Annotated in this window: 41 protein-coding genes, 1 pseudogene and 1 riboswitch (1 of these 43 running past the window's edge); of the genes and pseudogenes, 20 read left to right on the top strand and 22 right to left on the bottom strand. The window is 71.0% G+C overall.

The features are described 5' to 3' along the window. Nucleotides 1-1,153, top strand: partial view of a lipopolysaccharide biosynthesis protein RfbH gene (gene rfbH / locus A6A25_RS19790; RefSeq protein WP_073892145.1) — the 3' portion only. It extends 146 nt beyond the left edge of the window; 1,153 of the gene's 1,299 nt are visible here — the last part of the coding sequence; its start codon lies off the left edge, out of view; it ends in the stop codon at nucleotides 1,151-1,153. 62 nt (nucleotides 1,154-1,215) lie between these two features. On the opposite strand, the gene A6A25_RS19785 is transcribed toward rfbH, so the two are convergent. From A6A25_RS19785 to A6A25_RS46845, 4 genes and pseudogenes are all read right to left on the bottom strand, one after another. Beyond that, entirely contained in the window at nucleotides 1,216-2,004 is a 789-nt protein-coding gene (locus A6A25_RS19785; RefSeq protein ID WP_073892181.1) for an AfsR/SARP family transcriptional regulator, read from the bottom strand. Nucleotides 2,005-2,715: 711 nt separating this feature from the next. After that, nucleotides 2,716-4,260 (bottom strand): alpha/beta hydrolase, encoded by a 1,545-nt coding sequence (locus tag A6A25_RS19780; RefSeq protein ID WP_241828802.1) that lies wholly within the window; start codon nucleotides 4,258-4,260, stop codon nucleotides 2,716-2,718. A gap of 251 nt (nucleotides 4,261-4,511) precedes the next feature. Beyond that, nucleotides 4,512-4,769, bottom strand: coding sequence for a hypothetical protein (locus A6A25_RS19775; protein WP_073892142.1), 258 nt, complete (start codon nucleotides 4,767-4,769; stop codon nucleotides 4,512-4,514). Between the two features lie 181 nt (nucleotides 4,770-4,950). Beyond that, nucleotides 4,951-5,040: pseudogene (locus A6A25_RS46845) on the bottom strand (RNA polymerase subunit sigma-70); the annotation flags it as partial. Nucleotides 5,041-5,661: 621 nt separating this feature from the next. Here A6A25_RS46845 and A6A25_RS19765 point away from each other — a divergent pair. From A6A25_RS19765 to fxsT, 3 genes are all read left to right on the top strand, one after another. Next, nucleotides 5,662-7,599 (top strand): MDR family MFS transporter, encoded by a 1,938-nt coding sequence (locus A6A25_RS19765; RefSeq protein WP_083668483.1) that lies wholly within the window; start codon nucleotides 5,662-5,664, stop codon nucleotides 7,597-7,599. A 113-nt stretch (nucleotides 7,600-7,712) separates the two neighbouring features. Further along, nucleotides 7,713-9,221 carry a VMAP-C domain-containing protein gene (locus A6A25_RS43145; RefSeq protein WP_143193276.1) on the top strand — a complete coding sequence of 503 codons (1,509 nt, stop codon included), beginning with the start codon at nucleotides 7,713-7,715 and terminating at the stop codon, nucleotides 9,219-9,221. A 290-nt stretch (nucleotides 9,222-9,511) separates the two neighbouring features. Further along, nucleotides 9,512-13,390 carry an FxSxx-COOH system tetratricopeptide repeat protein gene (fxsT, locus tag A6A25_RS19755; RefSeq protein WP_143193275.1) on the top strand — a complete coding sequence of 1,293 codons (3,879 nt, stop codon included), beginning with the start codon at nucleotides 9,512-9,514 and terminating at the stop codon, nucleotides 13,388-13,390. Here fxsT and A6A25_RS19750 read toward each other — a convergent pair. The 3 genes from A6A25_RS19750 to A6A25_RS19745 all read right to left on the bottom strand — a co-directional run bounded on the left by A6A25_RS19750 (nucleotide 13,387) and on the right by A6A25_RS19745 (nucleotide 16,447). Beyond that, nucleotides 13,387-15,156 carry an HEXXH motif domain-containing protein gene (locus tag A6A25_RS19750; RefSeq protein WP_158073764.1) on the bottom strand — a complete coding sequence of 590 codons (1,770 nt, stop codon included), beginning with the start codon at nucleotides 15,154-15,156 and terminating at the stop codon, nucleotides 13,387-13,389. The genes fxsT and A6A25_RS19750 overlap by 4 nt on opposite strands. A gap of 96 nt (nucleotides 15,157-15,252) precedes the next feature. Further along, on the bottom strand, nucleotides 15,253-15,417 hold the full coding sequence (locus A6A25_RS44115) for a hypothetical protein (protein ID WP_158073763.1): 165 nt from the start codon (nucleotides 15,415-15,417) through the stop codon (nucleotides 15,253-15,255). Between the two features lie 142 nt (nucleotides 15,418-15,559). Next, nucleotides 15,560-16,447: an effector-associated domain 2-containing protein gene (locus tag A6A25_RS19745; protein WP_073892136.1), complete on the bottom strand. Its 888-nt coding sequence runs from the start codon at nucleotides 16,445-16,447 to the stop codon at nucleotides 15,560-15,562. Nucleotides 16,448-16,560: 113 nt separating this feature from the next. Between A6A25_RS19745 and A6A25_RS19740 the strand changes: the two genes are divergently transcribed. Further along, nucleotides 16,561-17,826 carry a hemolysin family protein gene (locus A6A25_RS19740; RefSeq protein ID WP_073892134.1) on the top strand — a complete coding sequence of 422 codons (1,266 nt, stop codon included), beginning with the start codon at nucleotides 16,561-16,563 and terminating at the stop codon, nucleotides 17,824-17,826. Here the strand turns inward: A6A25_RS19740 and A6A25_RS19735 are convergent, their stop codons facing one another. Beyond that, on the bottom strand, nucleotides 17,827-20,115 hold the full coding sequence (locus tag A6A25_RS19735) for a tetratricopeptide repeat protein (RefSeq protein WP_083668474.1): 2,289 nt from the start codon (nucleotides 20,113-20,115) through the stop codon (nucleotides 17,827-17,829). A 78-nt stretch (nucleotides 20,116-20,193) separates the two neighbouring features. Continuing rightward, a complete protein-coding gene (locus A6A25_RS19730; protein WP_073892132.1) occupies nucleotides 20,194-21,609 on the bottom strand; it encodes an aminopeptidase P family protein in 1,416 nt (471 codons plus the stop codon). A gap of 216 nt (nucleotides 21,610-21,825) precedes the next feature. Here A6A25_RS19730 and A6A25_RS19725 point away from each other — a divergent pair, with 216 nt between their 5' ends. Next, the gene (locus tag A6A25_RS19725; protein WP_073892131.1) at nucleotides 21,826-24,333 is read left to right on the top strand and encodes a hypothetical protein; all 2,508 of its coding nucleotides are present in this window, start codon (nucleotides 21,826-21,828) and stop codon (nucleotides 24,331-24,333) included. On the opposite strand, the gene A6A25_RS19720 is transcribed toward A6A25_RS19725, so the two are convergent. Beyond that, entirely contained in the window at nucleotides 24,330-25,112 is a 783-nt protein-coding gene (locus A6A25_RS19720; RefSeq protein WP_143193273.1) for an SDR family NAD(P)-dependent oxidoreductase, read from the bottom strand. The two genes, A6A25_RS19725 and A6A25_RS19720, sit on opposite strands and share 4 nt — an antisense overlap. A 127-nt stretch (nucleotides 25,113-25,239) precedes the next feature. Between A6A25_RS19720 and A6A25_RS19715 the strand changes: the two genes are divergently transcribed. Then, on the top strand, nucleotides 25,240-25,812 hold the full coding sequence (locus tag A6A25_RS19715; protein ID WP_143193272.1) for a TetR/AcrR family transcriptional regulator: 573 nt from the start codon (nucleotides 25,240-25,242) through the stop codon (nucleotides 25,810-25,812). On the opposite strand, the gene sigJ is transcribed toward A6A25_RS19715, so the two are convergent. Next, on the bottom strand, nucleotides 25,796-26,635 hold the full coding sequence (gene sigJ, locus A6A25_RS19710) for an RNA polymerase sigma factor SigJ (RefSeq protein WP_198932778.1): 840 nt from the start codon (nucleotides 26,633-26,635) through the stop codon (nucleotides 25,796-25,798). The genes A6A25_RS19715 and sigJ overlap by 17 nt on opposite strands. A gap of 136 nt (nucleotides 26,636-26,771) precedes the next feature. Here sigJ and A6A25_RS19705 point away from each other — a divergent pair, with 136 nt between their 5' ends. From A6A25_RS19705 to A6A25_RS19695, 3 genes are all read left to right on the top strand, one after another. Continuing rightward, a complete protein-coding gene (locus A6A25_RS19705) occupies nucleotides 26,772-27,881 on the top strand; it encodes an amidohydrolase family protein (RefSeq protein WP_073892124.1) in 1,110 nt (369 codons plus the stop codon). 256 nt (nucleotides 27,882-28,137) lie between these two features. Then, nucleotides 28,138-28,524 carry a hypothetical protein gene (locus A6A25_RS19700; protein ID WP_073892122.1) on the top strand — a complete coding sequence of 129 codons (387 nt, stop codon included), beginning with the start codon at nucleotides 28,138-28,140 and terminating at the stop codon, nucleotides 28,522-28,524. Further along, nucleotides 28,517-28,984: a hypothetical protein gene (locus tag A6A25_RS19695; RefSeq protein WP_073892121.1), complete on the top strand. Its 468-nt coding sequence runs from the start codon at nucleotides 28,517-28,519 to the stop codon at nucleotides 28,982-28,984. Before A6A25_RS19700 ends, A6A25_RS19695 begins: the two co-directional genes overlap by 8 nt. On the opposite strand, the gene A6A25_RS19690 is transcribed toward A6A25_RS19695, so the two are convergent. Beyond that, nucleotides 28,951-32,523 carry a DUF4082 domain-containing protein gene (locus tag A6A25_RS19690; RefSeq protein WP_073892119.1) on the bottom strand — a complete coding sequence of 1,191 codons (3,573 nt, stop codon included), beginning with the start codon at nucleotides 32,521-32,523 and terminating at the stop codon, nucleotides 28,951-28,953. The genes A6A25_RS19695 and A6A25_RS19690 overlap by 34 nt on opposite strands. A 344-nt stretch (nucleotides 32,524-32,867) precedes the next feature. Between A6A25_RS19690 and A6A25_RS19685 the strand changes: the two genes are divergently transcribed. Both A6A25_RS19685 and A6A25_RS44110 read left to right on the top strand, forming a co-directional pair. Then, nucleotides 32,868-35,960 carry an efflux RND transporter permease subunit gene (locus A6A25_RS19685; RefSeq protein ID WP_073892178.1) on the top strand — a complete coding sequence of 1,031 codons (3,093 nt, stop codon included), beginning with the start codon at nucleotides 32,868-32,870 and terminating at the stop codon, nucleotides 35,958-35,960. A gap of 101 nt (nucleotides 35,961-36,061) precedes the next feature. Continuing rightward, nucleotides 36,062-36,691 carry a hypothetical protein gene (locus A6A25_RS44110; RefSeq protein ID WP_158073762.1) on the top strand — a complete coding sequence of 210 codons (630 nt, stop codon included), beginning with the start codon at nucleotides 36,062-36,064 and terminating at the stop codon, nucleotides 36,689-36,691. A gap of 123 nt (nucleotides 36,692-36,814) precedes the next feature. Here A6A25_RS44110 and A6A25_RS19675 read toward each other — a convergent pair whose 3' ends face one another. Both A6A25_RS19675 and A6A25_RS19670 read right to left on the bottom strand, forming a co-directional pair. Next, a complete protein-coding gene (locus A6A25_RS19675) occupies nucleotides 36,815-37,012 on the bottom strand; it encodes a DUF397 domain-containing protein (protein WP_073892116.1) in 198 nt (65 codons plus the stop codon). Further along, a complete protein-coding gene (locus tag A6A25_RS19670) occupies nucleotides 37,009-37,893 on the bottom strand; it encodes a helix-turn-helix domain-containing protein (RefSeq protein WP_073892114.1) in 885 nt (294 codons plus the stop codon). The genes A6A25_RS19675 and A6A25_RS19670 overlap by 4 nt, the downstream gene beginning before the upstream one ends. 467 nt (nucleotides 37,894-38,360) lie before the next feature. Between A6A25_RS19670 and A6A25_RS19665 the strand changes: the two genes are divergently transcribed. Continuing rightward, nucleotides 38,361-38,588: a hypothetical protein gene (locus A6A25_RS19665; RefSeq protein WP_073892113.1), complete on the top strand. Its 228-nt coding sequence runs from the start codon at nucleotides 38,361-38,363 to the stop codon at nucleotides 38,586-38,588. Nucleotides 38,589-38,779: 191 nt separating this feature from the next. Here A6A25_RS19665 and A6A25_RS19660 read toward each other — a convergent pair whose 3' ends face one another. Then, a complete protein-coding gene (locus A6A25_RS19660; RefSeq protein ID WP_073892111.1) occupies nucleotides 38,780-39,370 on the bottom strand; it encodes a TetR/AcrR family transcriptional regulator in 591 nt (196 codons plus the stop codon). Nucleotides 39,371-39,470: 100 nt separating this feature from the next. Between A6A25_RS19660 and A6A25_RS19655 the strand changes: the two genes are divergently transcribed. Continuing rightward, nucleotides 39,471-40,499, top strand: a complete 1,029-nt coding sequence (locus A6A25_RS19655) for an aldo/keto reductase (RefSeq protein WP_073892109.1) — start codon at nucleotides 39,471-39,473, stop codon at nucleotides 40,497-40,499. A gap of 87 nt (nucleotides 40,500-40,586) precedes the next feature. Here the strand turns inward: A6A25_RS19655 and A6A25_RS19650 are convergent, their stop codons facing one another. Further along, the gene (locus A6A25_RS19650; RefSeq protein WP_143193271.1) at nucleotides 40,587-42,242 is read right to left on the bottom strand and encodes an ABC transporter substrate-binding protein; all 1,656 of its coding nucleotides are present in this window, start codon (nucleotides 42,240-42,242) and stop codon (nucleotides 40,587-40,589) included. Nucleotides 42,243-42,606: 364 nt separating this feature from the next. Here A6A25_RS19650 and A6A25_RS43135 point away from each other — a divergent pair, with 364 nt between their 5' ends. After that, nucleotides 42,607-43,092 (top strand): hypothetical protein, encoded by a 486-nt coding sequence (locus tag A6A25_RS43135; protein WP_143193270.1) that lies wholly within the window; start codon nucleotides 42,607-42,609, stop codon nucleotides 43,090-43,092. A gap of 351 nt (nucleotides 43,093-43,443) precedes the next feature. Here the strand turns inward: A6A25_RS43135 and metH are convergent, their stop codons facing one another. The 4 genes from metH to A6A25_RS19625 all read right to left on the bottom strand — a co-directional run bounded on the left by metH (nucleotide 43,444) and on the right by A6A25_RS19625 (nucleotide 49,969). Next, nucleotides 43,444-47,031, bottom strand: a complete 3,588-nt coding sequence (gene metH / locus A6A25_RS19640) for a methionine synthase (RefSeq protein WP_073892105.1) — start codon at nucleotides 47,029-47,031, stop codon at nucleotides 43,444-43,446. A gap of 11 nt (nucleotides 47,032-47,042) precedes the next feature. Then, nucleotides 47,043-47,123, bottom strand: a riboswitch (S-adenosyl-L-homocysteine riboswitch). Between the two features lie 61 nt (nucleotides 47,124-47,184). Continuing rightward, complete coding sequence (locus A6A25_RS19635) at nucleotides 47,185-47,847, bottom strand: LutC/YkgG family protein (protein WP_073892103.1); 663 nt, start codon at nucleotides 47,845-47,847, stop codon at nucleotides 47,185-47,187. Continuing rightward, on the bottom strand, nucleotides 47,844-49,244 hold the full coding sequence (locus A6A25_RS19630) for a LutB/LldF family L-lactate oxidation iron-sulfur protein (protein WP_073892102.1): 1,401 nt from the start codon (nucleotides 49,242-49,244) through the stop codon (nucleotides 47,844-47,846). The genes A6A25_RS19635 and A6A25_RS19630 overlap by 4 nt, the downstream gene beginning before the upstream one ends. Next, complete coding sequence (locus A6A25_RS19625) at nucleotides 49,241-49,969, bottom strand: (Fe-S)-binding protein (protein WP_073892100.1); 729 nt, start codon at nucleotides 49,967-49,969, stop codon at nucleotides 49,241-49,243. The genes A6A25_RS19630 and A6A25_RS19625 overlap by 4 nt, the downstream gene beginning before the upstream one ends. Nucleotides 49,970-50,037: 68 nt before the next feature. Between A6A25_RS19625 and A6A25_RS19620 the strand changes: the two genes are divergently transcribed. From A6A25_RS19620 to A6A25_RS19610, 3 genes are all read left to right on the top strand, one after another. Then, the gene (locus tag A6A25_RS19620) at nucleotides 50,038-50,730 is read left to right on the top strand and encodes a FadR/GntR family transcriptional regulator (RefSeq protein ID WP_143193269.1); all 693 of its coding nucleotides are present in this window, start codon (nucleotides 50,038-50,040) and stop codon (nucleotides 50,728-50,730) included. 153 nt (nucleotides 50,731-50,883) lie between these two features. Continuing rightward, entirely contained in the window at nucleotides 50,884-52,695 is a 1,812-nt protein-coding gene (locus A6A25_RS19615; RefSeq protein WP_073892097.1) for an AAA family ATPase, read from the top strand. A gap of 11 nt (nucleotides 52,696-52,706) precedes the next feature. Continuing rightward, nucleotides 52,707-53,093, top strand: coding sequence for a hypothetical protein (locus A6A25_RS19610; protein WP_073892096.1), 387 nt, complete (start codon nucleotides 52,707-52,709; stop codon nucleotides 53,091-53,093). A gap of 27 nt (nucleotides 53,094-53,120) precedes the next feature. On the opposite strand, the gene A6A25_RS19605 is transcribed toward A6A25_RS19610, so the two are convergent. Continuing rightward, nucleotides 53,121-54,521 carry a rhamnulokinase gene (locus tag A6A25_RS19605; protein WP_198932777.1) on the bottom strand — a complete coding sequence of 467 codons (1,401 nt, stop codon included), beginning with the start codon at nucleotides 54,519-54,521 and terminating at the stop codon, nucleotides 53,121-53,123. Nucleotides 54,522-54,651: 130 nt separating this feature from the next. On the opposite strand from A6A25_RS19605, the gene A6A25_RS19600 reads away from it, so the two are divergent. Together A6A25_RS19600 and A6A25_RS19595 are read left to right on the top strand one after the other, a co-directional pair. Then, complete coding sequence (locus tag A6A25_RS19600; RefSeq protein ID WP_241828801.1) at nucleotides 54,652-55,338, top strand: class I SAM-dependent methyltransferase; 687 nt, start codon at nucleotides 54,652-54,654, stop codon at nucleotides 55,336-55,338. Between the two features lie 55 nt (nucleotides 55,339-55,393). After that, the gene (locus A6A25_RS19595; RefSeq protein ID WP_073892093.1) at nucleotides 55,394-56,248 is read left to right on the top strand and encodes a transglutaminase-like domain-containing protein; all 855 of its coding nucleotides are present in this window, start codon (nucleotides 55,394-55,396) and stop codon (nucleotides 56,246-56,248) included. On the opposite strand, the gene A6A25_RS19590 is transcribed toward A6A25_RS19595, so the two are convergent. Next, nucleotides 56,218-57,084, bottom strand: a complete 867-nt coding sequence (locus A6A25_RS19590; RefSeq protein ID WP_073892091.1) for an SDR family NAD(P)-dependent oxidoreductase — start codon at nucleotides 57,082-57,084, stop codon at nucleotides 56,218-56,220. The two genes, A6A25_RS19595 and A6A25_RS19590, sit on opposite strands and share 31 nt — an antisense overlap. Nucleotides 57,085-57,671 lie beyond the last annotated feature (587 nt).

Genomic DNA, 57,671 nt, shown 5'->3' with positions numbered 1-57,671 from the left:
TCTGGACCTGCGCATCGCCGCCGGTTGGCACGCCCGGCAGTTCGAGCGCCGGTTCGCGCAACTGTTCAAGCTGCGCAAGGCGCACCTCACCAATTCCGGGTCGTCCGCGAACCTGCTCGCACTCAGCGCGCTGACCTCCCCGCAGCTGAAAGAGCGCCGCCTGCGGCCCGGCGACGAGGTCGTCACCGTGGCGGCCGGGTTCCCGACCACCGTCAATCCCATCGTCACCAACGGCATGGTCCCCGTGTTCGTCGACATCGAACTGGGCACCTACAACACGACCCCCGAACGAGTCGAGGAGGCGATCGGGCCGCGGACCCGGGCGATCATGATGGCGCACTCGCTCGGCAACCCCTTCGACGCCGCGGAGATCGCCCGGATCGCGCGTGAACGGGGGTTGTTCCTGGTCGAGGACAACTGCGACGCCGTCGGCTCGACCTACCGCGGACAGCTCACCGGCACCTTCGGCGACCTGTCCACCACCAGCTTCTACCCGGCACACCACATCACCATGGGTGAAGGCGGCTGCGTGGTCACCGACGACCTGGCACTGGCCAGGATCGTCGAGTCCATGCGCGACTGGGGGCGCGACTGCTGGTGCGAGCCGGGCGAGGACAACAAGTGCCTCAAGCGGTTCGACCACCAGATGGGCAGCCTGCCGCACGGCTACGACCACAAGTACATCTTTTCCCACGTCGGGTACAACCTGAAGGCGACCGACCTCCAGGCCGCGCTGGGGCTCACCCAGTTGGCGCAGTTGCCCGAATTCGGCGCCATCCGGCGACGCAACTGGGCGAGGCTGCGCGAGGCGCTCGACGAACTCCCCGGCCTGCGGCTGCCCGAGGCGACGCCGGGCAGTGATCCCAGTTGGTTCGGGTTTGTGATCACCGTGGAACCGGACGCGGGGTACACCCGCAAGGCGCTGGTCGAATTCCTGGAGGGACGACGGATCAGCACCCGGCGCTTCTTCGGCGGCAACCTCACCCGGCATCCCGCCTACGCGGACGTCGACTACCGGATCAGTGGCTCACTGGACAACAGCGACGTCGTCACCGAGCACACCTTCTGGGTGGGCGTGTACCCGAGCCTCACCACCGAGATGATCGACTACATCGCCGAGACGATCACCGAATTCGTGTGGAAGAACCGCTGAGGTACAACACGAGGGCACCGGGCTGGGGATCGGCGTCGATCCCCAGCCCGGTGCCGGCCGGGTCAGCGGAGCAGTTGCTGATGGGCCTGTTGGGTCTCGGGTGCCGGATCAATACCCAGTTCGGCCGCCAGGGTGCCCCGGAGGATCTGGTACACCTGCAACGCGTCGCCACGTCTGCCGCTGCGGTCCAGCGCCACCATCAGCATTCGGTGAAGCCATTCATCGGACGGGTAGAGGGTGGTGAGCGAGCGCAGCTCCGGAATGAGCTCACGGTGCAGGTCGAGTTCGAGTTCGGCCTCGATCGCGGATTGGAGCGTGTTGCGGCGTTCTTCTTCCAGTTTCACCACGTGAGCTGAAAGATGAGGCCCGAGTTTGACGTTGAGCAGCGGGTGCTCGATCCATAACGACAGTGCGGCCCGCAAGCTTTGTGACGCTGCGGTGAACCTTCCCCGGGCCAGGTGCTCGCGTCCCTCCTGGCGCAGGTTCCAGAAATCCTGCAGGTCCAGCTGACCGGGCTCCACCCGGAGCAGGTAGCCGGGGGATTGGGTGACCAGCATGGCCGAGCTCTCGGCCACCAGGTTCTCCCGCTCGATGAGCTTGCGCAGCTGGCAGATGTACGTGTGGATCGTGGTCACCGCACTTCGCGGACCGTGTTCGCCCCACAGTTCCTTGATCAAGGACCTCGTCGGCACGACCCGGTTGGCGCGCACGAGCAGTAGTGCGAGGACCTGGAGGACCTTGGGTGTCCTCGGCGCACAATCGCGGAATCCGTTGATTACCTGTAATGAACCCAATGTCTGGAACCTGATGTTGCCTGTACTGCCTCTCTCGCTTGTGGCGGGTAGCTCCATCGCGTGCGACACAAATCCTCCCCAGAGATGTGTGTGCGTGCATGACTTTGCGGCGGCGACTCGTGCCTACCGCTCATCCACGACATTCGAGCGCCACGTGCACGTGAATGGTCAATCTGTCGCCAATAATGAACGTTAGCATGAGTGAACTGTCCGCCACAACATCGATCGCGCCATGCCGACAGACGTGCTACCACTTCCCGGTGTCGAATCCGATCACTATGTTGACGTACCACGCAAATCCGGGCATGAGGAAGCAGGCTGATTCGACGGCAAGGCACGCCGAATCAGTCGATACCTGCCAGGACGGCACAGTGCGCAGTGCCCCGGACCGCTCGGGTGATCACTCTCGCCCGACACCGCGGGCTGACAAGATGAAATTCCCCACCAGCAAGCATGAACATCCCCCAGGACGTCGAGTCGCAGGCCGCATCGACGATGCAGTGGCGTCGTGCCATTGAATCGGAAAATCGGCAACAGAGACACATCCGACCGGGTGAAACCCGGACAACAAGTCGCCATGACCGAGAGTATTGTCGCAGGCCGCATCAAACATGAGGCGGCAACGGAGATCAAGTCACGCTCAACGGGCCGCTCAGGTGTACGCGTTGCGCGACCAGTGCCGCCATCCTGACCCGCGGTGACGTCGTCGGATGGTCGCGTTGGGCACAGTCGGACCTCGTCCACCCACTCCGTAGCCGGGTGTCCTGATCACCGCGGGGTGACGTCGGTGCAGTCGACCGCCTCGTCCGGCAGTCGGCCGGTGGTCAGGAACGTCACCGTCGCCTCGTCCACGCATGGGGAGCCCTGGCCGTAGACGTAGTGCCCGCCGTTGTCCGCGCCGACGAAAGCCGCTCGCTCGCCGAGGACCTCGTACAGCCCGAGGCCGTCCTCCCACGGTGTGGCGTTGTCCCTGCGGTTTTGCAGGATCAGGGTGTTGCGCGGTCCGTCGTCGGTGACGCGAACGGGCTCTTCGACCGGCTTCGGCCAGAACGCGCACGCCCAGATGTTGGCGGGCATCCCGGCGGTGAGCGGCCAGGACGCGCGGTCCTCGGCGGTGCGGCGGGCGTACCCGTCGACGTCATCGGGCCACTGCGCGTCACCGCAGGTCAGTGCCAGGAACATGGTGGCCTGGTTGTCGGCAGGCACACCCGGGGTCGGCGGCGGTGCGGTGAACACCTGCCGCAGCACCTGGCCGTCCGCCTCGGTGAGCACGCCGTCGGCCAGCCCCACGGCGGCCTTCCAGAACCGCGCGAGCACCGGCAGGGTTTCGTTGTCCAACAGGAGGCTGTAGGTGACGGTGCGCAGCATCGAACCCGTCAGGGCCAGTGGGGTGCCGGGGACGGGCGTGGGGGTGCGGTCGAGGCGGTCGGCGAGTGCGAGGTACTTCCGGGTCACCTCGTCGACGGTGTCGCCCAGTCCGAGCGTGGCGTGCTGCGCCGCGGCGACCCTTGCCGCGTCCGGGAAGCGTTCCGACATGGCCTTGCCCCAGTTGTCCGTCGCGTCGGCCCAGACCTTCCGGGGGTCGACGTTGCCCTCGAGGACCACCCGGTCGGCGCGCTCGGGGAACAGTGACTCGTAGACCGCGCCGAGGTACGTGCCGTAGGACTGGCCCCAGTAGGAGATCTTCTCCTCACCGAGCGCCGTGCGGATGCGGTCCATGTCGCGGGCGGTGTTGGCGGTCGTGAAGTACCGGAGCTTCTCGCCGGCGTTCGTCGCGCACCGTTCGGCGTCGGTGCGGGCGTGGTCGACGTTCGCGGTGATCGAGCCGTCCGCGGCCGGGTACGGGAAGAGGCCGGCGAGAGACGGGTCGTCGAGGCCGCAGCTCTGCGGGGTGCTGTGCCCGACCCCACGCGGGTCGAAGCCGATCAGGTCGTAGGCCGTCAACACAGACGGCGGCAGGGTCGGAGCCACGACACCCGGTGTGTCCAGGCCGGGCAACGCCGGTCCGCCGGGGTTCAGCAGCAGGACGCCGCGGCGGTCGCCGGGCTTCGCCGCCGGCAGCTTCGAGACGGCCACCTCGATCTTCTCGCCACCGGGGTTGCGGTGGTCGAGCGGAACCTCGACCGTTGCGCAGGTGAGCCGGGGGTCGCGACCGGCGCCCTCGGCCGACGCCGGGCAGGCGCCCCAGGCGATGGGCGACGTGGCGGGCGCCTCGGTGACGACCGGTGCCGCGTCCTCACTCGTCGCGTCCTCTTCCGAGGCGGCGGTACAGGCCGCCACCGAGGCGACGGCGAGCGCCACCGCGATCACCACCCCGGTGAAGTTCCGGGGGATACCGGCTCCCGCTGACCGTTGCATTGTCTTCAACGCCCTTGCCCTCCAGTTCTCGGCGCGCCGCGACGCGCTGGCACCGTCGCGAGCGAACCTATGGAGAACCTCGACGCTGCGAATCCCCTCGGTGTGGACACTTCTCTGTAGTCCTCACGGGGGACAGGACGGCCCGCGGCCGACTGGCCGTCACCTGATGCGTGGTCACGGCGACGGCGTCTCGAGCGGTACGGAGCTCAGGCGCTCGGCGTCGTCAGGCGGCGTGGCCGCACCGAGGTCAGGGCCTCGATCCCGAACACCAGGGCGGGCAACACGAAGGAGACACCGGGTCCGAGGCCGAGCACCAGTCCCCAGGCTGCCATCGCCAGTTCCACGACCGTCGTGACGAACGCGACGGCGCGGCCGGTGAGGTCCGAGACCGCGACCGCCGCCGCGGCGACCAGCGGCACCCCGAGCAGGTACGCCGTGGCGCTCCCGCTGTCGGCAGCCAACACCGGCCCGGGGCCTGCCGCGGTGTGCCCAGACGGCGGCCGGCAGCGCGTCGTCCTCGGGGCCGGCCGCGGGTGGCGCGGCGGGCTCGGGCGGCAGCGCCCCGGCCGGCTCCTCACGCCGGGCCTGGCGTGCTTCGAGCATGTTCAGGCAGACCCTGGCGACGACCGTGGTCAGCCACCCGTCCGGGTTCTCCACCTGGTCGGTGTCGGCGCGGCTGACCCGCAACCAAGCCTCCTGCACCGCGTCCTCGGCGTCGCCGGCGGAGCGGAGCATCCGGTAGGCCAGCGCGCGCAGCCGGTCCTGGTGCTCGGCGAACCGCTCGCTCAGCCAGTCCTGTTCGACCATCTGTCACATTCCTCCGGCCGGGCCTGTCATCCGGGTTGACCGGCGACGCCAAGTGGCCCACGCCCCTACCGCGCGGCCTCCCGACAGCGCCCGGCCATGCCGCACCGTGCCTGCTCGCCCGGCCGCGTCGTGCTGCCCGGTTGCGCGGTGTCCGCTCGGTCCCGCCGCGTCGGCCCGGTTACACCACCCCGCCCGCCGGCACCACCCGCCCGCCAACACCACCCGCCCGCCCGGCCACGCCTCGCCGTCCGGGTTCCCGCTGTGCGGCCTGCCCGGTGCGCCTGGCCGCCGGATCCCGCCCGGCCGCTGGATCACCCGCCTGGCCGCCCGATCACACTCAGCCCGCCCGACCCCCGAACGCCCGCCGGATCACGCTCGGCCACCCGACCAAGCCCGGACTCGTGGGCGCGTGGTCGTGCCGGAGTGCGGGTCACCCGGCCGTGGGTGTGGGCGGGCGAGGTGGGGGTGCCGGTTTTATCGTCGGGTTAGGAGGTCCACGTGGTCGAACAGGTCGGACGCGGGGCACAGCGGGCCGTCGTCTCGGTGATCATGCTCGGGATGCTGCTCGCCGCCCTCGACCAGACGATCGTGGCGACCGCCCTCCCGACCATCGTCAGCGACCTCGGCGGCGGCGGGCACCTGTCCTGGGTGGTGACCTCCTACCTGCTCGCCGAGACGATCATGACCGCGCTGATCGGCAAGTTCGGCGACCTGTTCGGCCGCAAGCGGGCGTTCCTGAGCAGCGTCGCCCTGTTCCTGGTCGGCTCGTTCCTGTGCGGCTGGGCCGACTCGATGACGTGGCTCATCCTGGCCCGCGCGGTGCAGGGACTCGGCGCCGGCGGCCTGATGGTGACCTCCGCCGCCGTCATCGCCGACGTCGTGCCGCTGTCCGAACGCGGCAAGTACCAGGGGTTCATCGGCGCGGTGTTCGGCGTGGCCACGGTGGTCGGGCCGCTGCTCGGCGGCCTGTTCGTGGACCACTTGAGCTGGCGCTGGGCGTTCTACGTGAACCTGCCGCTGGGCGTGGTCGTGCTGGCCGTCGGCGCGTTCGCGCTCCCCGGCGTGCGCGGTGCGGGCCGGCCGAAGATCGACTACCTGGGCATCCTGCTCATCGGCCTGGCCGCGACCGGCCTCACGCTCGTCACCAGCTGGGGTGGTGTCGAGTACCCGTGGGCGTCGCCGACGATCATCTGGATGGCGATCGGCTCGGTCGTCACGCTCGCCCTGTTCGTGTTCGTCGAGACCCGGGCCGCGGAGCCGATGCTGCCCATGCGGCTGTTCCGCGGCCGCGTGTTCACCGTCTGCACGGTGCTGAGCTTCGTGGTCGGGTTCGCCATGCTCGGCGGCGTCACGTTCCTGCCGACCTACCTGCAGTACGTGCACGGCGCGTCGGCCACCCAGTCGGGCCTGGAGATGCTGCCGCTGGTCGTCGGCCTGCTCATCGCCTCGATCACGACCGGCAACGTGATCAGCAAGACCGGCCGCTACCGCGTGTTCCCGCTCGTCGGCAGCCTGCTCATGGTCGCCGGGCTGCTCCTGCTGTCGCGGTTGGAGCCCGAGACCTCGTTCTGGCAGGCATCGACGTACATGCTCGTGCTCGGCCTGGGCGTCGGCATGTGCATGCCGGTGGCGATGGTGGTCGTGCAGAGCACCAGCAGCTACGAGGACCTCGGCGTCGCCACCTCCGGCGTGAGCTTCCTGCGCACGCTGGGCAGCTCGTTCGGGGTCGCGGTCTTCGGCACCGTCTACGCGAGCAACCTGCCGGGCAACCTGGCCGCCGCGATCCCACCGGGCGTCGACCCCGCCGCCGCGGCGAACGTGCAGGCCCTGCACGCCCTCCCGGACCAGCTCAAGGCCCCGATCATCGCCGCCTACGCCGACACCCTGCACACCGTGTTCCTGGCCGCCGCCCCCGTCGCCGCGGTCGCGTTCCTGGTCGCCCTGTTCCTGAAGGAAGTCCCCCTGCGCGACACCGCCCGCGCCGCCGCCACCGAGGTGGGCGACAACTTCGCCGCGCCGCAGACGTCCGACTCCGAGCAGGAGTTGGAGAAGCTGGTCGCCCTGATCGTCAACCGCGAACGTCGCGACCCCACACCGGACGTCCTGCGCGAGTCGAACGTCCCGCTCACCCACGCCCAAGCGTGGCTGGTGGTCAAGGTGTTCCGCCAAAGCCTCGACCACGGCCACGCCACCCTCGAACGCCTGGCCGACGCCACCCACGTCCCGCCGGGCATCTTCGAACCGGTGGCACGCCAACTCCAGACCAGGGGCTACCTCACCGAAGCCCAAGGCGAATACCGCTTCACACCCCAGGGCACCGAGGTGTTCACCGACCTGGTCGCCGCCTGGCGCCGCTGGCTGCTGGTCAAGCTCACCGACTGGAACTGCGACGACCCCGAGTTCACCGACGCGGTCGACCGAGTCGCCACCACCCTGACCACCTCGGGCCGCGCCCTGACCACCGCCCATCACACCACCGTGGGCTGACCGCATTTTGCGGACAATGCCCCTACCTACTGTGTAAGAGTGACGGCTGGGAGTCGCGGTTCTCTCAGGTGGGCGGCCGCGGTGCGCCGACCGTGGAACAGGGGGACGGTCACATGGTCGTGGACCAAGGTGTGAACACCCAGTTGCGGTTACAGGGTGAGATCGTCGCTTCGCTGGAGCGCTGCGAGAGCCTGCGCGCCGAGCGGGGGCGCACCGAGCTGGTGAGCGTGCTCTCCGACGTGCTCGGTGAACCGGTGTCGTTGGAAGGACCGGAGGTCCACCTCCAGTTCGTGAGCCTCGTCCGGTGGTGCTGTCGTCGCCCGGGTGGCTTGCACCAGATGGTCGATTGCCTCAGGTTGCTGGAACCACACTCGCCCGAGATCGCCCGACTGGTCGAACTGGGGGACGAGTGGGCCGCCTACCGGGCGCTGCCGACGGGGGACTGGGACCGGTTGGCCAAGGCCTTGCGGTCGGTGCGGTTGTCCGACGACCCGTTCGAGGAGCGGCGGGAACTGCGCCGCCTGGCCGACGTGGCCACCGACGGGCACTGCGACGACCTGCCCGTGCGGTGCCGCTCCGTGTGGTCGCTGTTCCTGCACCTCGCCGACCACAACGCCGGTTCGGGCGCCCTGCCGCCCGCCATGGTGCTGGTGGACTGCCTCGCCGGACGGCTCGAGGACAGCGCCCTGGCGGCCGAGTTGCGCCGCTACAACTGGAGGTTGGCGGAGAAGTTCGAGGTGACCGATCTGGTCGAGCAGGCCCGGTGGCGCAACGAAACCGAGGCCGACGACGATGACTCCGATGTGGTGCACCTCGTCTTCGAAGTCGACCCGGACCCGGTCGACCAGGCCAAGGTGGTGCTCTCGCACTGGCTGAGCTGGAAGGGCTCGGGCTGGCACGGCCGCCGCCGCGGTGACGCCGCGATCCGGCGGGACGACCTCGAAGCGGAGGTCGACCGCGTCATCGCGGAGCTGGAGGCCGAGCTGGGCGTCACCCCGGATGCCGAACGGGTGAGCTCGATCGTGGTCGAGTTCGCGCTGCCGTGGGAGATGATCAACACCGCGGTCGAGTTCTGGCCGAAGGCCTCTCCCTCCGATGTCAGCGTGCCATTGGCGGTCGACCACCCGGTGCTGGTGCGAAGCCTGGAGCGGACGCGGGCGCAGCGGTACTGGCTGGTGTGGAAGCAGCGCTGGAGCGCGATCTCGGGCGAGGCAGCGCGGCCGTACTGGAGCCGGACCAACGGCGGCTGGGACCTCACCGGCATGGCGGTGGAGCTGAACGACACCTCGATCGTGTCACTGGTGCTCAGCGAACCCCCCGGCGACCGCCGCGGCCGGGCCTGGCACGAGGCCGCGATGGCGTTCAGGGCCGGGATACCGATCATCATCTGGGACCGGGAGGACTGCTCCAGCAGCCACTTCCACGAGGCGGTGACCCGGTTGTTCGCCGCGGGCGAAGTGCGTCGGTTGCCGGATCGGTTGGCCCAGTTGCGCCGCGAAGCACTGCTCGCGAATGACTCGGATGGGCCGCACGCGGGCCGCAGTCTTGCCGTATTGTGGGACGATGCGGAGCGTCTACCGGAACCCCTGACCTCGGGCTGGGGTTCGCAGGGAGGTATCTGAGCCATGCCCGGCCGGCACGCACTCGATACCAGACGCACATTGGTTTCTAATTCACCTGATCGGCTTAGGTGGGTGCTCACTCGAAACGGTGAGAGGGCGGCCGATTCCACAACACCCATCCGATTATGGACGTCGTTCGGAATCGATTCACTTCGCCACCGCGCACTGATGCCGAGGTCGGGCGCCGAGTTCGTGACCAAGCTGTGGTCCCCTGATTCCAGGGCACACTGGCATGAATCGGCTCACAGACCCGAGCCCGGTTGTCGTGCCCGCACCGAAAGGATGTGACGGTGCGCGCCGACCCGGAGGACATCGCCACGGGCGCCGCCGCAGGTCCGGACACCCACGAGTGGACGGCGGACGGGCTGCGGGAAGTGCTCGCGCCCCTGCTCGGCCAGTCCCGCGACCTCGTGGTCGCCGTCGACGACGGTCCGGGGATGTCGATCTGGACGTCGACGGTCGAGTCCTTCACCCGCGCGCTCGCCGAATCGGGTGTTTTCGGTGAGGTCGCGGTGTGCGCTCTCACGGCCGGCGACAGCGGTCAGGTCGTGCTGCGCGGCTCCGGCGGGGGCAGTCCGCCGGACCTGAAGGGTTCCGGTCGGCGCCTGGTGATCGCGCTGACCGACGCCGTCGACCCGGCCTGGCGGCTGGGTGGGGCGTGGGCGGCGCTGCGCGAGCTGGGCGCCGCGCACTCGGTGGCGGTGGTGAGCCCGCTGTCGTGGTGGGCGGCCTGCCGCACCGGCCTGGACCTGCACCGGCTGCGCCTCAAGGCGTCCGAGCCGGGCGCGCCGAACCACTTCCACGAGTGGGAACCGCAGGTCGACGTGCCCGGGTTGTACGACGACCTCGGCGACGTGGTGCCCGTCTCGTTCGTCGAGCTCGCCCCGGCGGGTCTGCGCGAGTGGTCCACCCTCGCCGCCGCGTCCGGGTGGGCGAACCTGGGCGCGGCCCTCGTGCCCGTCCGGCCGGACCCGGCGACCGAGGCGTCGGTGCGCCCATCGGGTGACATGGCCTTCAGCGTCGCGGACCTCGTCGCGGCGTACCGCACCACCGCCTCGAAGGTGGTCTTCGACCTGGCCGTCCACTTGGCCGCCGCACCGCTGGAGGTGCCTCTCCTCCTCCGCATCCTCGAACTCCTGCACCCGGAGGCCGGGCGTTCCGCCCTTTCGGAATTCCTCGGTGGCCCGCTGGTTGCGATCGCGCCCCAAGGGTCCGCCGACGGTGAAAGCCGAGTGAAGTTCGGTTTTGTGCGTGAAGGTATCCGCGAGGAACTGCTCGCGCACGGCCGCCGTATCGACACCGAGCGGGTGCGCAAGGTGGTGCGCCATTACCTGGACGAACACCAACCGGGGGTGGCGGCGTTCGAATCGCCGCTCGACGGGGAACCGGTATCGGTCGCTGTGACCATTGTCCCGCCGCACCTCGCAGAAGCGGAGCGGGCGATGCGAAGGGCCTGGTCAGGGGCGCACCTGCGCAATTCAAAGTCATTCGGGGACCCCGCGGTCGAGGTGCCCCCGGCGATCGGGAATGATGATCCGGGCGGAGATATACCGCCTGATGAACGTTACCGAACACGTGTTCGCGAGGGCACGGTCGTTGTCGAGCGAATTGCAGGAGGAGTAGAGGTGACTGCCGTCGAGCAGGAAGAAAGGAGAAGGACTCTCGCATCGCCCGTCTTCGGCGGAGTGCCGCCGAGGAACGCCAACTTCACCGGGCGGGCGGACCTCCTCCAAGAGCTCGAACGGCGTCTGGTCCGGGGTGGAACCGCGGCGGTGCTGCCCGAAACGCTCCACGGCATGGGTGGTGTGGGAAAATCGCACCTGGCCATCGAGTACGCTTACCGCAACCGCGCGAACTTCGACCTGATCTGGTGGGTGCCCGCGGAGCGGTCGGTCAAGATCGTCAACTCGCTGGTGGAACTGGGGCAGCGGCTGGAACTCCCCGTCGGCTCCGAGGCCAACGTGGCGGTCCAGCAGGTGCTCGACGCCCTCCGCAGCGGCAACCACCCCAAGGTGCCGACCAACTGGTTGCTCATCTTCGACAACGCCGACAGCCCGGACGCCGTGCAGCAGTACCTGCCGACAGGTGGCACCGGGCGCATCCTGGTCACGTCGCGCAACTCGCAGTGGCTGAGCGTCGCGCGACCGCTCGAGGTCAACGTCTTCCAGCGCGCCGAGAGCGTGCAGTTGCTGCGGCGGCGCGACCCGGAACTCAGCGAGGAGGACGCCGACCGCCTGGCCCAGGCGTTGGGCGACCTGCCGCTGGCGATCGCGCAGGCGGCGGCGTGGCGGGTGGAGACGGGCATGCCCGCCGCCGAGTACCTGGAACTGCTCGCCGAGAAGCAGTTGGAACTGCTCAACGTCACCACGACCCTCGACTACCCCGAGTCGGTGGCGGCGATGTGGGACCTGTCCCTCAGCGAGCTCAAGCGCAAGAACCCGTCGGCGTTGCGATTGCTCCAGGTGTGCGCGTTCCTGGCACCCGAACCGATCAACCGCAAGATGTTCAGCTACAGCCGCAACATCACCGACGTGCCCGCCGAGCTGTCCCGGGTCCTGCGCGACAGCCTGCGGCTCAACGAGGCCATCCGCGACATCAACCGCTTCGCACTGGTGCGCGTGGACCACCGCACCAATTCCATCGAGCTGCACCGCCTCGTCCAATCCGTGCTCATCAGCCAGATGAGCGAGGAAGAACGCGTGACCATGCGCAACGCGGCGCACCTGATGTTGGCCGAGAACGACCCGGAGACACCGGAAGAGCCGGAGAGCTGGCCGACGTACGTGGATCTGAGCGCGCACCTGGCCGCGTCGAAAGCCTACGAGAGCGATGCCGAGCAGGTCCGGACGTTGCTCTACAACCAGGTCCAGTTCCTCTACCGGTGGGGCGAGCACAAGCGCAGCGTCGAGCTGTCCGAGCAGATCTACAAGATGTGGGTCGACAGGCTGGGCGAGGACCACCAGTGGACCTTGAGGATGGGCCGCTGGTACGGCTTCATGCTCTGGGTGCAGGGCCGCTACGCCGAGGCCACCCCATTGAACGCGGACCTGCTCGAACGTCACCGCCGCACCTTCGGCGAGGAGCACGAGGAGACGATCCTGGCGATCAGCCAGGTCGCGGCGGACAAGCGGGCGGAGGGCGACTTCGTCGGCGGGTTGGAACTGTCGAAGCGCAACTACGACATCTGCGTCCGCTACCTCGGGGACGAGGATCCGACGACCCTGCGCGTCGCGCACAGCCTCGGGGTGAACCTGCGCCTCGTCGGTGACTTCACCGCCGCCATCACCCTCGACGCGGACACCTGGGACCGCCGGATCCAGATCTACGGTCAGGACCACGAGGTGTCGCTGCTGACGCAAGTGGGCCTCACGATCGACAAGCGGGAGCTGGGCAACTACCGGGAGGCGTGCGCAGAGCACGAGGAGATCGTGCGCACGTACGCACGGCGCAGCCAGGGACGACCCCTCAACCCGGCGTGGCTGCGCGCCCTGCGGCACTTGGCGGTCATGCGCCGCAAGGCCGGTGACCACGAAGGCGCGATGAGTGCGGCGCAGACCGCGTTCGACGGGCTGCGGTTGAGGTACAACCTCGACCACGCCGACACGCTCGCCGCAGCGTTGGCTCGCTCCATCGAGCTGAGGCACCTGGGTCGACTGGAGCAGGCCAAGCAGCTCGGCCAGGACTCGCTGACCAGGTATGAGCGGACGCTGGGGCCGACCCACCCGCACACCCTGTCCGCGGCCGTCAACGTGGCCATCCTGCGCAGGCTGATGGGCGACGCCGAGGGCGCGCTCGAACTGGACAAGACGACGTTGGCCAGTTTCCGCACCCGCCTGGGTGGCGACCACCCGTCCACCTTGGTCACCCGGATCAACCTCGCCAGCGACCTGTACGAGTCAGGCGACGCGCAGGGTGCCCACGACGTCGATGTCGAGGTGCTCAGCCGTGCCACGGAGATCCTGGGCGCCGATCACCCGACGACGTTGGCGTGCCAGGTGAACCTCGCACACGACCTGCGTGCGCTCGGGCGCACGGAGGAGGCGGACGCGCTGCACCGGCGAGCGGTGGCCATGCTGAGCGAACGCCTCGGGCCACATCACCCCGCGGTGTCCGAGTTGAGCGATCCCCGTGTTCGAGCGAACTGCGACATCGACCCCATGCCGCTCTAGCCGTCCGCTCCGAGCCATGCGGCGAGGCGTTCCACGTCGGGCGCCTCGCCGGTGAGCGCCAATTCGTTGCGCACGGCGCGGACGACGTCGGGGCGTTCCAGCAAGGTCTTCGAGGCCGCACCGGGAGACAGGGCGCGCACCGCGAGCCCGAAGCCGGACCACGTTCCCGGTCGGTTCGAGCCTTCGGCGAGTTCCGCCGCGTAGAGCGCGTGCGCCCGGTCGTGCTCGCCCGCCACGAGGGCGAAATCCGCCTCGGTCAGGTCCGTGGCGATCTGGCGGATCTCGTCCGGGGGGTCCGAGGACATCGCGTCGAACTCGCCGCGGTCGGAGAGCAGGACTCGCGTGAGGATCGCCTTGGCGTCCAACCTGGGCGGAGCGCTATCAGCCACCACGACCGGAGCCGGCCCGGGGATCGGTGCCGACTCGCCCGCGCGCCAGCGCTCGACGCACTCGAGCACGTGCGCCCGCGCTGGGCGCAGGTGGGATACGCGCCATGCCGCGCGGTGGTCCTGGGCGGCCGTCTCGGCGGCCGCCAGTACCGTCGCAGGCACTGAGTCCTCGGTCAGGGCGGCCAGCCGCTCCGCCAGGCGGGTCGCGAACCTCCGTCCCGCCTCGGTCAGTGACGGGCGGCGACGCAGTGTGCCGAGCGCTTCGGTGACCTGCATGCGGACCAGCGCGAACTCGAAGTGCGCCAAGGCGGCGTCCGATCCGGTCAAGTGCTCGCGTCGCCGATGTCGCTGCCAGAACTCGGCGACCGCCAGGAAAGCGTTTACCCCTTGGTACAGGCCGGACACGGGGCGAGGATCGTCGCGCCACGGCGCGTAGCACGTGGCGGACGGGTCCACGCTGGTGAGCGGCACGACGTGGCCGATCGCGTTCAGCTTGCTGTGCTGGTACTCGTGCACCATCGTCACGGCCAGCTGAGCACCGTCGTGCGGTTCGGAGATGATCGCGGCGCCGTAGCCGTCGCTGACCGATCCGCTGTGCGGCCGGAAGCGGTACGCCGCCGGGCGTGGCGTGATCACCGACAGCCCCCTGGCCAGCTCGCGCGCGCGGTGCGGGTGGTCCTGCTCCAAAATCGCCCACGCGTCGGTGAAGGCCGCGTTCCACCGGTCGGCTGATGAATCCGGCAATGGATCGGGCTGCTCGGGAATCGTCAATCCCCGGTACGGCCCCGTGTCGTCCAGCTGGATGCGCGGTGCGGTGCCGCCCACCTCGCCGCCAAGAATGTGGATCGGCTTCCGTTTCACCGGTCGGACCGCGCCACCGGCGGTTTTGACCGTTAACTCCAACGTGGTCGAAACCAGGGTACCGTGATCCCATTCGGCGGTATCGGGCACGTGTATCGAACCGAGGCCCGGCAGGGTCGCGATGCCATCCCAGAGTGGAATGACCATCGTGAAGCGCACATTTGCGGATATGGCCGCCGCTACGGCCAGCAAGTGCAGCTGACCGATGTGGAACCACACGGGCGCGATGTCGGTGGCTCTGTTCCGCAGCCGCCGCAGGAGGTGCGCCGACCAAACTCCGACCTGCGGGCGTGACAGCAGGGCGGCCACCGCCTCCCGGTCGGCGCGTTCGGCGGCGACCAGGAGCTCCCACGCCACGTCCACCGGCGGCAGGGGACTGCCCGGAGTGTGGTGATCACGCGCGTGGCGGAGCACTGCCCGCAATGCGAGCAGGCGTCTCGTTCGCTCGACGCTGTTCAGCAGCGCGGAGGTGTCGGCGTCGGGTCGGTCCGATGCCGAGGCGTCCAGTTCGGCCAAGGACATGCCGTGGTTGGGCAGCGATAACCCGTGCGTGGAGCTCCAGCCAGCCACTTCGCGGTCGCCTCTCCTCATGGGCAGCGAGCCCTCCGCCGGTCAGGACTCGTGACCGCCCAGACTGGTGCTGGCGTGGTCCACCTGTTCGAGGAAACGGTCCGACGACGCCGTGAGGGTCTCGTTCTCGAACGCGGCCAACGCGTCGAGAGGAACGCTCGTCAAGTCGACCAGGCCGGAGTCGATCCGAATTGTCGATTCGTCCACTAGCAGGCCTCCTGAGTTGGCCACCGGGCAGCATCGTCTCGGGCGCGGTTGGGTTACACCGCCGACGGTATGACTCAGTGTAATGTCCATGAAACAGAGGGGAAGAGGTGCGTATGGCGGTATTCGGCGGCGGTCGACGCAACTAAACGCCACTGACCCGTTGCGCCATCAGGGTGTCCAGTTCGGCCATTGCGGTGGCGCCCGCGGCGTAGAAGCGGATCGATTCGAGCAGTGCTTCGAGGCCACCCGGGTAGTGGGCGCACGTCCGGACGATGCTGACGGTGTCCGGGCGGTCGGCGTTGTGGCGGGTGATGGAGGCGGCGAAGGGCAGCTCGCGCAGCACGAGGTCGCGCCCTTCGCGAGTGTCGAAACCGGGGGTGCGCAACATGACCTCGATGATCGGCTTCAACTCCGCGAGGGGCAGGGTCCGCTGGGGGGTGGGGCTCCCGAGCGGATGGCCGTCCACGAGGCGCACCCACACCCGGGCGTGCACCTCTTTGACGTCCGCGGTGGCGGCTCGGTAGGTGTCCGGGCGCGTGGCGGGCTGGTGTCGGATCACTGCCTGGTAGAACGGGTCCGAGGCGATCAGGACCAACGTGGCCGTGGACTCCCGTAGCGCGCGCTTGGCCTCGACGGTGTCCAGGATGCGGTAGGTGAAGATCATCTCGACGCTCGTCTTGCCGTGCTCGTCGTAGTGCACCTCACCCGAGTGCACGGCCATCCGCAGGCGCAACCGTGCCTCGGCCGAGTGAACGTGGTTGTGCTCGCGCAGCGCGGCCACCAGCCGCTCGGGCAGCTGGTCGACCAGGACTCCCTTCGGCGTGTCGGCGGGCAGCAGCACCATCACGCTGTCGCCCACGTCGTCCACCGCCTTGTTGTCCCACGGCAGGTCGCAGTCGACGAACGAGGCCATGAGCACCTGGTACAGGCCGTCGCGGACCGCGGTCCGGTGCCGCGACGTCCGCGCCGGGTCGCCATAGCCTTCCACGTCCACCACGACGAACGAGCGGTGCTGCCCGAGTGACCGCATCCGACCTCCCCGAGATGGTTGTAACCCAGTGGAGGGGTGTGTGGGCAGCGGCGCCACTCGAAATGACCAACGTTCCGGTTGCGCGCCCACCCGGTTCGGGTATGAGGTCGGGTGTGGACGGGTACGGGTGGACCATCGCGCTGGTCGCGGTGCTGGTGTTGTTGAACGCGCTGTTCGCGGGCAGCGAGATGGCGTTGATCAGCCTGCGCGAGGGCCAGTTGCGGGCGTTGGAGCGGGACGGGAGGGCGTCGGCGAAGACGCTGGTGCGGTTGGCGCGTGACCCGAACCGGTTCCTGGCCACCATCCAGATCGGCATCACGCTGGCCGGGTTCCTGGCCTCGGCGACGGCGGCGGTGTCGTTGGCGGCGCCGCTGGTGCCCGCGCTGTCGTTCCTCGGCGACGCGGCGAACGCGGTGGCGATCGCGCTGGTCACGGTGGTGCTGACGTTCCTGACCCTGGTGTTCGGCGAGCTCGCGCCCAAGCGGCTGGCGATGCAGTACGCGTTGCGCTGGGCGCTGCTGGTGGCACGACCGCTGCACGTGCTGTCGGCCGCCTCACGGCCGGCGGTGTGGGCGTTGAGCGCGTCCACGAACCTGGTGGTCCGGCTCTTCGGCGGCAAACCGGACGCCGAGTCCGAGCAGATGTCGTCGGAGGAGCTGCGGGAACTCGTGCACGCCCAGCGCGGCCTCAACGCCGAGCAGCGCATGATCATCACCGGCGCGCTGGAGATCAGCGAGCGCCGGTTGCGCGAGGTCCTCGTGCCCCGCCGGGCGGTCGTCACCCTGGCGGCCGAGCTGGACGTGCCGACCGCCCGCGGCGAGCTGGCCGCGTCCGGCCACTCCCGGGCACCCGTCGCGCGCGGCGGGCACCTGGACGACGTCGTGGGCGTCGTGCACCTGCGTGACCTGCTCGAAGACGACGTCAAGCTGGTCGACGTGGCCCGCACGCCGGTGGTGTTCCCCGACTCGGTCCGCGTGTCCGACGCGCTGCGCCGGTTCAAGGCCGAGCGCGAGCAGCTCGGCCTCGTGGTGGACGAGCACGGCGCGGTCGACGGCATCATCACGCTCGAAGACCTGCTGGAGGAGATCGTCGGCGAGATCCTGGACGAGACCGACCGCGACGTGATGGCCGTCCGCAACAGCGCGGACGGCTCGCTCGTCCTGCCCGGCACGTTCCCCGTGCACGACCTGGTCGACCTCGGGATCGAGCTGGTCGACCCGCCCGAGGGCGACTACGCCACCATCGCGGGCCTGGTGCTGGTGCTGCTCGGCCGCATCCCCGAGGCACCCGGCGACCGGGTCACGGTCTCCGGGTGGACCGTCGAGGTGCTCAAGGTCGAGCACCACGCCATCACGTCGGTGCGGCTGCGGAAGCGCTGATCACCGGCGCGCGGTCCGGCTTCGCCACTCCGCCAGGAGTCTTCGGGTCTTCAGCGCGTACGGGTGGCCCGGGGCCAACACCCCGAGCTGATCCTCGATCAGCCGTTCGAGCTGCGCCACCGCCCCGGCTGGGTCGCCCGCCCTCCCGGTCCACTCGGCGAGGTTGTTGCGGCTGTAGAACGTCCTCGGGTGGTTCCGGCCCCAGATGCGGGCCTTGTCGGCGACCACCTGCTCCAACCGTGCGGCCGCACCGGCGGGATCACCCGCCACGCCGAGCCAGTAGGCGGCGTTGTTGCGGATCGCGAGGGTGTTCGGGTGGTCCTCGCCCATCACCCGGATGTGGTCGACGAGCAGGGCCTCCAGTTGCCGGGTCGCGGCGGCCGGATCTCCCGCCTCCGCGACGGAGGCCGCGAGGGAGTTCCGGGTCATGAGGGTGTCGGGGTGGTCCGGGCCGGACACCCGCACCCGGTCGGCGAGGACCTGTTCGAGCTCCGCCACCGCCTCGGCGTGCGCGCCGACCCTCGTCCGGGCCTTGGCGAGTCGTCCGCGCGTGGTCAGGGTGATCGGGTGGTCGGGGCCCAGCACCCGCAGTTGGTCGAGCACCAGCCGCTCCCACTCGCCGATCGCCTCCTCGTAGCGGTGCAGCTCCGCCAGCCAGTAGGCGAGGTCGTTGCGGGTGCTCAACGTGTCCTGGTGATCGGCGCCGAGCACGCGGGTCCGGACCGCGAGGAGCGCGCTCAACCGGTCGACGGCCGCACCGGGGTCCCCGGCCACACCCCGCAGGTTCCCCAGGTGCGCGAGGGCGGTCAACGTGTCGGGGTGGTCCTCGCCGAGGAGGCGGTGCGCTGTCGCGGCCACCGAGCCGAAGTGCGCGGCCGCTTCGGCTGACATGCCGGCCTCGCCCAAGCTGGTGCCGGCCCGGAACAGCACCTGGTGCGCCTCGTGCCCCCACAGGTGGTCACCCGCGACGGCGTTCAACGCCACCACGTTCGACCGCACCGCGGCGATGAAGTCGGAGGCGCGCTCGGTCTCCGGCCAGATCTCCAGCAGCGCGTCGGCGGCCGTCCGGGCGACCTGACGCATCCGGGCCTCGGGGGTGCCCTCCCTCGTCGCCCGTTGCACCAGGGCGTGGACTTCGACCGCACGGTTCGGCTCATCCGGCTGCACCGACGCCAGGCTGAACCGCTGTAACAGGTGCAGGGCGTCGAGGATGTCGTCGAAGTCGGGCGGGAGCCCCGGCCCGTCCGCCAACCACGTCGAGACGGCGTGGCTGGTGAAGATCCGGACCGGCGCGCCGTTCGCGTCCAGCACGGCGGCGAGCTCCAGCAACGGGGCCGCGAGGTGCGGTCCGTGCGAGCGGTTCAGCGACTCCACCGACAACGCCCAGGTCACGGCCACGGTGGTGCGGTGGTCGTCCGGCAGTTCGTCGGCGTCGGGCAGCACCTGCGCCAGGGTTCTGCCCCGGGCGGCGAAGCGGTGCCGGTACTGCCGTGCGGTCAGCCCGCGGTTGACCAGGTACGCGGCGGCCTGGGCGAGCGCGATGGGAAGGCGTCCCAGGTCCTCCGCGAGCTCCGCGGCGCCCTCCGCCAGCCGATCGTGCCCGGCGAGCTTGTCGGCGAAGTAGGACTCGGCTTCCGCCGGTGTGAACACCTCCACCTCGACCAGCACGCGGTCACGCCGCGAGAGCGAGGCGTCGCGGCGGCGGGTGGTGACCACCACTCGCCCGCCCGGCCTGCTCGGCGGCCACAGACCGCGCAGGTCGGCCGGGTTCGCCAGGTCGTCGAGCACCACGAGCCACGTGCGCCCGGTCGTGGCCAGCCAGGCCAGCAGCCGGTCGGCGTCACGCTCCGGATCGTCGTGAGTCGAGCCGACCACCTCGGCCGCGGCCGAGGCGTAGCCCGCGATGACCGAGTCCCGGGAACCTGCCGTCACCCACAGCAGCAGGTCGACCGCGCCGTCATCCCACAGCCGTTCCGCGAAGGAGGCGGCCAGTTGGGTTTTCCCGACGCCACCCATGCCGACCACCACCCAGGTCGTCGGCGCGGCTTCACCGCCGGGAACGGCCCGGTCCAACCGCCGCAGGGCCGCCCTGTCCTGGAAGCAGTCCGCCAGGAGCGGCACGACACCCACCCGCCGCGGCCACTGGTCGGCGGGTGGGTGGGGCGGCAGGTAGACCTGCGAGGCGTGGATCTCCTCGACGTGGCCGGCCTGCACCACGGTCCCGTGCACGTCGCCCCCGATGCCGTTGTGAGCGGCACCTGATGGCCAAGACGACGGTTGTGCGGTCATGGCGGCTCCCGTAGACGTCCGGGCACCGGACAAGCGTCCTGCTCATCCGTGCCCGGATCAACGTCGCCGGACCGGCCGTCAGCGCCCGGCGGCCGCGACCCACGCCTCCAGCCCGGCCACGTCGTGCGGCAGGGCCGAGGACAGCACGCGGTTGCCGTCGGTGGTGACCACGACGTTCTCCTCCAGCCGCACACCGATGCCCCGCAGCTCCGGCGGCACGGTCTCGTCGTTCGGGTGGAAGTACAGGCCCGGCTCGACGGCCAGCGTCATGCCGACCTCCAGCTCGCCCTCGTGGTAGGCCTCGGCGCGGGAGTTGGCGCAGTCGTGCACGTCCAGCCCGAGGAAGTGCCCCACGCCGCACGTGATGTAGCGGCGGTGGTGCTGGCCGTCCGGGTCCAGCGACCGCGCCACCGACACCGGCAGCAGGCCCCAGTCGTGCAGGCCCTCGGCGAGCACCCGCATGGCCTCCTGGTGGAAGTCCCGGTACGCCGCACCGGGCCTGACCGCGGCCAACGCCGCCACCGACGCCCGCTCGACCAGCTCGTGCACCTGCCGCTGCGCCGGGCTGTACGTCCCGGACACCGGCAACGTGCGGGTGATGTCGGCCGTGTAGAGGGTCTCCAGCTCCACGCCCGCGTCCAGCAGCAGCACGGCGTCCTCGGGCACCGGACCGTCGTTGCGCACCCAGTGCAGCACCGGCGCGTGCGGCCCGGCGGCGACGATCGACGCGTACCCCGGACCGTTGCCCGCGGTGCGTGCGCGCCGGTCGAACGTGCCCTGCAACCACCGCTCGCCACCGCCCTTCACCGCGGCCCGCAGTTCGGCGGCGACGTCGGCGAACCCGAGGATCGTGGCGTCCACGGCGGCTTGGAGCTGGCCGATCTCCCAGTCGTCCTTGGTCCGGCGCAGCTCGGCCAGCACGGTGCGCAGCTCGGCGGTGTGGTCGGCGCCGGTCAACGCGTCCAGCAGGGGGTCCACGCCGTAGGTCGCGTGCACGGCGGGCAGCCTGCCGCGCAGCGCCGACGGCAGCTCGTGCAACGGCCGGCAGCGCAGGCCCAGCGCCTCGCCCCACTCGGCCAGGCCGGGGACCGGGCCGACCCACAGCTCGCCGTCCCGCGCGTTGGCGAAGAAGTCCGGCTCGTCGGGCCCGGCGGGCGGGCGCAGGAACAGCTCGGCCTCGTGACCACCGGCGACGGGCTGCATCACCAGCACCGCGCCTTCCGCCGCGCAGCCCGTCAACCAGGAGAAGTCGCTGTCGGGCCGGAAGCCGTAGTCGGTGTCGTTGGACCGCACCGGCGCCCAGCCCGCGGCCACGGCGATACGCGCACCGGGCAGGGCACGGCTGAGCCGGTCGCGGTGCGCGGCGGCGGCCGCGTCCGCGCCGGGTGTGACGCGTGCGGCTCGGTCGGCCGGACCCCAGCCGTGCTGGACGAACTCGCGGAACCCGGAGGCGTCCACCAGCTTGCTCGGGTCTCGACGGGCGGGTTTGGTCACCGTGGGCAGCCTTTCGGGTCAGGGCCGTGGGCACGCCCGACCGCGATCGGCGACCGGGCGTCGCCGACGATGTTCTCACCAGCCCCGATCGCCACCCGGAGCGCGCCCCCGCGAACCGCTGATCGCCCGATGGGGTGTCACCCGCGCTGAAACGGCCTCCCCCGCACGGGCGATCCGGTAGGTAACACGCACGGCTACCGACGGCAGGTGGAGCGCATGCGTCCCGAGGACGTGGTCGAACTGCGGGTGCACGGGGTGTCCGGCACCCCGCCGGAAGCGATGCTCGGCGACCCGTTCCCCACCCCGGTGGCCGGGGACGACGTCGCCCGGTTCCTGCGGGCGGGCAAGCCGGCGCGGGCGTTGTCCAGCGGGCGGACGCGGACGGTCGAGGCGTTCCACTGGGGGCGGTTCACGTCCGGTGGGGCCAGTCGGGCGCTGTGGTTGGTGCTGATCCCGTTCGCGATCCTGAACCTGGCCCGGTACGCGCTGCTGGGTGCGGGGCGGTTCGCCGAGGCGGTGTTGCGGCTGCTCGGGCTGGTGCTCACGGGCATGTTGGTCACGGCGACGGCGTACGCGTCGCTGGAGCTGCTGGTGCGGCAGTGCGCGGGCACGGTGGCGTGCCGGGCGGAGAACCTGGCGTTCTTCGACGGGTGGCCGTTCGGGGCGATGCTGCTGGTCGGCATGGTGCCGCCGGGGCTGGTGATCACCGTGCTGTGGTGGTTCGGCCGGCAGACGTTCCTGTACGAGCCCAAGGGCACGCACCACGCGTGGGAGACGCGGACGGGCAGCCTGGGTGACTACGCGTTCTGGCACACGTCGCCGCGCACGCCCGTGTTGCGTGACGCGCACGTGGCGGCGGCGTGCGTGGTGGTGGGGGTGCTGTACGCGGGGGCGTTGCGGACGGCGCAGCCGGACCGGCCGTCGGACGTGCTGGCGTGGACGGTGGTGGGGCTGGGCGTGCTGGTGCTGGCTTGGGCGGTCGGGTGCGTGGTGATGTCGCCGGACCGACGCGAGGTGAACTCGCGGGCGCTCAAGTGGGCGTCGGTGGCGTACCTGCTGCTCGCGGCGGGGTTGGCGACGGCGTTGCTGTGGCGGGTGCCGACCGACGCGGCCGGGTCGGTGACGCCGCTGGCCGGGTTCGAGGCGGTGACCAACACCCTGGCGGCGTTGGCGATGTTGTTGCTGGTCGTGCTGCTCGGGGCGTGCGTGCGAATGCGGTACTCCGCGCGTGGTGCCGAGTTGATGGTGGTGGACAAGCGGTTCCGGCCCTTGTGGCACGGCTACGCGGCGGTGGTGATCGCGGCCGTCGCCACCACGTTGGCGGTCGGGTTCAGCGGCGGGTTGGCGTACCGGGTGGTGGAGTGGGTGGGCGACCCGGTGCCCGAGGCCGGTCGTCCGGGGTTGGTGCTGAGCACGAGTTACCTGGTCGGCGCGGGGTTGTGGGGTGTGTTGGCGCTCGCGTTCCCGTTGCTGGTGGCGCCGATCGTGGCGGCCATGGTGCGGCAGGTGTCGAGCGCGCTGGTGTTCGCGGCCGGGTCGGTGGCCGCGGCGGTGGCGGTGGTGCTGCGGTGGACGCCCATGCCGGGCTGGGCGTTCTGGGCTGCGGCGAGTGCCGCTGGTCTGCTGTATGCAGTCGGTCTGGTTTCTTGTATGCGACATGCGATCGGGTTGGCGGTCCGGGAGGGAGTCGTGGCCGACTACCCGGGACGTCCTGATCGGCCGGGGATCGGCAAGGTGGCGTTCAACCAGCGGCTGGCGTCGGCGAAGTACCGCTACCACTGGCTGCTCGGCGCGATCGCGCTGCTGGGCGGGGTGCTGGTGACGGCGGGCGGCGGGCTCGCGCTGGCCCGGTTGGCGCACCCGGACTGGCGGGCCGCGCCGCCGCCGGGCCTGGCCGACTGGCTGTCGACCCGTTCGGCGCAGGACCTGGGAGCGTTGGGCAGCCTGGTGGTGTCCGGTCTCGTGTTGGTCTTGTTGTTGTTGGGTGTGCGGACCTGGCAGAACCCGAGGATGCGCACGGCGGTCGGGATCGTGTGGGACCTGGTGGCGTTCTGGCCCCGGCTGGCGCACCCCATCTGCCCTCCGCCCTACGGCGGTCGCGCCACCATCGAGCTGACCTCACGCGCGGTCCGGCTGGCCCGGCACCACGACGTGGGCGCGGTCGTGCTGTCCGGGCACAGCCAGGGCAGCGTGGTGTGCTTCGCCGCGCTGTCGTTGCTGCGCCGGGAGAGCGAACGGCCCGACCCTGCCGACGGTGAGCGGTACATCAGGCAGGCGGACGCGGTCGCCGCGCTGCGCCGGGTCGGCCTGGTCACCTACGGCTCGCAGCTGCAGTGGGCGTACTCGCGGCTGTTCCCGCACTACCTCGGCCACGCCCGGCTGGCGAGCCTGCACCAGGAGTTGGGCGACCGGTGGTGGAACGTGCACCGGCTCACCGACCCGCTGGGCGGTCCGGTGCAGGTGTGGCCGGAGACGGCGGAGGAGCAGGTGTTCGCCGATCCCAAGCTGTGGGGCGTGCGCTGCGGGAACGACGTGCGGCTGCGCGACCCGGAGTTCCTCGACCCCGACCCGGACATGGTCGCCTCGCCGTTGCGCGGGCACAGCGACTACTACGACGACCCGGTGTTCGACGAGGTCGTGGCGCGGGTCGCGGACGCCGTCGCGACACCCCGCACCACCGTCGTGCTCGGCGGCCTGACCCTGTCGGGCGAGCCGGTCAACTAGTGGTGCGGCTGGAGCACGGACCGGGTGACGCGTTCGGCGATCGCGGCCACGAGCCGGCGCGGTCGGCGCGGGACGAGGTGGGCGTTGAGCGCGTTGCGCAGGCCCGGCGCGAGGTAGGCGCGGTCGCGGTCCAAGGCGTCCAGGCCCGCGCGCACGACGGTCTCGGCGCTCATCATCCGACCGCCGAGCGCGGCGCGCGGGGTGACCCGGTCGAAGAAGCTGGTCTCGGTCGGTCCGGGGCACAGGGCGAGCACCTTGATGCCCCGGCCCCGGTACTCGCGGCGCAGCGCGAGGCTGAAGTTCAGCACGAACGCCTTGCCCGCGCTGTAGGTGGCGAAGTACGGCGAGGGCTGGAACCCGGCGGTGGAGCCGACGTTGACCACGGCGCCCGAACCGGCTTCGAGCATGCCCGGGACGAGCGCGCGCGTGAGGCCGACCAGCGCGACCACGTTCACCATCAGCTGCTCCTGGTCGTGACCTTCGGGGATGTCCTCGAACCGGCCCGCGGTGCCGAAGCCCGCGTTGTTCACCAGCGTGTGGACGGGGCCGCGCAGCCGGGCCGCGATCGAGTCGGCGGCGTCCGGTGCGGACAGGTCCTGCACCACGACGTCGACCTTCACCCCGTGCGCTTGGCGGAGGCGGTCGGCGAGCGCGTGCAGGCGGTCGGCGGAGCGGGCGACCAGGACGAGGTCGTGGCCGCGGGCGGCGAGCTGGGCGGCGAACTCGGCGCCCAGGCCGGCGGACGCGCCGGTGACGAGGGCGGTGGGGCGGTCGGACATCGGTGTCTCCATCGGCTCAGAGCGGGCTTATGTGGAACATCTTAGGCACAGGTGCCCACATAACTGCAACAGTGATGTTCCATTTAGTGTCATAGCTGTACCATCGGTGTGCGGGAAAGGGGACACTTTGGGAACGACCCGGCCGTTGCGCGCCGACGCCGAACGCAGCGTGCGTTCGATCCTCGAAGCCGCCGAGCGCGTGCTGTCGGTCAACCCCGGCGCGTCCATGGAGCAGATCGCCGAGGCCGCGGGCGTCGCGCGCACCACCGTGCACCGGCGGTTCGCCAACCGGCAGGCGCTGGTGGAGGCGATGACGGCCGACGTCGTGCGGCAGCTGGACGAGGTGATGGACGCGGGCCGGCCGGAGACCGCGCCGCCGCTGGTCGCGCTGCACGAGATCACCGCGAACGTGCTGCGGGTCAAGATCGGGTGGCCGTTCGCGATGGGCCTGGTCTTCACCGGCGCCGACTCACCCGCCGCCGAGGGCAAGCGACGGGTGGACGACCGCTGCCTGCTGCTGCTGCGCCGGGCGCGGGCCGACGGGCTGATCGACGCCTCCGCCGACCTCGACTGGGTCCGCCGGGTCTTCTACGCGTTGATCGGCGAAGCCGTGCACGGTCCGGACAGCGACCTCGAACCCGACGCGTTGGCGCAACGGGTCGTGGACACCCTCCTGCACGGCGCTAGCCCACGCGGGTGAGCTTGTCGGGGTTGGTGATCGAGTAGACGCCGCCGACCCGGTCGCTGCGGACCTCCAGCACCAGCACCGCGAACGGCGCGTCGTCGGCGAACAGCAGCACCGCCGGGTCGCCGTGCACGCGCCGGAACCGCACGTCGACCGTGCTCGGCACGCCCTTGGCCACGGCGACGAGCAGCCGGGCGACCGACTCGCCGCCGTGCACCGGTGCCAGGCTCCTCGCGGGTCCCTTGCCGCCGCCGTCGGTCCACAGCGTCACGTCCGGTGCGAGCACCCGCAGCAGTTCTTCGAGGTCGCCGCCCAGCGCGGCGGCCAGGAACCGCTCGGTCACCCGCCGCCGGGTGCGCGGGTCCACGGTGAACCGGGGTCGCCGGGCCTCGACGTGCTCACGTGCCCGGTGCGCGAGCTGCCGGACCGCCGCCGGGCTGCGGCCGAGGATGGTGGCGATCTCCGGGTGCGCGTAGCCGAACACCTCGTGCAGCACGAACACCGCCCGTTCGGCGGGGGACAGGGTTTCCAGCACCACCAGCACGGCCATGGAGAACTCCTCGCCGCGCACCACCTCGTCCGCCGCGTCGCTCACCAGCGGTTCGGGCAGCCACTGGCCGGGGTAGGTCTCGCGCCCCGCCCGCTCGCGGCGGCGCAGCGCGTGGTTGACCGCGACCCGGACCAGGTAGGCGCGCGGGTTCCCGACGTCGGTCCTCGGCGCCCACGACAGCCACGTCTCCTGCAGCACGTCCTCGGTGTCGGCGACCGTGCCGAGCATCCCGTAGACGATGGAGAACAGCAGTTCCCGGTGCTCGACGAACGCGTCCGTGCCGCCCATGGCCCCTCCTCGGTGTCCCATTCAAGAGTGATCTGGAGGGCCGACTGTGACGGGCTGTGACGTAGACCTCAGCACGTCACAGTCGGTGGGCCTCGTTCCCTCTTGATCGGCGACGAATCCGCTGGAGGGAGACACCGTGCGAACCCTGATCCGTGATGTGCGCCTGTTCGACGGCCACCGCGTCGTGCCGCGCGCCGACGTGCTGGTCGACGGCCCGCTGATCGCCGAACCCGGTGGTCGGGTCGACGCCGAGGTGGACGGCCGGGGCATGACCCTGCTGCCGGGCCTGGTCGACGGCCACACCCACGTGTTCGACGGCAGCCTGGCGCAAGCCCTGGCGGCCGGTGTGACGACCGAACTGGACATGTTCTGCCTGCCGGGCAACCTGGCCAGGCAACGCGCGCTCGCCGCGTCCCGGGACGACGTCGCCGACCTGCGCAGCGCGGGCCTGCTCGCCACCGCACCCGGCGGGCACCCGAGCCAACTCCTGGACGCGATCGGCGCCGAGTTCGGTGACGCCGCCGAACCGTTCGAGACCGTCGCCAACCCCGCCCAAGCACGCGCGTTCGTCGCGGACCGGGTGGCCGACGGCGCGGACTACCTGAAGGTCGTGATCGACGACGGCACCGTCCACGGCACCAACCTGCCCACCCTCGCACCGCACGTGGTAAAGGTCCTGGTCGACACTGCGCACGCGCACGGCCTGCAGGTCATCGCCCACGCCATCACCGCGAAGGAGGTCGGGATCGCCGTGGACGCGGGCGTCGACGGCCTGGCCCACGTGTGGTGCGACACCGCCGACGACCTGGTGTCCCGCATCGCCGACCGCGGCCTCTTCGTCGTCACCACCCTCGCCTACTTCGAGTCCATCACCGACCAAACCCCCACCATCGACCACGCGGCACACGGCAGCTTCGACCACGCCATGCACGCCGCCCGCACCCTGCACGAAGCCGGCGTGCCGCTCGTGGCGGGCACGGACGCGAACCCCTGGTCACCCCAACACGGCACCGCCATGCACCGCGAACTGGAACTGCTCACCCAAGCCGGCCTGACCCCGACCCAAGCCCTGGCCTCCGCCACCAGCACACCCGCCGTCCACTTCGGACTGACCGACCGGGGCCGGGTCACGCCGGGCCTGCGCGCCGACCTACTACTGGTCCACGGCGACCCGACCACCGACATCACCGCGATCAGCGCCGTGGCCGCCGTGTGGCGGCGCGGCCTCCGATCCACCCGCCCCTGACCTCCTTGCCGGGAAGAGTGGGTTATCGCTGCCGCTACCTACCCCAACGGACCCGTCGCCCGCCCACCGAGGCTCGATTGACATGGGTTCGGGTGCTTTAGGCTGGTCGAAGCCGGCAGGCCTGGCGGGACGCTCTTCCCCGCCGGGCCTGCCGGGTTTGGCCTGCCTGGAGTGCCCGTAAGGGCCCCATGTCAAATCGAGCCGGACCGGACCACACAGCCGCTCCCACCCAGCCCCTACCCCACGGAACACCCTCATGATCCAAGTCCTCGCGACCGCCCTGACGGTCGTCGCGCTCGTCGCGGCCCTGTGGTCGCTGGTGCTGGTCATCACCGACCGCCCCATCACGCTCGCCACCAAGCCGACCCTCGGCCTCGCCGCCGTCGTCGTGCTCCTCGAAGCCGGCCTGCTCATCCAAGCGATCCTGGTCACGGTGAACGTGCTGACCACCGACCGCGCCACCCTGGACACGCCGACCTTCTTCGGCTACCTGATCTCGGTCGTCCTGATCCCACCGATCGGGGCCTACTGGGCACTGGGCGACCGGTCACGGTGGGGCGCCGGCGTCCTGGCCGTGACCCTCCTGAGCGTCCCGGCGATGATCCTGCGCCTCAACCAACTCTGGGAAACCGCCCATGTCTGACCAGCCCCAGCCCCAGCCCCAGAACCAGCAGCCCCACGACCAACTCAAGGTCACCACCCGATCCGGCCCCGGCCGGATGCTGATCGCCGTGTACGGGATCTTCGCCCTCGCCGCCACCTCCCGCTCCGCGGTCCAGATCGCCACCCGCTTCGACCAGGCACCACTGGCCTACGCCCTCTCGGCGTTCGCCGCCGTCGTTTACATCCTCGCCACCGTCGCCCTGGCCGGCACCGTGCCCCGCCCGATCGCCTACCTCGCCTGCGGGGTCGAGCTGGCCGGAGTGCTCATCATCGGCGCCGCGAGCCTCGCCTTCCCCGACGCCTTCCCGGACGCCACGGTGTGGTCGGACTTCGGCGGCGGCTACCTGTTCATCCCGCTCGTCCTCCCCGTCCTCGGCCTGCTCTGGCTGCGCCACACCGGCCGCGGTCAGCTCGACCGCACCACCACGTCCACCCAGTAGTTCGTGGCGTTGAAGCTGGAACTGGGGAAGCTGCCCGCCGGCCCGTACGTGAACACCCCGTTGCCGCCGCTACCCGCGCTCGACAAGCCGGTCAACGTGCCCTTCACGTGGTCGGCACCGAAGAAGTTCCCGGTGGCCGAGTACGGCGCGTTCGTGTGGTACGACGCGACGTAGGTGGTGTCCGCGGCCAGCGGCACGGGCGTGCCGAACACGACCTGCTGCCAGCCGCTCGCCGTCTCGCCGCTGAACGTCGCCGACGCGAGCAGCACGCCGCTCGCCGTCCACAGGTGCCCCGTGTGGGTGCCGGTGTTCTGCGGTCCCTTGTAGAACCGGAGGCCGACGGCCGTCGCGTCCGTCGCCGACGTGCGGAACTTCGTGCCCAGCTGCACCGGCCCCGTGTCGGCCACCGTCACGATCTCGGGCGTGTCACCGGCCTCGAACAGGGTCCGCAGCAGCGGGGAAGGGGCGTCGACCACCACGTCCACCCAGTAGTTCGTGGCGTTGTACGACGAGTTCGGGAACGCCGGGGACGGGCCGTAGGCGAAGACGCCGTTCCCGTCGGAACTGCCGCTGGACGGCGCGACGAGCGCGCCGCGGGTGACCGCGTTGGCGAAGAAGTTCCCGGTCACGGCGTAGTTCCCGGCCGTGGTGTGGTACGACGCGACGTAGGTGGTGTCGGTGGTGAGGTCGACCGGTGTCGGGAACGTCGCCTCCTGCCACCCGCTCGCGGTCTCGCCGCTGAACGTCGCCGACGCGAGCAGCACCCCGTTCGCGGTCCACAGGCGGGCCGCGTGCGTGCCGCCGTTCTGCGGCGCCTTGTAGAACCGGACGCCCTTGGCCTTCGCGCCCGGCGAGGTGCAGCGGAACTTCACGCCGAGGTTGACCGGGTGGGGGTCGTCGAAGCCCGCGATCGCCGGGGTGTCGGTCGGCTTGAACAGCGTCTGCCGGACGGCCGCGGCCAGCACCGACACCGACACGGTCGCCGACACCGGGGCGTTGTGGCCGTTGGTGATCGTGTACCGGAACGTCGCCAGGCCCGAGAAGCCGGCACCGGGCGTGAACGTCACCGCCTGCGCGGCCGCCGACCAGGTCACCGTGCCGTTGACGGGGTTGTCCGCGCCGGTGACCGACAGCGGGTAGCCGTTGGGGTCGGTGTCGTTGGCCAGCAGCGCGGCGGCCGGGATCACGATCGCGGTGCCCTGGTTGGTGGTGAACCCGCTGTCGTTGCCGGCGACCGGCGGCAGGTTGCCCGCGCCGCCCGCCCGCGCGAAGACGACGTCGACCCAGTAGTTGGTGCTTCGGAACGAGGTCGCCGGGAAGATCGCGGACGCGCCGTAGGCGAACACGCCGTTGTCCCCGGCGGGCGCCGTCACCGCGCCACCGGTGCGCGCGCTGGTGAAGTAGTTCGAGTCGGCGGAGTAGAAGCCGACGTTGTGGTACGACGCGACGTAGGTGGCGCCGGGGGACAGGGCGACGGGCGCGGGGAAGTTCGCCTGCTGCCAGCCGCTCGCCGTCTCGCCGGTGAACGCCGCCGACGCGAGCAGCGTGCCGTCGCCGCTCCACAGGTGCGCCTCGTGGGAGCCGGTGACGTGCGGGTTCTTGTAGAAGCGGACGCCGGTCGCGGAACCCGCCGTGTTCACCGAGAACCGCACGCCGAGCTCCAATGCGGCGTGCTCGGCCGTGCGCAGGGTGAACGGCACGTCGCTCGGGTCGAACAGCCGGACCGACGCCGACGGCGTCACGGTCACCGTCACGCTCGCGGCGGGCGACTGGACGTTGAGGCTGTCGTCCACCGCCCGCACCCGGATCGTGTGCTGCCCCGGCAGGTGGGGCCACCAGTCGAACGACCAGTTCGCGGTGCCCTGGGCCGCGCGCCAGGACGTGCCGCCGTCGGTGGAGACCTCCACCGCCGCGACGACGCCCCCGACATCGCCGGCCGTGCCGCTGACCACGACCTTCTGCTGCTGCACGACGGTCGCGCCGTTCACCGGGGCCGTGATGACCGCGGTCGGCGGCGTGACGTCGGTCGAGGCGGTCGCGACCACGAGGTCCGCCTGCGGCGTGGTGGGCTGCACGGTCATGTCGGCGAACAGGTTCACCATCGCCTGCTGCACGTCGCGGTCCACGGTGACGGCGGGGTAGGTGCCGTTGCTGGTCTCGTCGTGCTCGGCGTCGAGCCCGAACGCCCAGAAGACGGTGCCCGCGCCGAACACGATCGCCCCGCTCGGCGCCCGGTAGAGCGTGAGGTGGTGCGTGGCGTGCGCGGCGGCGGTGGTGAGGCCGTAGTCGACCAGGTAGGCGTGCACGTCCAGCGGGGTGCTCGACAGCCGGACCAGGCCCGGTGGGCGGAACCGGTTGTTCGGCGACTCGTCCCACTCGTAGCCGAGCAGCCCCGGCACCAGCTCGGCCGTGCCGCCGGGCGCGGTCAGCGCGACCTCGGTGTCGCGCCAGAACCTCAGCCGCGTCATCGGGTGCGGCACCTCGATGACGTCGTAGCGGTAGGAGTCGACCTGGAAGATCGTGCCGGTCAGGGAGTTCTCCGGCCGCCCGCCGTCGGACGGCGGGGTGAACGACGGGTCGCGGAAGGTGCCGGTCCACTCCGGGCTCGGGTCGATCTTGGTACCGGCCCAGGTCTCCTTGTAGCAGACCAGCGTGCGGCCGGGCGTGCCGTTGAGGTCGGGCTCCCACCGGGTCTTCCAGTACACCTCGTTGCCGCTCATGAAGACCAGGTGCACGCCCGCGTCCCGGGCCGCTTGGACGTGCGCGTGCTGGTCGCCCGACCAGTACTCGTCGTGGCCGGTGGACAGGAACGCCTTGTACCGCGTCAACGGCACGTTGCCCGGTCCGACGTCGACCGCGCTGAGGTAGGTGACGTCGTAGCCGTTGCGCTCCAGCCACCGGATCGCCGCGTACTCGGCGCTCATCACGTAGTCCTGCGGCCCGGCGGCCAGGCCGACGCCGTGGCGGGTGCCGATCGGGCGGTTGTAGCTGACCTTGTACGCGCGGCCGTTCGGGGTCGCCGCGTTGCCGCCGTACAGGTTGGCGCCGCCCCAGCCGTTGTAGGCGTGCCACGTGGTGTCCGAGGTCTGGAAGACCAGGTCGTGCTCGGTGCCGTCGGCGCGCACCACGAACGGGATGTGGGACGCGCCCGCCACGCCGTCCTGGCGGACGAGCTTGGCCAGGTACACGCCGGACACCGCGTCCGCCGGGACCGCCCACGACGCCGTGACGCTCCAGTTGCCCGCGTCGTAGAGGCCGATCGCCGGGTCGCCGCCGGGCGCGGGCTGGGGCGAGGGGGTGTTGCGCTGGATCGTCGTGACCTTCCGGGCGCCCAGGCCCCCGTAGTAGCCGAGCCGGTACACGTCGATCCGGTAGTTCGACGAGGTCGTGTTGATCTTGAAGTGGACCGTCGTGCCGCGGTTGACGCTCATCCTGGTGGCGAAGCCCTCGATGGCGGGCGACGCCGGTCCACCGAGGTCCCACTCGCTCGCCGGGTTGCCCGGTCTCTGGTTCTCGGTGGAGATCGCGTTGAGCGGCATGGAGTCCCCCTGTGAGTGATGGCAGTCACACTTCGTACTGGTCACATCACCCGCACGAGGGGTGTGTTACGAACGGTTACCGTTAATCGCCCGAAAGGAGTAGTGGTGCCGAAGGTGTGTCCGTGATAAAGATCACCGACGGTGGTCGATCTTGAGCCGCTGGGCATCACTGCAGGTCAGAGGCGTGCCGCGCGGATGCGGTCAACCCATGTCTGAGCCCGTTCTCAGGTGACGTGTGCCAGCGTTCGCACATCCGCCCGCGGTACCCCGGGCAGTCGTCCGATGGTCGGCTGCGCGCCGACGACGACGCGTGGGCGGGTCCGCCCACCAAGGAGATTCCCACGATGTCCGTGCTGGCTCGACTGAGCCTGGCCAACCGAAGTCTCGTCGGGCTGCTCAGCCTGCTCGTGATCGGTTTCGGTGTGTTCTCGCTGCCCTCGATCAAGCAGCAGCTGTTCCCGTCCATCGAGTTGCCCGCCGCCGTGGTCATCGCGCCCTTCCCGGGCGCGTCGCCGGACCTGGTGGACAGCCAGGTCGCCGAGCCGATCCAGTCCGCCGTGCGCGGCATCGACGGTGTCGAGCAGGTGTTCACCCGGTCCGCCGAGAGCTCGGCGACGGTGCAGGTGATGTTCACCTACGGCACCGACATCGACGCCGCCGTGGCCCAGATGCAGCAGGCGGTGAACCGGCTCCAGCCGCGCCTGCCGCAGGGTGTCGAGCCGACCGTCGCCCAGGGCAGCACCGACGACATCCCGGTGATCGCGCTCGCCGCGACGTCCGGTGACGACGACATCGCCGCCGCGGCCCGGCTGCGCGCCGAGGTCGTGCCCGGCCTGGAGGCGATCCCGGGCGTGCGGGAGGCCACGGTCAGCGGTGAGCGGGACCGCCAGGTCACCGTCACCGTCGACTACGCCCGCCTCGGCGCGGCGCGGGTCGACCCGCAGGCGCTGACCGCCGCCCTGACCACCGCGGGCGCGGTCATGCCCGCCGGCACGGTCCCGGACGCGGACAAGACGCTGACCGTGCAGGTCGGCAGCCCGGTCGGCACCGTGGACGACCTGCGCAACCTGCCGCTCGCCTCGCCCGGCGGCCCGGTGAAGCTCGGTGACGTGGCCCGGGTCGAGTCCGCGCCCGAGGCGGCGACCGTGCTGACCCGCACCAACGGTGAGGCCACGTTGGGCATCAGCGTCACCATGACTTCCGACGGCAACGCGGTCGACATCTCCCAGCAGGTCCGCGCCAAGCTCGGCGAGTGGGGCGAGGCGGCCGGCTCCACGCTCACCGTCGCGTTCGACCAGGGCCCGCAGGTGGAGAAGGCGATCAGCGGCCTGACCACGGAGGGCCTGCTCGGCCTGCTGTTCGCGGTGGTCGTGATCCTGCTCTTCCTGCTCTCCGTCCGGTCCACGCTGGTGACGGCGGTGTCCATCCCGCTGTCCGTGGTGGTCGCGCTGATCGCCCTCTACACCGGCGACCTGTCGTTGAACCTGCTCACGCTCGGCGCGTTGACGATCGCGGTCGGCCGGGTGGTGGACGACTCGATCGTGGTGCTGGAGAACATCAAGCGGCACCTCGGCTACGGCGAGGAGAAGCAACGCGCGGTGCTCGACGGCACGCGCGAGGTGGCGGGTGCGGTGACCGCGTCCACGCTGACCACGGTCGCGGTGTTCCTGCCGATCGCGTTCGTCGGCGGCATCGCGGGCGAGCTGTTCGGGCCGTTCTCCATCACGGTCACCGTGGCGCTGCTCGCGTCGCTGCTGGTGTCGCTGACGATCGTGCCGGTGCTGGCGTTCTGGTTCCTCAAGCGCCCGGCCGTGCCGACCGACCCCGAAGAGGCGGCGAAGGCGCGCGAGGCCGTGCTGGAGAAGGAGAAGCGCAGCCCGCTGCAGCGCACTTACGTGCCCGTGCTGAAGTTCGCCACCACGCGCCGCTGGGTGACGTTGCTGATCGCCGCGCTGATCTTCGGCGGCACGCTCGGCCTGGCCGGCTCGCTGGAGACCAACTTCATCGACAACGCGGGCGGCAACGCGTTGCAGGGCAGCCAGAAGATGCCGCCCGGCACCAGCCTCGCCGCCCGGGACGACGCGGCGCGCAAGCTCGAAGGCGTGCTCGCGGACACCGAGGAGGTGGAGACCTACCAGGTCACCGTCGGCACGGACAACAGCCTGGCCGCGTTCGGGTTCGGCGGTGACGGCGACACCAGCGTGCGCGCCACCGTGCGCGAGGGCACGGACCTGGAGGCGTTGCAGGACCGGCTGACCGAGCAGTTGAAGAACACGCCCGGCGCGGGTGAGGTGGCGTTCGGCGCGGCGGCGTCCGGCTTCGGCTCGGACACGATCGACGTGCTCGTCACCGCGCCCGACGCCGCCTCGCTGCGGGACGCGGCCGACCGCGTGCAGCAGGCCGTGTCCGGCACGCCCGGCGTCGGCGAGGTCACCAACGACCTGTCGGTGAGCGCGCCGCGCGTTCAGGTGACCGTGAACCAGGACGCCGCGGCGGCCCGGGGGCTCAGCGGCCAGACCATCGGCCAGTTCGCGGCGCAGGCGCTGCGCGGCGTGCCGGTGGCGCAACTGCCGATCGACGGCGCCTCGCAGCAGATCGTGCTGCGCACGGGCACCGCGCCGACCGACGTGGCCGCGTTGCGCGCGTTGCCGCTGCCCGGTGGCGTCACGCTCGGCCAGGTCGCCGAGGTGGCCGTGGTAGACGGCCCGGTGCAGGTGCGGCGGACCGACGGCGCGCGCAGCGCCACCGTGTCGGCCAAGGCCACCGGCTCCGACCTGGGTGCGGTGACGGCCGACCTGACGTCGAGGCTGGACGCGGTCGACCTGCCCGCCGGTGCCACGCACAGCATCGGTGGCGTCAGCGCCGACCAGGCCGAGACGTTCGCCGACCTGGGGCTGGCCATGCTCGCGGCCATCGCGATCGTGTTCCTGATCATGGTGGCGACGTTCCGCAGCCTGGTGCAGCCGCTGATCCTGCTCGTGTCCATCCCGTTCGCGGCGACCGGCGCGATCGGCCTGCTGCTGCTCACCGGCACCCCGCTCGGCCTGCCCGCGCTGATCGGCATGCTGATGCTGGTCGGGATCGTGGTGACCAACGCGATCGTGCTGATCGACCTGGTCAACCAGTACCGGCGGGACGGGATGCCGGTGCGCGAGGCGGTGATCGAGGGCGGACGGCGGCGGCTGCGGCCGATCCTGATGACCGCGGCGGCCACGATCTTCGCGCTGCTGCCGATGGCGCTGGGCATCACCGGCGAGGGCGCGTTCATCGGCAAGCCGCTGGCGATCGTGGTGATCGGCGGCCTGATCAGCTCCACGCTGCTCACCCTGGTGCTGGTGCCGACGCTGTACTCGATGGTCGAGGGCCGCAAGGAACGCCGCCGCGCGCGCAAGTCCGCGCAGCCCGTCACCGAGGACCGCGAGCCGGTCGGCGTCTGAGTCCGACGGTCCGCAGGCCCTGTCGCTCCGGCGCCGGGGCCTGCTCCGCCTTGCGGGCAAATTCGCTTCGCCGCCCCGGCCGCCCCGCACACAATGGCCACATGGTCACCATGACGCCGGTGTTGGAGCGGTGGTGCGACGACTGCCCGTTCTGGACCGTGGAGGCGGAGGAGTCCCACCTGGCGATCGCGCGCTCGCCCGCGCCGAACCGGGTCGCCGCCGCGGCGTGGGCACTGGTCGCCCACGGCGCCGGCAACGTCGACCTGCGCGCCGACGTGCCGGACGCGGCCGGTGCGGTCGAGGCCTTCCTGTCCGCCGACGCCGACGAGAACGTCGCCCGGCACTCGCCCGGCGGTCTCCGGGTCGTGTCGGGCGGGTGCATGATCCAGCCGGGGTGTTGCCTCGGGCTCGAGGAGTGGCGCACCTGGCTGCGCGTGCTCGACGGCGAGGAGATCTGGCTCGGCCACAGCCCGGACGCCGTGATGGAGCAGCGCGGCGCCGTCGTCCGCATCTGGGCGGACGACGACCTGGTGGAACGTTGCCGCACCGGCCCGTACGTGGACCTTCCGCGCGCCGCCCTGCCCGACCTGCTCCAAGAGGTCCGGCGGGACCTGCTCGGTTTCCTCGACGCCCTGGGCTCGTGGGCACGTGCCACCGTGCCCACCCACGCCGACCGGCTGGTGGCGGCCGTGGACCGGCGGTTGGTGATCAGTCCGCCCCTAGGCCTCTGATCACTTCCGCGCGCCGTAGCGCAGGCCGTCCACCAGTAGGGCGACCCTTCGCATCCTTCGGCGACCGATCCGCCGATACCAAGGCCTCGACGTCACTGCCCGTCACCTCTCGCGATCACGTGGCTACCGCTTGAACCTCCGGCCGAAGCTCACCCATGCTCCTGGTGGGAAGCTCAGCACGCCGCCGTCCGGCTTCTTCGAATCGCGCACATCAACGCTGCTGCCCGACGCGGCTCCGAAACGGACCTCGACGCACTCGTTGTTGGCACCGCCGCTATAGCTGCTCTTGATCCACCTCTGGCGGGGTGCTTCTCGGGTCACTTGGTCGTCTCCTCCGTGGTCATGGCGAGGTGGTCGAGAATGAGGGAACGAGAGTCTTCCGGTCCGAGTGCCACCGCCCTCAGACGGTCGTACGCGCGGAAGCACTGGGCGGTGTCCTTTTCGTCGGTGACGTACACACCGCCACCAATGAACGTCTGTTGGTGCACCACGTCGGGCACGCGTCCGTCGAAGCGGAAGAGGGTCAGGGCGCCACCGAGCAGGGGATGGTCGCGGACCGAATTGGGCACTACCTGGACCGTGACGTGCGGCCACTGCTCCGGCGCGGTGGCCAGGTGGTCGAGTTGCCCGCGCAACACGTCGTAGCCGCCCATCGGCCGAGTAAGTGCTGGTTCACCGATGACGAACCACATGCGGGGCGAGTGCGGACGGGTCAAGAGCTGTTGCCGTTCCAATCGGAAGCTGACGCGGGCCTCGATCTCTTCGCTGCCGACTTCCGAGAGGCTCGACATGGTGATGCTGATGAGCGCGCGGGCGTAGTCCTCGGTCTGGAGCATGCCGGGGATGAGTTCGCCCTGGTAGTAGTAGATCTCCTGCGCGTCGTCCTCATGATCGCCGATGCGGCGGAAGGCTCCGCTGAACGGGTCCGGATGAAGCCGCTTGGGCTTGCGCTTCCGGGCCTCCTCCGCCAAGGCGACGACCTCGTCGCGCTCCGGTCCGCGCACTTCGAGGTAGTCGAGGATGGCGGTCACTTCCAAGATCTTGAGCGCCCGCTCGCCCTTCTCGACCTTGGAGATCAAGCTCTGGTCGACGCTCGCGACGGCGGCCACGTCCTTCTGGCTCTTCTTGGCTGCGAGCCTGAGTCGCCTCAACTCCTGGCCGACGTGCCGCTTGCCCAGCGAGGGCCTGGCGCTGCCGCCCATCGGTGGCTACCTCCGCGCTGTCGTGGACCGGTGAAGGTCAAGTGTGCCTTGCCGGGTGATCACAAGCAGCAACCGGGAGATTCACCCGTTCGTTGTCCTATGACATTGTCATATGTCATGTAGGCTGTCATATGACAGTTACGCGAGTGGGGGTCCTGTTCGATCTCACGGACTTCCGCCGTGCCTACTCACCTTTGTCAACCGAGGACGGTCCATGAGCGGGCTCTGGTTGCCGCGGCACGCGTGCCCTCACCCGAAGAACCGGCTGGTCGCCAAGGTCTTGACATCGCGGCTTGCCTTCTTCCAGTGCCGAGGTTGCGGTTCGGTCTGGAACGCGCAGACCGTGCCGGAGCAGGTCTTGGCCAAGGTGGCGGAGATGCTCGAGGCGGGCAGGGAAGACGTCTCGCCAGGGGGCGCCGCTTCTGGCCAAGCAGTACGACCATCCAGCGGAAAGAGTGATCAGGTAGATGCAAACCGGTGTTAGTGCCCAGGTCCGCACGAGCGCGGAGATCGACGCAAGCTGTGTCATCGAGTACGAGGTGGTGGGAAAGGAGGCCTTCTTCTCTTTCGCGGACGGTGCGGTAGCCCTTCATTTCACCGATGAACACGCGTTCCGGAACTTCCTGCGTCAGGTCGTGAACGTGTCAGCCACCCTGGAGCTCGGGTGCGGCAAGGCTGCCGGTCACAACGGCTAGGGCGCCGTGGCGGTGAACCGGTTGCAGGGCGCAACCCCTGCCGTGCCTCGTGTATCTCCACGCGGATCACCCTCAACCGGTCCACCGTCGTACGCGTGCGCGCTGGGCAGGTGTTGCCCGGCGCGGCGTTCATTCCAGGACGCCGGTGGCCCTGGCTCGATGCAATCAGCCACCAGTCCCTTGGTCCCTGATCACCGCCGCGCGCCGTAGCGGAGGCCGTCCACCAGTAGGGCGACCATCCGCCGTGCGTGGCCGTCGCTGTCGTCCGGGGACGGCAGGGTGAGGTTGGCCGTCGCGCGCAGCAGGTCGTAGGGGTCGACGTCGGAGCGGACCTCGCCCGCTTCCGCGGCGGCGTCGAGCAGGGCGCCGAGCACGGGCACGAAACGTTGCCGGAAGTAGTCGGGCAGGCTCTCGTAGGCCGGGTCGCCGGAGTGCAGGGCGGCGCTGAGCCCGCGTTTCGTGCCGACGAACCCCGCGAAGCGCTGCAGCCACCGGTCCAGTGCCTCGACCGGCGCGTAGCGCGCGGCCAGGGCGGGGGCGGCGTCGGCGCACGCGTCGACCTCGTGCCGGAACACGGCGGCGATCAGGTCCGAACGCTGCGGGAAGTGGCGGTAGAGGGTGCCCGCGCCCACGCCCGCCTTGGCCGTGATCTGCCGCACCGGCGCGTCCACCCCCGAGGTCGCGAACACCTCCGCGGCGGCCGTGAGCAGGGCGTCGATGTTGCGCTGGGCGTCGGCTCGCACGCGCTTGCCCGGCGGCTCCCCAGCCACGTCGTCGGTCACGGCACACTCCTCCTTGCTAAGTGGAACGACGTTCCGTATCGTCGAAGTCGAACACCGTTCCGTTTGTTCCGAGCTTAGCGCCCGACTGACGAGGAGTGCCATGAAGTACCGCACGCTGGGCCGGACCGGCATCAAGGTCAGCCCGTACTGCCTGGGCGCGATGATGTTCGGCGCCGCGGGCAACCCCGACCACGACGAGTCGGTCCGCATCATCCACAAGGCGCTGGACGCGGGCGTCAACTTCGTGGACACCGCGGACATCTACTCGCACGGCGAGTCCGAGGAGATCGTCGGCAAAGCGCTCAAGGGCCGCCGTGACGACGTCGTGCTGGCCACCAAGGCGCACCTGCCGATGGGGGAGGACCCCAACCGGCAGGGCAACTCCCGCCGCTGGCTGGTCCGCGCCCTCGAAAACTCGCTGCGCCGCCTGGGCACCGACCACGTCGACCTGTTCCAGGTGCACCGGCCCGCGCCGGACACCGACGTCGAGGAGACGTTGTCCGTGCTCACCGACCTGATGCGCGCCGGCAAGGTCCGTGCCATCGGCACCTCCACCTTCCCCGCCTCGGAGATCGTCGAGGCGCAGTGGATCGCCGAGCGCCGCAACCTGGCCCGGTTCCGCACCGAGCAGCCGCCCTACTCCATCCTCGACCGCCGCATCGAGAACGAGGTGCTGCCGGTCTGCGAGCGCTACGGCATGGGCACCCTCGTCTGGAGCCCGCTCGCCCAGGGCATGCTCACCGGCCGCTACCGCAAGGGCGTGCACACCGACAGCCGGCGGGCGAGCTACGGCTTCAAGCACATGACCGACGAACGCCGCCTCGACGCCGTCGAGCAGCTCATCCCCGTCGCCGAGGACGCCGGGATGTCGTTGACCCACATGGCGATGGCGTTCGCGATCTCCCACCCCGGCATCACGTCCGCGATCATCGGCCCGCGCACCATGGACCAGCTGGACGACCTCCTGGCCGGCGTGGACACCGTGCTGGACGACGACGTGCTCGACCGGATCGACGCGATCGTGCCGCCCGGCACCGGCGTCGGTGCCCTCGACATGGACTACCGCACCCCGGCCGTCCACCAGCCCCGCCTGCGCCGCCGCCTGTCCGACGACCGCGCCGCCGCCTGACACCGCCGCCTGACACCGCCGCCTGACACCGCCGCCTGGCGCCCGCACCGCGTGGCCGCCCGGACCGACACCGGGCGGCCACCGGCGTCAGCCGAGTTTCGGGCACCCGGTGTCCGGGTGCCGCTCCTGCCCCCGGCTGTAGAGCAGGCCGGTCATCACCTCGCACACCGGGATGCCCTGCAGGTCGTGGATGTCGGCCAGCTTCAGGATCGCCAGGTTCCGGTTGTTGGCGATCCGGTCCTGCTTGAAGGTGATCAAACCGGTGGCGCCCTGGTAGTCCATCTCCCGGAACCGCTGGGCGACCGCCGCCCGGTGCGGCGTCGTCCCCCCTTGCGGGCGCAGCTCCTGCACGGCGCCCGCGAAGAGGCCCGCCGTGTCGTAGAGACCTCCGACCCGTTCACCCGGCCACGGCGCGACCGGCCGTTCGTCGGCCGAGAGCGTCCCGGTGATCTCGTCCCGCAGGGCGCGGTACCCGGCGCAGAACGAGTCGAGCGCGGACGACCCGCCGATCACCGTGCCCGACTTGCCCGCGACGCAGTTGCGCCCGGCGAGCACGACCAGGCCGCCCATGCCGACGTAGGACAGGGGCACGCCGTTGAACTCGTCGCGGTTGCGGTCGGGCGTGTGGGCGACGAACCGCGACACCGCGTCGGAGGCGACGACGCGCGGCAGCCGGTCCAGGCCTGCGCAGTTGTTGCGCAGCGCTTCGAGGAAACCGCCGAACTCGTCCTCCCGGCCCGCGTAGAAGGCGATCTCGTCGTGGCGGTCGACCTGGTTGACGCACGCCTCCGACAGCTCTTCCGCGGACTGCTCCCAGTCCTTGCTCACCACGCCGACCGGATCGGCCTTCAGACGCGCCTGCATGACCTCCACCAGGGAGTCGACGTAGGCGTCGGGCCCGCTCCCGGCCCGGTGGTAGATGGTCACCTTGGTGGCGCCGACCCGGGTCGCGTAATCGCCGATCAGGTTGGCCTGCTGGGTGTTGTCGGGCACCAGCTGGAAGTAGAGGGGCGAGTTCCCGTCCAGGCCCACCTTGGTCAACGTGGTGCCGACGGTCGTGACGCCGTGATCACCCAGCTCCCTGATCGCCAGCTCCGTCTGCCGGACGCTGCGGTCCAACCCGACCACGCCCAGGATGCGGGGATCGGCCTCGATGAGCGGGACGAGCAGGTCACGTGCCACGGCGTGCGCGGACGCCATCTTGCTGCCGCCGTTCGCGACGACGATGCGCAGCAGCGGCCCGTTCTTGAGCGCCTCCTTGTTGAGCTGGCGCTGGCGGATGAGCAGGCCCTCCAGCTCCTCGGCGACCGAGTGCTCGGCGGCCGGGACGCTCTGGTTGAACGTCAGCCCGGCGAAGTAGACCAGGCTGAAGTAGGGCCGCTCCGGTGACTGCCCGTGCAGCCTCGCCGCGACCTCGTTCTGCGCGAAGACGTTCTCCTGGGCCAGCCGCAACCGCTCGTTGCGCCCGAACACCTGCCCGGCGTTGTCGCTGTAGCCGACGCACTGGTCGGCGCCGTCGATCCTGGTCACCTCGGTGGCGATGCCGCGGGTCACGGCACCGAAGAACGCGCACCCGGCCCGCCAGTGCGTCCACAGCGACTGGGCGGGCATGGTCGCGGCGGCCAGCACCGCCAGCACCACCATGATCTCGCCGACGCCGCGGCGGGCGGGCCACGCGGGGCCGAGGGCTCTCGCGGGCCTCGATCTCCCAGGCGTGCCGGTCGCGACCGCGCAGCGAGGCACCGTCCGGCACCGCCGCGGGGAGGCTGACGAACAGGTAGCGCGCGTCCGGCGCGAGCAGTTGGCGACGTCGCGGCAACCGGTCCTTCCAGGCGCTGAACGCCTCCTCCGCCACGTTCGGCGTGATCGGCGCGCTGGGCGGGACCAGCTGGGTCGGCTCCTCGCCGCTCGCCGTGACGAACAGCAGCGGGTCGAGTTCCCCGGTCTCGTTGCGGACCTCGTTGACCAGCCGCAGCAGTTCCCACCCGGCGGGGTCGACGTCGTCGAGCAGCACGGGCACGTACGTGGTCCGCCGGTGCGCCTTGCGGTGGGGGAGGAACCCGGCCCTGGTGCGCCGGTAGGCCACCCGCAGGTCCTCCAGGAACGCGTGCACCAGCAGCTTGCGGAACTGGTCCGGGTTCTCGGAGTCCCGGCGGTCCTTGGTCAGCCGTTCGGCGAAGTCGAAGAAGTCCTGGGAGTGCCGCGGGACCATGTACGGCTGGCGCATGAACCACCGCCGCTCCCGACCGAGCCCCGGAACGCGGTCACGCCCCCAGTACAGGCCGATGAACCGACCGGCGAACTGCGTCAGCGCCATGAGGAACTGCGCGCGCTCCCCGGCCTTGTCGGCCAGTTCGCCCACTTCCCCGGACATGCGGTGCCTGCCCCAGGCGCGCAACGCGGCCTCGACCGGGCGTTCGAACTTCACCTGCTTCGGCGCGAGTTCCACGCGGGTGAGGTGGTGGGCCAGTTCGTAGTGGTCGAACCTCTTGAGCGAGTTCCGGCCGAACTGCCCACCGCGCAGCTTCACCTGCAGCGCGTGCAGCAGCGGCAGCACGGCGTCGGGGGTGCTTCGCCGCGTCCTCCGGGGTGACCAGGACGTGAGGCACCTTCGGCACCTTGGCCGCGAACGCCCGGTCGAGCCGGGGCAGGAACCCGTCCGCGCCCGGCTCGCGGATCAGGCACACCAGGGGCAGCGGCAGGTCACCGCGTTTCTCGAGGTCCTCGTCGCGTTCCCATAATCGCGGCCTGCGGACGAGCACGCGCACCAACGTCAACAAGGCGTCGACGCCCGGGAACACGGGATCGGACACATTTCCCCCTCTGCGGTGCGCCGGCGACGCGTGTACCTCACATCACGCACAGACCGCGCGGTGTTACGCACCGCAGAAGTACGGGTCGGACACCCGAGGGCACCGGTGGTGCCTCTCGGGTGGTCCTCCGGTCAGGCTCCGGGCTCGTAGGCCAGGTTCGGCCGCAGCCAGCGCTCGACCTCGGCCACCGGCATGCCGCGCCGCGCCGCGTAGTCCTCCACCTGGTCGCGCCCGATCCGGCCCACCGTGAAGTACCGCGACTCCGGGTGCGCGAAGATCACACCGCTCACCGCCGCCGCGGGCGTCATGGCGAACGAGTCCGTCAACGCCAACCCGACCTTCTCCGCCTCCAGCAACGAGAACAGGTCCCGCTTCTCGCTGTGGTCCGGACTGGCCGGGTACCCGAACGCGGGCCGGATGCCGCGGAACCGCTCGGCGTGCAGGTCCTCCAACGCGGGCTCCGCGTCCGGCTCGAACCACTCCCGCCGCGCCTGGAGGTGCACGTACTCCGCGAACGCCTCGGCCAACCGGTCGGCCAACGCCTTCACCATGATCGACTTGTAGTCGTCCTGCTCCGCCTCGTACCGCGCCGACAACTCCTCGGCACCGTGGATCGCCACCGCGAACCCACCCAGGTGGTCACCCTCGGGCGCGACGTAGTCGGCCAGGCACCGGTTCGGCCGGCTCTGCGGCTTGGCCGTCTGCTGCCGCAGCATCGGCAGCCGCCGCCCGTCCACGACGATGTCGTCACCCTCGGAGTGCGCCGGCCAGAACCCGTACACGCCCTGTGCCCGCAACGAGCCGTCCGCGATGATCCGGTCCAGCATCGCGTTCGCGTCGTCGAACAGCTCCTGCGCGGCCGGGTTGGTCTCCAGGATCTTCGGGTACTTGCCCTTGAGCTCCCACGCCAGGAAGAAGAACGTCCAGTCGATCATCCCGCGCAGCTCGGCCAACGACGGCTCCACCACCCGCAACCCGGTGAACGACGGCGTCGGCAGCTCCTCGAACGACACCGCCTCGGCGTTCGCCCGCGCCTGCTCCACCGTCAGCAACGGCGTGCTCTGCCGGTTCTCGTGCTCCTCGCGCAGCCGCTGCTGCTCGACCCGGTTGGCCGCGGCCAGCTCCTCGGCGCGGTCGGAGTCCAGCAACGCCGAGACGACACCCGCCACCCGTGACGCGTCCAGCACGTGCACCGTGGTCTGGTCGTAGGCGGGCGCGATCCGCACCGCCGTGTGCTGCCGGGACGTCGTCGCGCCGCCGATCAGCAGCGGCAGCTTCATCCCGCGCCGCTGCATCTCCGCCGCCACCGACACCATCTCGTCCAGCGACGGCGTGATCAGCCCGGACAGGCCGATCGCGTCGGCGTTCTCGGCGATCGCGGTGTCCAGGATCTTCGCCGCGGGCACCATCACGCCCAGGTCGACCACGTCGTAGTTGTTGCAGCCCAGCACCACGCCGACGATGTTCTTGCCGATGTCGTGCACGTCGCCCTTCACCGTGGCCAGCACGACCTTGCCGTTGCCGCGGGTGGAGCCGGAGGCTTCCTTCTCCGCGTCCATGTACGGCTCCAGGTGCGCCACCGCGCGCTTCATCACCCGCGCGCTCTTCACCACCTGCGGCAGGAACATCTTGCCCGCGCCGAACAGGTCGCCGACGACCCTCATGCCGTCCATCAGCGGACCCTCGATCACGTCCAGGGGGCGCTTGGCCTCCAGGCGTGCCTCTTCGGTGTCCTCGACGATGAAGTCGACGATGCCGTGCACCAGCGCGTGCTCCAGCCGCTTGGCCACCGGCGCCTCGCGCCACGCCAGGTCGACCACCCGCTTGGTGCCCTTGCTCGCGACCGACTCCGCGAACGACACCAGCCGGTCCGTGGCGTCCGGGCGGCGGTCGAACAGCACGTCCTCGACCAACTCCAGCAGGTCCTTGGGGATGTCCTCGTAGACCGCGAGCTGACCGGCGTTGACGATGCCCATGTCCAGGCCCAGCCGCACCGCGTGGTACAGGAACGACGAGTGCATCGCCTCGCGCACGGTGTCGTTGCCCCGGAAGGAGAACGACAGGTTCGAGATGCCGCCGCTGATCCGCACGCCCGGACAGCGCTGCTTGATCAGCGGGATCGCGTCCAGGAACGCCTTGGCGTACCCGTTGTGCTCGGCGATGCCGGTCGCGACCGCCAGCACGTTCGGGTCGAAGATGATGTCCTCGGCCGGGAAGTCCGCCTTCTGCGTCAGCAGGTCGTACGCGCGACCGCAGATCTCGACCTTGCGCTCGGTGGTGTCGGCCTGGCCCTGCTCGTCGAACGCCATCACCACCACGCCCGCGCCGAAGTCGCGGATGCGGCGGGCCTGGGCCAGGAACTGCTCCTCGCCCTCCTTGAGGCTGATCGAGTTGACCACGCCCTTGCCCTGCACGCACTTCAGCCCGGCCTCCAGCACGCTCCACCGCGAGCTGTCGACCATGATCGGGACGCGGGCGATCTCCGGCTCGGTGGCGATCAGGTTGAGGAACGTCGTCATCGCCCGCTCGCTGTCGAGCAGGTCGGCGTCCATGTTCACGTCGAGCAGGTTCGCGCCGCCGCGCACCTGCTCCAGCGCGACGTCCACGGCAGCCTGGAAGTTGTCGCCCTCGATCAGCCGGCGGAACTTCGCCGAGCCGGTCACGTTGGTGCGCTCGCCGATCATCACGAACCCGGTGTCAGCGCCGATCTCGAACGGCTCCAGGCCGCTGAACCGGGTCCGGTCCGGCACCCGCGCCACCGTGCGCGGCTTCATGTCCTTGACCGCCGCCGCGATCCGCGCGATGTGGTCGGGCGTCGTGCCGCAGCACCCGCCGACGATGTTGACCACGCCCTCCTCGGCGAAACCGTGCAGCAGCGTCGCGGTCTCGTCGGGGGTCTCGTCGTAGCCGCCGAACGCGTTGGGCAGGCCCGCGTTGGGGTGGCTCGCGGTGTAGGTGTTCGCGATCCGGGCCAGCTCGGTGACGTGCGGTCGCATCTCGGCCGCGCCCAGCGCGCAGTTCACGCCCACCACCAGCGGTTCGGCGTGCGCGACGGAGTTCCAGAACGCCTCGACCGTCTGCCCGGACAGCGTCCGGCCGCTCAGGTCCACGATGGTGATCGAGATCCACAGCGGCAGGTGCGGCGCCACCTCGCGGGCGGCGGCGACGGCAGCCTTGGCGTTGAGCGTGTCGAAGATCGTCTCGACCAGCAGCAGGTCGACGCCGCCCTCGGCCAACGCGCTGATCTGCTCCGCGTAGGCGTCCTTGACCTGGTCGAACGACACCGCCCGGTACGCCGGGTCCTCGACCCGCGGCGACAGCGACAGGGTGACGTTGAGCGGGCCGACCGAGCCCGCCACGAACCGGCCGCCCGCCTCGTCGGCGGCTTGGCGGGCGAGCTGCGCGCCGCGCACGTTCATCTCGCGGACCAGCTTCTCCAGGCCGTAGTCGGCCTGCGCGATGGACGTCGCGGTGAACGTGTTGGTGGTCGTGATGTCCGCGCCCGCGGCCAGGTACTTGCGGTGGACGTCGAGGATCAGGTCCGGCCTGGTCAGGTTCAGCAGGTCCGGGTCGCCGGTGACGTCGTGCGTGTGGTCGCCGAGCAGGTCGCCGCGGTAGTCGGCCGGGGTGAGCCCGGCGGCTTGGAGCATGGTGCCCCAGGCGCCGTCCAGCACCGCGACGCGCTGGTCCAGCAGCTCTCGCAGGGCGTTTTCCGACACGCGACCTCCCCTGGTGGGAGGCGCCCTTGCGGATCTGTCGCGCCCGACCGAGCGTGGCGGGCTCCACGCCCGTTGCAGCGCCTCTCGGTCGGGCCTCCAATCCTAGCGAACACCGCGATCGTGGGCGGATCCGCCCAAAGGGTGAGAACCTGATCACGCGGTGTCGCGAACGATCACGACCTCCAGGGTGCGGGGACCGTGCACGCCTTCGACCCGTTCCAGCTCGATATCGCTGGTCGCGGACGGCCCACTGATCCACGTCTGGGTGTGGACCCCGGCCAACGCCGCCACCGCGTCGGGCACGCCGGCGACCACCTGGTCGGCCCGCACGACCACCAGGTGGTAGTCCGGCACGAGGGTGAGGGCCCGGGGACCTTGGTCGACCGCGTCGTGGTCGAGCACGATCGTCCCGGTCTCCGCGACCGCGACGTGACAGCCGGTAACCACCGCATCGGCCGCTTCGAGCATTTCGCGAAGCGCTTCGCGAGCGTCCCCGCCAAGGGGAACCCTTGATTCGATTCTACCGGCGGGGTCCGACAATTCCGCCCACTCAGCTGTCCACGCGGAGGGAGCGCCGGGTGCGGTCACGACGAAGCGCGCACCCCGGTCCCGCAGTGCCGCGGCCACGGCCCCGGGCACCTCGTCGGCCGCCACGACCCGGACCCGGGCGCGGTAGTCGCGCAGCCGTTCGGCGAACAGTTCGACGTCACCCGGCCCCCGCGAGCCCGCCGCCCGGTACTCGCGCGGCACGGGCGCCACCTCACGCGGACCCTTCGCCCGCCGCACCCTGGCCAGCACCTCGTCACGCGCGCTCATCGAGAGGACTCCCACCAGTCGCGGAACGTCTCCTTCGGCGGTTGCGGCAGGTCGCGGGCCGTCGACCAACCCGGCAGCGGCACGTGCCGGCTCGCCAACCGCCCGAACTTGCCCAAGCGCACCAGCCGCCGCCACCGCCGCGCGTCCGACATCGCCCACGCCAACGCGCGCATCGCCGTCGACTCCGGCGTCGTCCGCTTCGCCGACACGACCCGCTCCCGCAGGTGCACCAGCATCGACGGGATGTCGATCGCCACCGGGCACACGTCGTAGCAGACACCGCACAACGACGACGCGAACGGCAGCGTCGGGTTGCGGTCCACCCCCGTCAACTGCGGCGACAGCACCGCGCCGATCGGGCCGGGATACGTCGAGCCGTACGCGTGCCCACCGGTCCGCTCGTACACCGGGCACGAGTTCAAGCACGCCGAGCAGCGGATGCACCGCAACGCCGCCCGGCCGTCCGGATCGGCGAGCGTGGCCGTCCGCCCGTTGTCCACCAGCACGACGTGGCTGGTCTGCCCCTCGGTCGGCCCTGTCCACACCGACGTGTAAGGGTTCATCCGCTCACCGGTCGACGACCGCGGCAGCAACTGCAGGAACACCTCCAGGTCCTGCCAGCGCGGCACCAGCTTCTCGATGCCCACCACGCTGATCAGGGTGCGCGGCAGCGTCAGGCACATCCGCCCGTTGCCCTCGGACTCCACCACGACCAGCGACCCCGTCTCGGCCACGCCGAAGTTCGCGCCCGAGACCGCCACGTCCACCGTCATGAACTTGTGCCGCAGGTGCTCGCGCGCCGCCTCCGCCAACGCCCGCGGGTCGTCGGTCAGCCTCGGGTCCACGCCGGGCATCTCGCGCCGGAAGATCTCCCGGATCTCGGACCGGTTGCGGTGGATCGCGGGCACCAGGATGTGGCTCGACTTGTCCTTGCCCAGCTGCACGATCAGCTCGGCCAGGTCGGTCTCCACCGCGTGCACGCCGATCCGCGCCAGGGCCTCGTTCAGCCCGATCTCGACCGTGGCCATCGACTTGACCTTGATGACCTCACGCGTCCCGGTCGCCCGCACCAGGTCGGCGACGATCCGGTTGGCCTCCTCCGCGTCACGCGCCCAGTGCACGTGCGTGCCGCGGCTGGTCAACGCCTCCTCGAACCGCACCAGGTACTCGTCCAGGTTGGCCAGCACGTCGTCCTTGATCGCCGCGCCCGCCGCCCGCAGCTGCGCCCAGTCGGGCAGTTCGCCCACGACGTTCGCCCGCTTGGCCCGGATGGTGCCGGTGGCCTTGGCGAGGTTGCGGCGCAACTGGGCGTTGCCCAACGCCTCGCGCGCGGCCTTGGGGAACGGCTCGCCGGTCAGGTTCCCGCCGCCGGCGGGCATGCCCAGGAACGTCGTCATCGCGTGTGCTCCAGGATCTGCGCCAGGTGCAGCGGTCGGACGCCGCTGCGCAGCCTGTTCAGGCCGCCGCCGATGTGCATCAGGCACGACGAGTCGCCCGCCGTGAGCACGCCTGCCTTCGTGCTCAGCACCGCGTTCATCTTGTCGCCGAGCATGGCCGTGGAGGTGTCGGAGTTCTTCAGCGCGAACGTGCCGCCGAACCCGCAGCACGTCTCCGCCGACGGCAGCTCGACCAGGTCGATGCCCTCCACGGCCCGCAGCAGCCGCAACGGCCGGTCGCCGACCTTCAGCACGCGCAGCGAGTGGCACGTGGGGTGGTAGGTGACCCGGTGCGGGAAGTACGCGCCCACGTCGGTGACGCCCAGGACGTCCACCAGGAACTCGGACAGCTCGTACGTGCGCTTGGCGGTGTCCGCGGCGGCCTCGGCCAGCTTCGCGTCACCTTGCTGCCGGGCGACCTCGGCCTGCTGGTGGCGCACCGATCCCGCGCACGACCCGGACGGCGCGACGATCACGTCCGCCTGCTCGAACGCCTCGACGTGGTTGCGGATCACCGGCAGGGCCTGACCGGCGTAGCCGGTGTTGATGTGCATCTGGCCGCAGCAGGTCTGGGCGGACGGCACGACCACCTCGTGGCCGAGCCGTTCCAGCAGTCGGACGGTGGCCTTGCCGACGTCCGGGAACAGGCCGTCGACCAGGCACGTGACGAACAGCGCGACTCTCACCGCGGTGAGTCTAGACTCTGTGGTCTGACCACACCAGGCTGTGGTCAGACCACAGTGGAGGTGCGTCCTTGTCCGGGTACGGCGCGGTGCTGCGGCACGTCGAGGCTGAGCTGAGCGCGGGACGGCTCGGCGTGGGCGAGCAGTTGCCCGCGGAGCGCAAGCTGGCCGAGGACCTGGGCGTCAGCCGGGCGACCGTGCGCGAGGCGATCCGGGTGCTGCAGGCGATGGGCGTGGTGCGCAGCGGCGTCGGCTCGGGGCCGGACGCGGGCACCACCGTGATCGCGGACCCGGCCGGTGGGCTCGGTGCGGCGTTGCGCCTGCACCTGGCCACGCGCAGGCTGCCGATGGCCGACCTCGTCGGCACCCGGGTGATGATCGAGAGCCATTCCGTGCGCGCCGCCGCGGCCCGTCCCGACCACCCCGACCTGGCCCGTGCCGCCGAGCTGTTGACCCGGATGGACGCCCCGGACCTGGACGCGGACACGTTCCACCAACTCGACGCCGACTTCCACGTCGCCCTCACCGCCGCCGCGGGCAACGCGGTGAACACGGCGATCATGGCGGCGCTGCGTGACGCGATCCACCGCACCGTGCTGGACGCCGTGCAGGCGCTGCCCGACTGGTCGCGCACCGCCGTCCGGCTGCGCCGCGAGCACCGCGCGATCCTGCGTGCCGTCCAGGCGGGTGACGGCGACCTGGCCGCCACCAGGGTCACCCGGCACGTCGAGGGCTTCCACCGGGAGTGGGTCCGGCACGCGTGAGCGTTGAATTCAGGGGTCGTAAACGTACGACTCTCGCGAGGTGGGGCTACTGACCGTTATAGGCCACTCGATGGTGTGATGCGTGCTGGCTCGAAGGTGGGGCGTTGCGGCGATCCGGGTTTCGGGACGAGGGCACCGTGCTTCCATCGTGCCGTGGACGACAGATCGACCACGGTCAGTGTCGGGGGGAGTCTCAGCGGAGTCGTCGTCATCGGCGATCACAACGTGGTGTGCGACCACTCCGGCACCACCGTCAGCCCGACGACACCACCCGCGGTGCGCCGCACGACACCACCGCGTTCCCTGCTGTGGGGTCAACGGGAGGCGCCGGTCGGCCGGGACGCGGAACTACGCGCCGTGCACGCCGAGCTCGACGCCCGCCGGCACGTCCAGCTGCACGGGCCCGCCGGCTACGGCAAGTCGTTGCTGCTGCGGCACGTCAGCCGGCAGCGGGCGGCCCGCGACCACGTGATTTGCCTTACCGCGAGCGGGAAGCACGTCGACGACCTCCTGCAGGACCTGTTCGAGGCGTGCTACGAGGGAGCCGAGGACTACCGGCCGACGCCCGCGCGCCTGCGCCGGTTCCTGGAGCCGGTCCGCGCGGTGCTGGTGCTGGACCACCTGTCCGACCAGCCCGAGGACATCGAGCGGGTGCTCGACGCGGCGTCCGGCTGCACCGTGCTGTCCGCGGCGAGGGAGCGGACGTTGTGGTCCGCGGGTCGGGCCGTGGCCGTCGGCGACCTGTCCCCTGAAGCGAGCCTCGCCCTCGTGCACCGCGTCCTCGGCCGCCCACCGACCCCGGCCGAACTCCGGCAGGTCCAAGCCGCGCGCGGCAGCCCGCCCGCGTTGCTGCGGATCGCCACCACCACGACCGACGACCGGCACCGTCGGGTCATCAGGGTGCTCGCGCTGCTCGGTGGCGTCGGGTGTTCGGTCGCGTTGCTCGCGCTGCTGGCCGGGATCGCCTCGGCGGAGGCCGCACCGGTGGTGGCCGACCTGGAGCGGGTCGGGTTCGTCACGGCGGACGGCGGTGGGGTCCACCTCGCCACCCCGGCCGCGGAGGTCGCTTCCGCGTCCTCGGCGGCGACCACGCTGACGGACTGGCTCTGGACCGGCCCGGCACGTCCCGAGGTGGTCGAGGCCGCGCCGGTCATCGTCGCCGTGCTCACCGCCGCCGGTCCCACCGCGGAAGCGCTGGCACTGGCCCGGGTCGCCGCTCCGGCACTGCTGCGGTCACTGCGGCTCGGCGCCTGGGGCGAGGTGCTGGTGCTCGGCGCGAAGGCCGCGCGCCTGCTGGGCGAGTCCCGCGAACTGGCCTACTTCGAACGGGAGCTGCGGGTGCGGGACCGGTTGCTCGCGCAACGGTCGGCCTCGGGCTTGTGGTGGAAGGTCCTCCTCCCGCTGCTGGTCCTCGCACCGCTGGTCGGGTTCGGCTGGCTGGCCCTGAGCGAACCGCGTGACACCGCCGGGCAGCTCGCGGTGTCGACCACGGCGAGCGCACCCGGCACCGTCACCACCCTCCCGGCCGGAACCCCCACCTCCGGACCCGCCGACCCGGGAGACCCGACCACCGACCCGGACGGCCCGGTCAGCGACGTGACGACCGATCCGCCGTGCGACCCGGTCCTGCCCGCGTCGCTGGGGTTCGACGTCGTGCGGGACACCCGCTCGATCCCGATCGTCGCCCAGCCCTGCCACGGCGCCGGCGTGCCGACCGGCCGGCTGGCGCTCGGCGGTCCCGACGCGTCGGTGTTCACCCTCAAGCCCGACTGCCCCGACCTGCTGTCACCGGGCGAGAGCTGCACGGTGACGATCTACTTCGACGCCACTGCCCCCGGCGACTACACGGCACAGGTCGCCCTTCCCGCCGAACGTCCCATGGTGCTGAGCGGCGTGGTCGAGGCAACGAAGTCGCCCGTGCCGCCGACGACCACGACCACGACCACGATCCCCACTCCGGGGTGACGGGAGAACCCATGTCCGACAACCGGTTCCGCCTCCGCGTCGGCGGCGACATCAGCGGCAACGTCGTCGTCGGTGACAACAACACGGTCACCAACGCGCCCGTGCGGCTCGACGCCCGTGAGGCGGAGGACCTGGCCGCGCTGTTCGCCCGACTCCGCGCGCGACTCGGCGAGGACGACGACGCGGCCCGCGCGAAGGTCGACGAGCTCGAAGAGGCGATCATTGACGGCGAGCCCGACCTCGCCACGATGGAGAGCGTCCGCAACTGGTTCGGCCGGAAGATGCCCCGCCTCGCGGCCTCGGTGTCGGAGCTGATCCTCAACCCGATCGTCGCCAAGCTCGTCGGCGCCGCCGGTGCCGGGCTGGCGGCCGAGTTCACCCGGCGGTTCGGCGGCTGAGCACCCGGCCGGAGGGCCGTTGCGGGTTCAGGCCGGGTCGTAGTGGCGGATGTCCTCGGTGGTGGCCAGGGTCGCCCGGATCGCCTCCAAAGTGGCCGGGGCGGCGCCGTGGGCCCTCGCCTGGACCAGGACGTTGCCCAGGGCGGTGGCCTCGACGGGGCCCGCGATGACGCGGCGACCGGAGAGCGCGGCGGTCAGGCGGCACAGCAGGTCGTTGCGGGAGCCGCCGCCCACGATGTGGATCACGTCGACGTCCTGGCCGGTCAGGGTCGCCGCCTGGTCGATGGTGCGGGCGTAGGCGATGGCCAGCGAGTCCAGGACGCAGCGCACGGTCTCGGCCGGGGTGCGCAGCGGGCCGGTGGCCGCGGCGGCGATGCGGTTCGGCATGTCGCCCGGTGCGATGAACGCCGGGTCGTCGACGTCGACGGTCGGTCCGCCCGAGGGGAGGGTCTCCGCCTCGGCGAGGAGCGTGGGCAGGTCGTGGTCGGGCCACTCGCGCAGCGACTCCTGCAGCAGCCACAGGCCGCCGACGTTGCGCAGGAACCTGGTCCGCCCGTCCACACCGCCCTCGTTGGTGAAGTTGAGCTCGCGTGCCCGGTGGCCCAGCACCGGCTCGGGCAGTTCGACGCCGGCCAGCGACCACGTCCCGCTGGACACGTAGGCGAAGCGCGACCCGTCGGCGGGCAGTGCCACGACGGCCGACGCGGTGTCGTGCGAGCCGACGGACGTCACCGGTGTCGTCGCCGGCAGGCCGGTCGCGGCGACGACCTCCGGGCGCAGCAGGCCGCGTACTTCACCCGGCTCCTGCAACGGCGGGAACGGCACGTCGGCGGCCAGTTCCGGAGCCCACGTCCGCGTCCGCACGTCCAGCAGCCCCGTGGTCGACGCGTTCGTGATCTCCGTCCGCAGCTCGCCGGTCAGCCAGTAGGCGAGCAGGTCCGGCAGCAGCACGACGTGCGCCGCCTTGGCCCACCACGGCGACGACCGCTCGGCCTCCAGCTGGTAGAGCGTGGTGAACGGCAGGAACTGCAGGCCGTTGATCGCGTACAGGGCTTCGGGGGACGTCCGTGCGTGCACCCGCTCCACGGCCTCGGTCGTCCGCCCGTCCCGGTACGACACGGGCTCGGCGAGCAGCGTGCCGTCCTCGTCCAGCAGCCCGTAGTCCACGGCCCACGTGTCGATGCCGATCGACACCACTTCTCCGAACGCGGCGGCCAGCGCCCGCAGCCCGGTGAGCACCTCCCGGTACAGGCCGGTGAAGTCCCAGCGCAGGTGCCCGTCCCGGGTGACCACGCCGTTGGGGAACCGGTGCACCACGTGCAGCGTGGTGCGGCCGCCCGCCACCACCCCGGCCACGACCCGGCCACCCGAGGCGCCGATGTCGACAGCCCCGAAGACCTTGGCGGACACCTCGGCGACGGACGACATGGGCGGCTCCAGCTACTCCACGAGCTTGAATCGTTTCAAACCACCCCAGTCAAGCGCCTCGGGCCTGGGGCTGTCAAGGATGCGGATAAAGAACCGTCTGTTGCGGTGGTGCGCCCGTACGGTGTCCTCCGTGACGTTCCCGGACTTCCACCGCGCGCCCAACATCGCCGACCACCCCGACGTCTACGAGCGGGAGAACGAGGCGATCGACCCCGACGGGCTGTTGTGGCGCGCACTGCGCGAGCGGGCCGACTGGGCCGGGCGAACGCTGCTCGACCTCGGCTGCGGCACGGGCTTCTGGCTGCCCCGCTACGCGGCCGACGCGGGCGAGGTGATCGGTGTCGAGCCGGACCCCGACCTGCTGGCCAGGGCCGCGCGGCGGGGGACAGTGCGGCACGGGTCGGCCGAGCACGTCCCGCTGCCCGACGCGAGCGTAAACGTGGTGCACGCCCGGTTCGCGTACTTCTTCCCGCCGGACTGCGGACCGGGGCTCGCCGAGGTGCGGCGCGTGCTGCGGCCCGGCGGCACGCTGGTCGTGATCGACAACGACTGGCGGCACGGCGAGTTCGCCGACCTGCTCGCCGCGTCGCCGTGGGCGTCCGCGCAGGGCGCCGCCGACACCACCGACGCGTGGTGGCGCGACCAGGGCGCGCAGCGCACCGAGGTGATGTCGTCGTGGCGGTGCCGTGACGCGGCGGAGCTGGAAGCCGTGCTGCGCATCGAGTTCCCCGGCGACGTCGTGGACGGGTGGGTCCGCGCCAACCCCGATCGGCGGGAGCTGGGCTACGGCTACGTCCTGTTCACCGTCACCGCTTGACCATGCCCCTGGGGCAGGCCGTAGACAGTGCGCGACACAGGCCGAGGGGGCATGCATGATCGACTACACCACGCACAGCCGGTTCACCGACCCCGGGTCGTTCGCCGGGTGGCTGGACGGCGTCGGACCGGACCTGGCCGAGCTGCGGCGGGTCGCGGCCGGGCTGGTGTTCCACTACTGGGGCAACGGGAACATCACCGACCACGGGTTCCCCGCCGAACGGCTGGCGGAGGTCGACCTGCGGTACGCGGCGGACATCCTCGCCCGCCTGCACGAGCTGAACCCCGCGCCGCTGGGCGAGCAGCGCGCGCCGACCGAGCGGGTGGTGGGCTGCTGCCGCGACTTCACGCTGCTGTTCGTGGCGATGGCACGGCACCACGGCCTCCCGGCACGGTCACGGGTCGGGTTCGCCGGCTACCTCGCGCCCGGCTGGTACCTCGACCACGTGGTGGCCGAGGTGTGGGACGGGCGGCGGTGGCGGTTGGTCGACCCGCAGTTCCTGGACGGCGAGGTCGACCTGATGGACGTGCCGCGGGACCGGTTCCTGGTGGGCGCGGACGCGTGGCGGGCCGCCCGGTCGGGTGCGATCGAGCCCGACCGGTTCGTGGTTTCGCCGGAGATGACGATCCCCGGCACGCGCGGCCTCACCCAGGTGCGGCACGACCTCGTGCAGGACCTGGCGTCGTTGAACAAGCACGAGATGATCCTGTGGGACCTGTGGGGCTTGCTGAGCGACGAACCGGAGCTGTCCGAAGAGGACGTTGCGGCGGCCGACGAGTTGGCGGCGTTGCTGCGGGACCCGGAGGCTGACGTGCGAGCGGCCTTCGACACCGACGCCTACCGCGTGTCGCCGGTGATCACGTCGCTGGACCAGGTGACTCAGTCGCCGGTGGAGGTCGTGTTGCGCTGAGCGGCGTTGCGGGCCGCGGCGGGGCTGAAGCGGTTCAGCACGGTCAGGTAGGAGGTGGGGAAGAGGCGGGCGATGAGGTCGGGCGCGATGGCGGTCCACGCGATCAGCACCCGGCCCTTGCGCTTGGCCACACCCGCCATGATCCGCTCGGCCGCCTTGTCCGCGGGGTAGGTCAGGAGCTTGGCGAAGTTCCCCTTTCCTTGCGCCGCTTCGGTTTCGCTGACCCCCGACGCCACCCGCGCGGTCTCCGCGATCCTGGTCCGGATGCCGCCGGGGTGGGCGCAGGTCACGCCGACGCCGCGGTCGGCCAACTCGTGGCGCAACGACTCGGTGAACCCGCGCAGGGCGAACTTGCTGGCCGAGTAGGCGGTCTGGCCGGGTGGGCCGATGAGCCCGAACAGGCTCGACACGTTGACCACGTGACTGCCCGGCGACTGGCGCAACGTCGGCAGGAACAGCCTGGTCAACGCCACCGGCGCGCGGAAGTTGACGTCCATGACCCAGTCGAACTCGTCCGCGCGGACCTGGTCGAACGTGCCACCGAGCGCCACACCCGCGTTGTTCACCAGCAAGGTGATCCGCGGGTTGCCGGCCAGCACCCGGGCCACCAGCCCGTCCAGCGCCCCGACGTCGGCCAGGTCGGCCACGAACGTCTCGACCCGCACCCCGCCGACCTTCCCGGCCACCGCCGCGAGCCGATCGGCATCCCGATCGATCAACACCAACCCACTGCCGCGCCGCGCGAGCCCGTACGCCAACTGCTCGCCGATCCCACTGGCCGCCCCGGTCACCACCGCCGTACCGCCCGCGAACCGGTAGCGCGAAAGCTGGGACATGAGGCCTCCTGTGACGACGTGCCGTGGACCCCACCAGTCTGACCCGCTACGACCCGCCACGGCTCAACTTCCCGCGACCGCTTCACCTCCACGCGGCTGGCCGCGGCGGGACAACTCGGCCGGGCGCGGCTGGGCGGTGCGTGTGGCCGGGCGCGGCTGGATGCGGCCGGATCCGGCTGGGCGCGGCAGGACCCGGCTGGATGCGGCCGGGATCCGGCGGGGCGCGGCGGGACCCGGCTGGGCGCGGCGTGCGGCAGGACGGAACGCGGCGGGGGCGGGATCCGGCGGGGCGCGGCGGGATCCGGCGGGGCGCGGCGGGATCCGGCTGGGCGCGGCAGGGCGGGCGGGGTCCGGCGGGGCGCGGCTGCGTGCGGCGGGACCTGGCTGCAGCGCGGTGAGGGCTCGGCTGGGCGCGAGGGTGCGGCTCCGAGCCCGGCGGCGGTAGCGGGCAGGCTGGTCGAGATCCTGGCGGGCCGGAGGGCTTGTCGGCCGGGCGGTAGTGGGCTGGGGTGGCGGTGGGCTGGAGATCCGCAGGGGCCGGTCTGGGGTTCGATGGGTTGGCGGTGGGGGCAGGGTGGCTGCTGATC

Source organism: Saccharothrix sp. CB00851 (assembly GCF_001905065.1).
GTDB lineage: Bacteria > Actinomycetota > Actinomycetes > Mycobacteriales > Pseudonocardiaceae > Actinosynnema.
Note: the sequence above shows the minus strand (reverse complement) of the source record. Positions and strands in the feature narration are given on the sequence as shown.

Coding starts and splice junctions, on each gene's coding strand:
- A6A25_RS19605 (WP_198932777.1), bottom strand. CDS start 54,521: ATGTCGTCCGTCGCCGAGGTGTCCGCCAAGGTCTTCGGGGCTGTCGAC.
- A6A25_RS19595 (WP_073892093.1), top strand. CDS start 55,394: ATGATCGACTACACCACGCACAGCCGGTTCACCGACCCCGGGTCGTTC.
- A6A25_RS19630 (WP_073892102.1), bottom strand. CDS start 49,244: ATGACGACGTTCCTGGGCATGCCCGCCGGCGGCGGGAACCTGACCGGC.
- A6A25_RS19685 (WP_073892178.1), top strand. CDS start 32,868: ATGTCCGTGCTGGCTCGACTGAGCCTGGCCAACCGAAGTCTCGTCGGG.
- A6A25_RS19745 (WP_073892136.1), bottom strand. CDS start 16,447: ATGCGGTCACTCGGGCAGCACCGCTCGTTCGTCGTGGTGGACGTGGAA.
- A6A25_RS19635 (WP_073892103.1), bottom strand. CDS start 47,847: ATGAGCGCGCGTGACGAGGTGCTGGCCAGGGTGCGGCGGGCGAAGGGT.
- A6A25_RS19610 (WP_073892096.1), top strand. CDS start 52,707: ATGTCCGACAACCGGTTCCGCCTCCGCGTCGGCGGCGACATCAGCGGC.
- A6A25_RS19720 (WP_143193273.1), bottom strand. CDS start 25,112: ATGTCCGACCGCCCCACCGCCCTCGTCACCGGCGCGTCCGCCGGCCTG.
- A6A25_RS19700 (WP_073892122.1), top strand. CDS start 28,138: ATGATCCAAGTCCTCGCGACCGCCCTGACGGTCGTCGCGCTCGTCGCG.
- A6A25_RS19590 (WP_073892091.1), bottom strand. CDS start 57,084: ATGTCCCAGCTTTCGCGCTACCGGTTCGCGGGCGGTACGGCGGTGGTG.
- A6A25_RS19655 (WP_073892109.1), top strand. CDS start 39,471: ATGAAGTACCGCACGCTGGGCCGGACCGGCATCAAGGTCAGCCCGTAC.
- A6A25_RS43145 (WP_143193276.1), top strand. CDS start 7,713: ATGGTCGTGGACCAAGGTGTGAACACCCAGTTGCGGTTACAGGGTGAG.
- A6A25_RS19725 (WP_073892131.1), top strand. CDS start 21,826: ATGCGTCCCGAGGACGTGGTCGAACTGCGGGTGCACGGGGTGTCCGGC.
- A6A25_RS19670 (WP_073892114.1), bottom strand. CDS start 37,893: ATGGGCGGCAGCGCCAGGCCCTCGCTGGGCAAGCGGCACGTCGGCCAG.
- A6A25_RS19785 (WP_073892181.1), bottom strand. CDS start 2,004: ATGGAGCTACCCGCCACAAGCGAGAGAGGCAGTACAGGCAACATCAGG.
- A6A25_RS19695 (WP_073892121.1), top strand. CDS start 28,517: ATGTCTGACCAGCCCCAGCCCCAGCCCCAGAACCAGCAGCCCCACGAC.
- A6A25_RS19690 (WP_073892119.1), bottom strand. CDS start 32,523: ATGCCGCTCAACGCGATCTCCACCGAGAACCAGAGACCGGGCAACCCG.
- sigJ (WP_198932778.1), bottom strand. CDS start 26,635: ATGGGCGGCACGGACGCGTTCGTCGAGCACCGGGAACTGCTGTTCTCC.
- A6A25_RS19735 (WP_083668474.1), bottom strand. CDS start 20,115: ATGACCGCACAACCGTCGTCTTGGCCATCAGGTGCCGCTCACAACGGC.
- A6A25_RS19665 (WP_073892113.1), top strand. CDS start 38,361: ATGCAAACCGGTGTTAGTGCCCAGGTCCGCACGAGCGCGGAGATCGAC.
- A6A25_RS19765 (WP_083668483.1), top strand. CDS start 5,662: ATGCTCGGGATGCTGCTCGCCGCCCTCGACCAGACGATCGTGGCGACC.
- A6A25_RS44110 (WP_158073762.1), top strand. CDS start 36,062: ATGGTCACCATGACGCCGGTGTTGGAGCGGTGGTGCGACGACTGCCCG.